Annotated in this window: 53 protein-coding genes (2 of these 53 only partly in view); 32 read left to right on the forward strand and 21 right to left on the reverse strand. The window is 61.6% G+C overall.

The window, feature by feature from the left end:
• The 6 genes in view from M2281_RS22550 to mnhG are tightly spaced (each overlapping or abutting the next) and all read left to right on the forward strand, a layout consistent with a single transcriptional unit that may run on beyond the window.
• Positions 1 to 1430: the 3' end of a monovalent cation/H+ antiporter subunit A gene (locus M2281_RS22550; protein WP_280823425.1), read on the forward strand. 1492 nt of this gene lie to the left of the window's left edge; 1430 of the gene's 2922 nt are visible here — the last part of the coding sequence; the start codon falls outside the window, past its left edge; its stop codon occupies positions 1428 to 1430.
• Positions 1430 to 1768, forward strand: a complete 339-nt coding sequence (locus M2281_RS22555; RefSeq protein ID WP_280823426.1) for a Na+/H+ antiporter subunit C — start codon at positions 1430 to 1432, stop codon at positions 1766 to 1768. The genes M2281_RS22550 and M2281_RS22555 overlap by 1 nt, the downstream gene beginning before the upstream one ends.
• Positions 1765 to 3381: a monovalent cation/H+ antiporter subunit D gene (locus tag M2281_RS22560; protein ID WP_280823427.1), complete on the forward strand. Its 1617-nt coding sequence runs from the start codon at positions 1765 to 1767 to the stop codon at positions 3379 to 3381. The genes M2281_RS22555 and M2281_RS22560 overlap by 4 nt, the downstream gene beginning before the upstream one ends.
• The gene (locus tag M2281_RS22565; protein ID WP_280823428.1) at positions 3378 to 3863 is read left to right on the forward strand and encodes a Na+/H+ antiporter subunit E; all 486 of its coding nucleotides are present in this window, start codon (positions 3378 to 3380) and stop codon (positions 3861 to 3863) included. The genes M2281_RS22560 and M2281_RS22565 overlap by 4 nt, the downstream gene beginning before the upstream one ends.
• On the forward strand, positions 3860 to 4141 hold the full coding sequence (locus M2281_RS22570) for a K+/H+ antiporter subunit F (protein ID WP_280823429.1): 282 nt from the start codon (positions 3860 to 3862) through the stop codon (positions 4139 to 4141). The genes M2281_RS22565 and M2281_RS22570 overlap by 4 nt, the downstream gene beginning before the upstream one ends.
• Entirely contained in the window at positions 4138 to 4527 is a 390-nt protein-coding gene (gene mnhG, locus M2281_RS22575; RefSeq protein ID WP_280823430.1) for a monovalent cation/H(+) antiporter subunit G, read from the forward strand. Before M2281_RS22570 ends, mnhG begins: the two co-directional genes overlap by 4 nt.
• Positions 4528 to 4665: 138 nt before the next feature.
• On the opposite strand, the gene M2281_RS22580 is transcribed toward mnhG, so the two are convergent.
• The 8 genes from M2281_RS22580 to M2281_RS22615 all read right to left on the reverse strand — a co-directional run bounded on the left by M2281_RS22580 (position 4666) and on the right by M2281_RS22615 (position 12859).
• The gene (locus M2281_RS22580) at positions 4666 to 5382 is read right to left on the reverse strand and encodes an acid phosphatase (protein ID WP_280823431.1); all 717 of its coding nucleotides are present in this window, start codon (positions 5380 to 5382) and stop codon (positions 4666 to 4668) included.
• A 511-nt stretch (positions 5383 to 5893) separates the two neighbouring features.
• Positions 5894 to 6913: a branched-chain amino acid ABC transporter permease gene (locus M2281_RS22585; protein WP_280823432.1), complete on the reverse strand. Its 1020-nt coding sequence runs from the start codon at positions 6911 to 6913 to the stop codon at positions 5894 to 5896.
• The gene (locus M2281_RS22590; RefSeq protein WP_280823433.1) at positions 6906 to 7772 is read right to left on the reverse strand and encodes a branched-chain amino acid ABC transporter permease; all 867 of its coding nucleotides are present in this window, start codon (positions 7770 to 7772) and stop codon (positions 6906 to 6908) included. The genes M2281_RS22585 and M2281_RS22590 overlap by 8 nt, the downstream gene beginning before the upstream one ends.
• 76 nt (positions 7773 to 7848) lie before the next feature.
• A complete protein-coding gene (locus M2281_RS22595; protein ID WP_280823434.1) occupies positions 7849 to 9147 on the reverse strand; it encodes an ABC transporter substrate-binding protein in 1299 nt (432 codons plus the stop codon).
• Between the two features lie 189 nt (positions 9148 to 9336).
• The gene (locus M2281_RS22600) at positions 9337 to 9972 is read right to left on the reverse strand and encodes a hypothetical protein (protein ID WP_280823435.1); all 636 of its coding nucleotides are present in this window, start codon (positions 9970 to 9972) and stop codon (positions 9337 to 9339) included.
• Positions 9962 to 10666 carry an ABC transporter ATP-binding protein gene (locus M2281_RS22605; RefSeq protein WP_280823558.1) on the reverse strand — a complete coding sequence of 235 codons (705 nt, stop codon included), beginning with the start codon at positions 10664 to 10666 and terminating at the stop codon, positions 9962 to 9964. Before M2281_RS22605 ends, M2281_RS22600 begins: the two co-directional genes overlap by 11 nt.
• A complete protein-coding gene (locus M2281_RS22610; RefSeq protein ID WP_280823436.1) occupies positions 10659 to 11381 on the reverse strand; it encodes an ABC transporter ATP-binding protein in 723 nt (240 codons plus the stop codon). The genes M2281_RS22605 and M2281_RS22610 overlap by 8 nt, the downstream gene beginning before the upstream one ends.
• Positions 11382 to 11515: 134 nt before the next feature.
• Positions 11516 to 12859: an NAD(P)/FAD-dependent oxidoreductase gene (locus tag M2281_RS22615; protein WP_280823437.1), complete on the reverse strand. Its 1344-nt coding sequence runs from the start codon at positions 12857 to 12859 to the stop codon at positions 11516 to 11518.
• 236 nt (positions 12860 to 13095) lie between these two features.
• Here M2281_RS22615 and M2281_RS22620 point away from each other — a divergent pair, with 236 nt between their 5' ends.
• The 6 genes from M2281_RS22620 to M2281_RS22645 all read left to right on the forward strand — a co-directional run bounded on the left by M2281_RS22620 (position 13096) and on the right by M2281_RS22645 (position 21863).
• On the forward strand, positions 13096 to 15465 hold the full coding sequence (locus M2281_RS22620) for a DUF1989 domain-containing protein (RefSeq protein ID WP_280823438.1): 2370 nt from the start codon (positions 13096 to 13098) through the stop codon (positions 15463 to 15465).
• Positions 15466 to 16023: 558 nt separating this feature from the next.
• A complete protein-coding gene (locus M2281_RS22625; RefSeq protein ID WP_280823439.1) occupies positions 16024 to 17739 on the forward strand; it encodes an APC family permease in 1716 nt (571 codons plus the stop codon).
• 269 nt (positions 17740 to 18008) lie between these two features.
• Positions 18009 to 19142 carry an aminomethyltransferase family protein gene (locus M2281_RS22630; protein ID WP_280823440.1) on the forward strand — a complete coding sequence of 378 codons (1134 nt, stop codon included), beginning with the start codon at positions 18009 to 18011 and terminating at the stop codon, positions 19140 to 19142.
• Positions 19143 to 19149: 7 nt separating this feature from the next.
• Positions 19150 to 19749 carry a dimethylamine monooxygenase subunit DmmA family protein gene (locus tag M2281_RS22635; protein WP_280823441.1) on the forward strand — a complete coding sequence of 200 codons (600 nt, stop codon included), beginning with the start codon at positions 19150 to 19152 and terminating at the stop codon, positions 19747 to 19749.
• Positions 19746 to 20711 (forward strand): PDR/VanB family oxidoreductase, encoded by a 966-nt coding sequence (locus M2281_RS22640; protein ID WP_280823442.1) that lies wholly within the window; start codon positions 19746 to 19748, stop codon positions 20709 to 20711. The genes M2281_RS22635 and M2281_RS22640 overlap by 4 nt, the downstream gene beginning before the upstream one ends.
• Before the next feature lie 111 nt (positions 20712 to 20822).
• Positions 20823 to 21863 carry a heme-dependent oxidative N-demethylase family protein gene (locus M2281_RS22645; protein WP_280823443.1) on the forward strand — a complete coding sequence of 347 codons (1041 nt, stop codon included), beginning with the start codon at positions 20823 to 20825 and terminating at the stop codon, positions 21861 to 21863.
• A gap of 217 nt (positions 21864 to 22080) precedes the next feature.
• Here M2281_RS22645 and M2281_RS22650 read toward each other — a convergent pair whose 3' ends face one another.
• Genes M2281_RS22650 through M2281_RS22670 form a run of 5 tightly spaced genes read right to left on the reverse strand, consistent with a single transcriptional unit; the run spans position 22081 to position 25706 of the window.
• Complete coding sequence (locus tag M2281_RS22650) at positions 22081 to 22581, reverse strand: 4-vinyl reductase (RefSeq protein ID WP_280823444.1); 501 nt, start codon at positions 22579 to 22581, stop codon at positions 22081 to 22083.
• Complete coding sequence (locus tag M2281_RS22655; protein ID WP_280823445.1) at positions 22578 to 23336, reverse strand: HpcH/HpaI aldolase family protein; 759 nt, start codon at positions 23334 to 23336, stop codon at positions 22578 to 22580. The genes M2281_RS22650 and M2281_RS22655 overlap by 4 nt, the downstream gene beginning before the upstream one ends.
• Before the next feature lie 11 nt (positions 23337 to 23347).
• Positions 23348 to 23851, reverse strand: a complete 504-nt coding sequence (locus M2281_RS22660) for a flavin reductase family protein (protein WP_280823446.1) — start codon at positions 23849 to 23851, stop codon at positions 23348 to 23350.
• Between the two features lie 38 nt (positions 23852 to 23889).
• A complete protein-coding gene (locus tag M2281_RS22665; protein ID WP_280823559.1) occupies positions 23890 to 24984 on the reverse strand; it encodes an LLM class flavin-dependent oxidoreductase in 1095 nt (364 codons plus the stop codon).
• Positions 24984 to 25706, reverse strand: a complete 723-nt coding sequence (locus M2281_RS22670; protein WP_280823447.1) for a GntR family transcriptional regulator — start codon at positions 25704 to 25706, stop codon at positions 24984 to 24986. The genes M2281_RS22665 and M2281_RS22670 overlap by 1 nt, the downstream gene beginning before the upstream one ends.
• A gap of 285 nt (positions 25707 to 25991) precedes the next feature.
• Here M2281_RS22670 and M2281_RS22675 point away from each other — a divergent pair, with 285 nt between their 5' ends.
• The 8 genes from M2281_RS22675 to M2281_RS22705 all read left to right on the forward strand — a co-directional run bounded on the left by M2281_RS22675 (position 25992) and on the right by M2281_RS22705 (position 34438).
• Entirely contained in the window at positions 25992 to 27206 is a 1215-nt protein-coding gene (locus tag M2281_RS22675) for a pyridoxal phosphate-dependent aminotransferase (protein ID WP_280823448.1), read from the forward strand.
• Positions 27207 to 27286: 80 nt separating this feature from the next.
• Positions 27287 to 28087, forward strand: a complete 801-nt coding sequence (locus tag M2281_RS22680) for an ABC transporter substrate-binding protein (protein ID WP_280823450.1) — start codon at positions 27287 to 27289, stop codon at positions 28085 to 28087.
• A 101-nt stretch (positions 28088 to 28188) separates the two neighbouring features.
• Positions 28189 to 28821: a thiamine pyrophosphate-dependent enzyme gene (locus M2281_RS22685; protein ID WP_280823452.1), complete on the forward strand. Its 633-nt coding sequence runs from the start codon at positions 28189 to 28191 to the stop codon at positions 28819 to 28821.
• Complete coding sequence (locus tag M2281_RS22690) at positions 28772 to 28957, forward strand: arginase family protein (RefSeq protein ID WP_280823453.1); 186 nt, start codon at positions 28772 to 28774, stop codon at positions 28955 to 28957. Before M2281_RS22685 ends, M2281_RS22690 begins: the two co-directional genes overlap by 50 nt.
• Positions 28950 to 29054, forward strand: a complete 105-nt coding sequence (locus tag M2281_RS29155; RefSeq protein WP_342394290.1) for a hypothetical protein — start codon at positions 28950 to 28952, stop codon at positions 29052 to 29054. Before M2281_RS22690 ends, M2281_RS29155 begins: the two co-directional genes overlap by 8 nt.
• 569 nt (positions 29055 to 29623) lie before the next feature.
• Positions 29624 to 31573 (forward strand): PrkA family serine protein kinase, encoded by a 1950-nt coding sequence (locus M2281_RS22695; protein ID WP_280823454.1) that lies wholly within the window; start codon positions 29624 to 29626, stop codon positions 31571 to 31573.
• An 11-nt stretch (positions 31574 to 31584) separates the two neighbouring features.
• Positions 31585 to 32895 carry a YeaH/YhbH family protein gene (locus tag M2281_RS22700; protein WP_280823455.1) on the forward strand — a complete coding sequence of 437 codons (1311 nt, stop codon included), beginning with the start codon at positions 31585 to 31587 and terminating at the stop codon, positions 32893 to 32895.
• Positions 32896 to 32905: 10 nt separating this feature from the next.
• Positions 32906 to 34438 (forward strand): SpoVR family protein, encoded by a 1533-nt coding sequence (locus tag M2281_RS22705; RefSeq protein WP_280823456.1) that lies wholly within the window; start codon positions 32906 to 32908, stop codon positions 34436 to 34438.
• 122 nt (positions 34439 to 34560) lie between these two features.
• Here M2281_RS22705 and M2281_RS22710 read toward each other — a convergent pair whose 3' ends face one another.
• The 7 genes from M2281_RS22710 to M2281_RS22740 all read right to left on the reverse strand — a co-directional run bounded on the left by M2281_RS22710 (position 34561) and on the right by M2281_RS22740 (position 42862).
• Positions 34561 to 35511, reverse strand: coding sequence for a substrate-binding domain-containing protein (locus M2281_RS22710; RefSeq protein WP_280823457.1), 951 nt, complete (start codon positions 35509 to 35511; stop codon positions 34561 to 34563).
• Positions 35512 to 35580: 69 nt separating this feature from the next.
• Positions 35581 to 36582 (reverse strand): ABC transporter permease, encoded by a 1002-nt coding sequence (locus tag M2281_RS22715; protein WP_280823458.1) that lies wholly within the window; start codon positions 36580 to 36582, stop codon positions 35581 to 35583.
• Between the two features lie 17 nt (positions 36583 to 36599).
• Entirely contained in the window at positions 36600 to 38144 is a 1545-nt protein-coding gene (locus M2281_RS22720; protein ID WP_280823459.1) for a sugar ABC transporter ATP-binding protein, read from the reverse strand.
• Positions 38141 to 39316, reverse strand: a complete 1176-nt coding sequence (locus M2281_RS22725; RefSeq protein WP_280823460.1) for a Gfo/Idh/MocA family protein — start codon at positions 39314 to 39316, stop codon at positions 38141 to 38143. The genes M2281_RS22720 and M2281_RS22725 overlap by 4 nt, the downstream gene beginning before the upstream one ends.
• Positions 39317 to 39325: 9 nt before the next feature.
• Complete coding sequence (locus M2281_RS22730) at positions 39326 to 40381, reverse strand: sugar phosphate isomerase/epimerase family protein (RefSeq protein ID WP_280823461.1); 1056 nt, start codon at positions 40379 to 40381, stop codon at positions 39326 to 39328.
• Positions 40382 to 40440: 59 nt separating this feature from the next.
• Positions 40441 to 41751 carry a xylose isomerase gene (xylA, locus tag M2281_RS22735; RefSeq protein ID WP_280823462.1) on the reverse strand — a complete coding sequence of 437 codons (1311 nt, stop codon included), beginning with the start codon at positions 41749 to 41751 and terminating at the stop codon, positions 40441 to 40443.
• Positions 41752 to 41836: 85 nt separating this feature from the next.
• Positions 41837 to 42862 carry a LacI family DNA-binding transcriptional regulator gene (locus tag M2281_RS22740; protein ID WP_280823463.1) on the reverse strand — a complete coding sequence of 342 codons (1026 nt, stop codon included), beginning with the start codon at positions 42860 to 42862 and terminating at the stop codon, positions 41837 to 41839.
• Positions 42863 to 43150: 288 nt separating this feature from the next.
• Here M2281_RS22740 and ytfQ point away from each other — a divergent pair, with 288 nt between their 5' ends.
• From ytfQ to M2281_RS22765, 5 genes are all read left to right on the forward strand, one after another.
• A complete protein-coding gene (ytfQ, locus tag M2281_RS22745; protein WP_280823464.1) occupies positions 43151 to 44116 on the forward strand; it encodes a galactofuranose ABC transporter, galactofuranose-binding protein YtfQ in 966 nt (321 codons plus the stop codon).
• Positions 44117 to 44202: 86 nt separating this feature from the next.
• Entirely contained in the window at positions 44203 to 45720 is a 1518-nt protein-coding gene (locus M2281_RS22750; protein ID WP_280823560.1) for a sugar ABC transporter ATP-binding protein, read from the forward strand.
• Positions 45717 to 46727 carry an ABC transporter permease gene (locus M2281_RS22755; protein ID WP_425537785.1) on the forward strand — a complete coding sequence of 337 codons (1011 nt, stop codon included), beginning with the start codon at positions 45717 to 45719 and terminating at the stop codon, positions 46725 to 46727. The genes M2281_RS22750 and M2281_RS22755 overlap by 4 nt, the downstream gene beginning before the upstream one ends.
• Position 46728: 1 nt before the next feature.
• On the forward strand, positions 46729 to 47709 hold the full coding sequence (yjfF, locus tag M2281_RS22760; RefSeq protein WP_280823465.1) for a galactofuranose ABC transporter, permease protein YjfF: 981 nt from the start codon (positions 46729 to 46731) through the stop codon (positions 47707 to 47709).
• 17 nt (positions 47710 to 47726) lie between these two features.
• Positions 47727 to 48467 (forward strand): FadR/GntR family transcriptional regulator, encoded by a 741-nt coding sequence (locus M2281_RS22765; protein WP_280823466.1) that lies wholly within the window; start codon positions 47727 to 47729, stop codon positions 48465 to 48467.
• Positions 48468 to 48599: 132 nt separating this feature from the next.
• On the opposite strand, the gene M2281_RS22770 is transcribed toward M2281_RS22765, so the two are convergent.
• Complete coding sequence (locus M2281_RS22770) at positions 48600 to 49685, reverse strand: porin (protein ID WP_280823467.1); 1086 nt, start codon at positions 49683 to 49685, stop codon at positions 48600 to 48602.
• Positions 49686 to 50067: 382 nt separating this feature from the next.
• On the opposite strand from M2281_RS22770, the gene M2281_RS22775 reads away from it, so the two are divergent.
• The 7 genes from M2281_RS22775 to M2281_RS22805 all read left to right on the forward strand — a co-directional run.
• A complete protein-coding gene (locus tag M2281_RS22775) occupies positions 50068 to 51180 on the forward strand; it encodes a hypothetical protein (protein ID WP_342394291.1) in 1113 nt (370 codons plus the stop codon).
• A gap of 27 nt (positions 51181 to 51207) precedes the next feature.
• Complete coding sequence (gene asnB / locus M2281_RS22780; RefSeq protein WP_280823468.1) at positions 51208 to 53154, forward strand: asparagine synthase (glutamine-hydrolyzing); 1947 nt, start codon at positions 51208 to 51210, stop codon at positions 53152 to 53154.
• A gap of 29 nt (positions 53155 to 53183) precedes the next feature.
• Positions 53184 to 53447 (forward strand): acyl carrier protein, encoded by a 264-nt coding sequence (locus tag M2281_RS22785; protein WP_280823469.1) that lies wholly within the window; start codon positions 53184 to 53186, stop codon positions 53445 to 53447.
• Between the two features lie 8 nt (positions 53448 to 53455).
• The gene (locus tag M2281_RS22790; RefSeq protein WP_280823470.1) at positions 53456 to 54988 is read left to right on the forward strand and encodes a class I adenylate-forming enzyme family protein; all 1533 of its coding nucleotides are present in this window, start codon (positions 53456 to 53458) and stop codon (positions 54986 to 54988) included.
• Between the two features lie 2 nt (positions 54989 to 54990).
• Positions 54991 to 55974, forward strand: coding sequence for an NAD(+) synthase (gene nadE, locus M2281_RS22795; RefSeq protein ID WP_280823471.1), 984 nt, complete (start codon positions 54991 to 54993; stop codon positions 55972 to 55974).
• Between the two features lie 8 nt (positions 55975 to 55982).
• A complete protein-coding gene (locus M2281_RS22800) occupies positions 55983 to 56411 on the forward strand; it encodes an acyl-CoA thioesterase (protein WP_280823472.1) in 429 nt (142 codons plus the stop codon).
• Positions 56412 to 56507: 96 nt separating this feature from the next.
• Positions 56508 to 56940: the 5' portion of an RNA polymerase sigma factor gene (locus M2281_RS22805; RefSeq protein ID WP_280823473.1), read on the forward strand. It continues 89 nt past the right edge of the window; only the first 433 of its 522 coding nucleotides appear in the window; its start codon is at positions 56508 to 56510; its stop codon lies beyond the right edge, outside the window.

Genomic DNA, 56940 nt, shown 5'->3' on the forward strand with positions numbered 1-56940 from the left:
ACAGCCTTGCGGTCTGGCACGGCTTCACGCTTCCGCTGCTTATGAGTGCCGTCGCCCTCGTCGCCGGCGTGGTGCTCTATCTGCTGCTGAACGACTACCTCAACCGCAGCGAGGAGGGGCCGCCCTTCCTCCGAAGGCTGCAAGCGCAGCGCATCTTCGAACGCGTGCTGGTCGTGCTTTCGTGGAAGTGGGCCAGGTCCATCGAGGCCGGGCTGGGCACGCGCCGGCTCCAGCCGCAGCTTCGTCTGCTGGTAGTGGCCGCATTCATCGCCGCATTGCTGCCGATCTCCGTCAGCGGCCTGTCGTTGACCAGCCTGCGGATCAGCGAGATCGATCCGGCGTTCGTGCTGATTTGGGTGAGCGGCATCTGCTGTGCCGTAGCTGCGGCGTACCAGGCTAAATATCATCGGCTGGCCGCTCTCATCCTGCTGGGCGGTGCGGGTCTTTCCACCTGCATCACCTTTGCCTGGTTTTCCGCGCCTGATCTGGCGCTTACCCAGCTGCTCGTCGAGATCGTGACCACGGTGCTGCTTCTGCTCGGGCTGCGCTGGCTACCGAAGCGCATCGAAGAGGAAGGTCCGAAGGCGGTTGCACTCGGTACGCGTTTTCGCCGTGTTCGCGACTTTGCAATCGCCGTGGCCGCGGGCGGAGGGGTGGGCCTTCTCGCCTTCGTCGCCATGACGAGTCCGGTTCCGCTCGAGACGGTCGCCAGTTACTACCTGGAGAAGGCCTATGTCGAAGGCGGCGGCAAGAACGTCGTCAACGTCATTCTGGTCGATTTCCGTGGATTCGACACACTGGGCGAAGTCAGCGTCCTGGCGGTCGTGGCGCTGACGGTTTTTGCGCTGCTCCGTCGCTTCCGACCTGCCGCCGACAGCATCGCCGTGCCGGAACAGCAGCGGATGCAGGATGACTTCGACGAAACCGAGCCGGACCGCAACGTGGGAGACACGATCGCCGACTACCTGCTGGTGCCGGCCGTCATCATGCAATGGGCCTTCCCGGTGATCATCGTGCTGGCGACCTATCTGCTTCTTCGCGGTCACGACCTGCCGGGCGGCGGCTTTGTGGCCGGTATCGCGATGGCCGCGGCCTTCATCCTGCAATACATGGCGGCTGGCACCCGATGGGTCGAGGAGCGGCTGCGCATATTGCCGGTCAGTTGGATCGGCCTGGGGCTTCTTCTGGCGGCACTCACCGGCATGGGGGCGTGGCTTTTCGGCTACCCCTTCCTCACTACCCATTCGCAATATGTGGAGCTGCCGACCGTGGGTGCCACTCCGCTAGCGACGGCGCTGCTGTTCGACCTCGGCGTGCTGTGCATCGTCGTGGGCGCGACGGTGGTGATGCTGATCGCTCTCGCGCACCAGTCCACGCGCGGCCTGCGTTCGGCTCGCGTGGCGGCCGAGGCGGAACAGGAGGAGGCGTGATGGAACTCGTCCTGTCCATCAGCATTGCCACCTTGGCGGGTTCCGGCGTCTGGCTTCTGCTCAGGCCGCGAACCTACCAGGTCATCGTCGGTCTCTCGCTGATTTCCTATGCCGTCAATCTTTTCATCTTCAGCATGGGGCGGCTGCGCCATGATGCTGCGCCGGTGCTGGCCGGGCAAACCGGCAGCCTGGCCGACTACGCCGATCCTGTGCCCCAGGCGCTGGTGCTGACGGCTATCGTCATCGGTTTTGCCACCACGGCGCTGTTCCTCGTGGTTCTGCTCGCCTCACGAGGCTTGACCGGGACCGACCACGTCGACGGAAAGGAACCGGAATGACGGGTTGGTCTCATCATCTGATCATCGTGCCCGTACTGCTGCCGCTGGCGGCCGGCGCGCTGCTCATGCTGTATGACGAGCGCAGGCATTTCCTGAAGGCGACGATCAATCTCGCCTCGACCTTGGCGTTGGTCGTCATCTCGGTCAAGCTGGCGTTCGTCGCCGACAGCTCGGCGACGAACGTCTACCTGCTCGGCAATTGGCCCGCGCCGTTCGGCATCGTGCTCGTTCTGGATCGGCTTTCGGCGCTTATGCTGGTGCTGACAAGCCTTCTCGCCTCGGCCGCGCTGGTGTTCGCTCTGACGCGCTGGCACAAGGCCGGTGCGCATTTCCACACGCTCTTCCAGTTCCTGCTGATGGGCCTGAACGGCGCATTCCTGACCGGCGACCTGTTCAATCTCTTCGTCTTCTTCGAGGTGATGCTGGCAGCCTCGTATGGTCTGGTGCTGCACGGTTCGGGTCCGCTGCGCGTCAAGGCTGGGCTGCACTATATTGCCATCAACCTCGCCGCCTCCTTCCTGTTCCTGATCGGCGTCAGCCTGATCTATGGGGTGACCGGCACACTGAACATGGCCGATCTGGCGGTCCGCATTTCCGGCCTGGCAGCGGGCGACCGCATGCTGCTCGAGATCGGGGCAGCAGTCCTGGGCGTCGCCTTTCTGGTGAAGGCGGGTATGTGGCCGCTCAGCTACTGGCTGCCGAACGCCTATTCGGTGGCGGCAGCGCCGGTTGCGGCGGTCTTCGCTTTGTTGAGCAAGGTGGGGATATACGTCCTGTTGCGACTGTCGCTGCTGATGTTCGGCGCGCAAGCCGGGAGCTCCGCCGACTTCGGCAGCGACCTGTTGATCATCGGCGGCATGGCGACGATCGCCTTCGGCATGATCGGAGTCACTGCTTCCCAGACGCTGGGGCGACTGGCGAGTTACAGCGTTCTGGTGTCATCGGGCACGCTGCTGGCCGCTATCGGCATGTCCGACGCGGGGATCACCGCTGGCGCGCTGTTTTACCTAGTGAGTTCTACCATTGCCGTCGGGGCGCTGTTTCTGCTGATTGAGTTGATCGAGCGCGGCCAGAACCCGGCCGCCGACATTCTTGCCGTCACTGCCGAGGCCTTCGGCGACGAGGATGAGGAAGCGGTCGAGGACCAGGTGGGCGTGGCGCTTCCGGGCACCCTTGCAATCCTGGGCGTCTGCTTCGCGATCTGCGGCCTGCTTCTAGCCGGGCTGCCGCCTCTGTCGGGCTTCATCGGCAAGTTCGCGCTGCTTGCTGCCGTGCTCAAACCCGCGACCGGCTCCGAAAGCGGCATTCCTGCTGCCGCATGGGCCTATACCGCGCTGCTCATATTGTCGGGTCTTGCCGCGCTTCTGTCTATGCTGCGGTTCGGCATTCGTACCTTCTGGGCACCGATCGAGGCCGTGGTACCGCGCGTTTCCCTGAGCGAGATCGTCCCGGTCGCATTCCTGTTGCTTCTCACTCTTGGACTGACGATCCAGGGCGGCCCTGTGATGCGCTATATGGAAGCGACGGCCCGCTCGCTCCACTCTCCGCAACAATATGTCGACGACGTGCTGTCCGCCCCGCGATTCCAGCCGCAAGGAGCGAAGGCTGAATGATGAGATCGGTGCTGCCCTATCCGCTGCTCGCCTTGTCACTGCTGGTGATGTGGATCCTATTGAACGGACTGTCGGTGGGCCAATTGCTGCTCGGTGGCGTAGTGGCTGTCGCCGCCTCCGCGGTCATGGCGCAACTGAAGCCGGCCAAACCCCGGCTGCGGAACTGGCGGGCGGTCATGCGGCTGGCACTGATACTCCCGGTCGACATCTTCCGTTCGAACATGGCCGTCTCGCGCCAGATCCTGGCCGGCACCGGAGGCCGAAAGATTTCCGGTTTCGTCGCCATACCGCTCGCCCTGCGCGACCGCACGGGTCTGGCCATCCTAGCTTGCATCATCACAAGCACGCCGGGTACGGCGTGGGTGGAGTATGACTCGAACCGAAACACCCTTCTTCTTCACGTCCTCGACCTGGGAAGCGAGGACTGGATCAAGCTGATCAAGACCCGCTACGAGCAACCCTTGATGGAGATATTCGGATGAGCGCCGCCATCCTTCTCTGGTCGCTGACGATTGCGCAGATCCTTCTCGCGGTGGCGATGGCTATCGCAGCCTTCCGCATGATCTTTGGGCCGCGCGCGCAGGACCGGGTGCTCGCGCTGGATGCCTTCTACGTGGCGGGCATGCTTATTCTGGTCGTGCTGGGGATCCGAACCGGGAGCACGCTCTATTTCGAGGTGGCCCTCATCATTGCCTTGCTGGGTTGCGTGTCCACGATCGCTTTGGCAAAGTTCCTCATGCGTGGCGAGATCATTGAATGACGGACATGGCGGATTTGCCGATCTGGGCGGCACTCCTTGTCGCCTTCCTGGTGTTGCTCGGTGCCGTCCTGACGCTGATCGGAGCGGTAGGGTTGCTGAGGTTGCGAAGCTTCTACGAGCGCGTTCACGCGCCGACCCTCGGCACCACTTTCGGTGCAGGCGGCATTCTGGTGGCCTCGATGATTTTCTTCTCGATGTTGGAGACGCGACCGGTTCTCCACGAGGTCCTGATATCGGTATTCATCACCGTCACGACGCCGGTGACGCTCATGCTTCTAGCAAGGGCCGCACTTTACCGAGACCGTGCGGAAGGCGCCGAGTGCTTACCCGTGCGCCACGAAGTTGGTCCTGCGAACGCCGGCCCAGATCCCTCTCAAGGTGATTGACATTGCCCCAAAAACTTACCCAGTTTTGAGTTCGCAGGCACGTCGTTATCGAGTAGTGGCCCGGCGATCTGCATCGAGCCACTCCTCTTGCTTCCCCGCAATTAACCTTGTTGCGAGCAGTAATTGCGTTGTGCGCAATTACTTGGCGTCCGCCGGCAGTTCCAGCGCAGAGCGCAGCTCCGCGCGCGCAGCCTCGAATTCGGCTTGATAGTCGGGGTGCGGACGGATCGTTTGGGCGATCACGGTGCCCGAGATGCGTCCGGCTTCGATATCGGACATGAAGTGGATGCCAGCGACGAGGCGATTGAAACCATATTCCCAGGCCCGGGTCATGATTTCGGGACGCTTTTCCGGGACCATCTCGGCCAGCACGATCCCCATCAGCGTTCCGACCGTCGTGTGGCCCGACGGATAGGCGCCCGAGCTGGACAGCTTAACCACCGGCTTAACCAGGTCGCTGTAGAGATGGGGGCGCGGACGCTTCCATGCCTCCTTGGCAGGGTCGGTGATGGCACCCTCGGTGGCCACGATCCTATCGAAGAACGCCGAGAACTTCGGCAGCTTTTCCTTGGTGAAGTTAGGATTGTTGATCACATCGGAGAAACGCCAGATGTCCTCGACCGCGTCGGCCTTCGCCCGTTCTTCCATCGCAGGCGTTCTGGTGACCTGAATGGTCAGCACTTCGGCAAGTTCTTTCTGCATCTGCTCGGATCCGTTCGCCGGGGGAGGCGGAAGCAGCGTCAGGAGATTGATTTCATGACTGTCGGAAAATGGCTTGGCGTCCTCGGCCATGACATTCGAAGTCAGGCCAAGAACAAGAACGAGCGCCATCTTAAAAGGGGATATGTTACGCATTATTCCTCTCCAAAAAGGGGATTGGTGGCTGCGATACTGTTAATGGGGATCGGTGTCAGTCTGATGAAACCACGGAGCGGCGGCCCCTCATAGGCTTTGACCTGCACCGCTGGCGTTGCCGTGGTGCTCCCGCCAGCAGAAGCAGGGTCAACGGAACCCTCATGTCGCCAGGTGACCAGTACGGCCCAGAACGACCTAGTGGGCGTTCAGCACCACCGGAGGCTGCGCGACTCCCCGCGCGTGGGATCCCTTCGGGATCGTCGCCTGCCTGAGCGTCACGCCGTAGGGCGCATAAGATCTGGCTCAGTGACCAGGTAGGCGGTGATGGTTGTACAACGCGTTACACAGTTCGGTAGGCAGAACGACATGTCGACCGACTTACCCCCACCTCGCGCCAAGAGGCCTCGCCGGCGCTCCTTAGCCAAGTTTGTCACCGCGGCGCGCACGTGCCCTGGCAGACGAACCTCCAAGGCAACGCAACCAGGCACCTCAAAGGCCAGGCCCGACAGCCTCAGTCCCGCACGGTTCCCGCCGCCCCGGTAACGGCTGGGGCGGAACGGCTTCTCAAGGCTTTGCTTGCCCTGATGACCAGGCTTTCCAGTCCGTCCGGCAGGAACAAGATGGCGCAGATGAGAATCGCTCCATAGAGCAGCGGCCGGAGCTGGTCTGCACCGATGCCCCGCAGCACCACCTCGTCGATGATGGTCAGCGCGATAACGCCGAGGATGGGGCCGTACCAGCGGGTAGTACCGCCGACGATGGTCCAGATGAGCACATAAACCATCGTATCGACGTTGAATTGGTTCGGATTGACCGTGCTGAGATAGTGGGCATAGAGCGCGCCAGCGACGCCCGCGAAGAATGAGGCGATAACGAAGGCCAGCATGCGATGGCGGAAGGTGTCGATGCCGACCGATTCCGACAATTTGTCCTGCCAGTGGATGGCGTGGAAAGTGAGGCCGATGCGCGATCTCTCGATACGATAGAGCACCCACAGAGAGGCCAGCACCACTACCAGAACGAGGTAGTAGTAGTTCTCGGGCTGGTAGAAATCGATCCGCAAGAAGCCGAGATCGATCTCGGGAAACGCCGGAATGCGCTGGATCCCTTTGGGCCCACCGAAAGGATCGGTGAAGCGCTTCCAAATCAGACGGATCACCTCACCAGCTGCGAACGAGCCGATGAGGAAATAGAAGCCCTTCATGCGAAACAAGGGGAAGCTGAGCACAGTGGCGATCAATCCGGCCGTGGCCGCGCCGGCGATCATGGCCAGCGGTACCGGGAAGCCGAACAGCTTGCTGTAGAGCGCACTGCCATAGGCGCCGACGCCCATCATAACCACATGGGCAAGCGACCACTCGCCGGTGAGCGTCAGCAGGCGGTAGCTGACAACCAGCAACACGTTGATGGTGAGGAAGACAAGCAGCTCCTGCTGGGAAAAGCTGACAAGATGCGGCACCGCGAGAAGAACCGCCGCCAAGGCGAGGATGCCGATCCAGCCGGCCCTGCTGATCGTGTTTCGTTCATGCACGTTCGCGCACTCCAAACAGGCCTTGCGGCTTGACGACGAGGACAGCCAGCATCAGCAGCAGGCCGACAATGTTTGCGATGACGCCGTCAAAGAAGGTCGTCACGAAGGTATGTACGAAGGCGTAGATGATCGCCGCCACCACCGCCCCCTCGAGGCTGCCGACGCCGCCCACGATGATGATGATGAAGGCCGTCACGATGACCGTGTGCCCCATATACGGCGTCGGCGCGACCAGCGGCGCGGTCAGCGCACCAGCGACGCCGGCAAGAGCTGCCCCAATGAACATTGCATAGCGCGCAGTCTGGTTGATCGAGATGCCCTGCAGAGAGGCCGCTTCACGGTCCTGGGCGCAGGCGCGAAGCGCCCAGCCAAACTTGCTCTTGCGCAGGAACAACCAAAGCACCAGCAGTAGCCCCACCGTCGCCAGGATGACGTAAAGGCGCTCATAGGTCAGGAAGGCACCGCCTACGGTGATGCGCCCTTGCGAGACTGGCGGCACATTCTGGTTGCGCAGGCCGAAGCCCAGCACCGCCACCGTCTGCAGCATCAAGAGAAAGCCGATGGACGCGATGAGGCCGCCGAGCGGATTGGTCCGCAACGGCCGGAACAACGCCAGTTCCATAAGCATGCCGAGGCCGCCTACGAAGACAAGACCAATCGTCACCGCCACAATGAAGGGCAGGCCGAGCCCTGCGTAGAAGAAAACCACCGCATAGGCGCCGGCCATGTAGAGCTCGCCATGGGCAAAATTGATCACCCCCATGACGCCGAAGATCAGCACCAGTCCCACGGCGATGAGGGCCATATAGCTGGCGGCATAGGAGGCATTGAAGGCTGTTTGCAGAAGAAAGTCCGACATTGGCAGTTCCCGGTTGGTCGCGTCATGACACCTCGCCCCGGCGAGGAAGAGGCGGCCCGAAGGCCGCCTGGCCGTGTCAGGTGCGCTGGTTCCACATCTGGCCGAGATCGGTCATGTGCTTGATCAGCAGCGGTCCATGCTTGTCCCACCAGTCGGGAATAGAGCGAAATTCGGCGATGGTGGCCTTGCCGTCGCGGATCACCACCACCGGCCAGTCGCCCACAAGCGCATTGTCGAGGCCGAATAGGTCCTTGCCCCACCAGCGCGCTTCGCCGAAGGCGTGCTTGCCCTTGCCGCCTTCTTTCATCGCCTTGAGCACATCGCCCGGCTCGACGCTTCCGGCGCGCTGGGCAGCATCCGCCCAAAGGTCCATGATCGAGGAATATTCCCACGACACGGCCGACCACTCCGTCGCGCCGTAGCGCTTGACGTATTCGGCGTAAAACTCGTTCGGCTTCTTGAAGTTGATGCGTGGATCGTTGAGTGCCTTATCGTCGAAATCCGGAAACTGGAAGATCACACCTTCCATAAACTCCTTCGAGGTGCGCTCGACGATGCGCTGGTAGAAATCCAGCGTGCAGGAAATGATCTGCCCCTTGTAGCCCTGCTGGAACGCCTGTTCGCACAGCGGATGGACATAGTCGGCGTAGCAGGTGTCGAGGCACAGAATATCTGGGTTCTTGGCCAGAAGCTGGGTCATCACCGGCGCGAAGTCAGTCGTGGCCGGATCGAAGAACAACGGTTCGCCGAGCACTTCGATGCCGGCAGCCTCGAAGGCGGCCAAATAGGTTGCCACCGAAGGCTTGCCGAGGGCGTCGTCCTGTGCGCAGATCACCGCGGTCTTCAACTCGGGTCGGTTGGCCGCCAGCCAATCGACACCGGTGACGTTGTAGATCGGATGCACTTCGCAAGGCGCGATAAGCGTCTCGGTGTGGGGCGTCAGGTCGCTCGGCAGCAGTGTCGAGACCATCATGCCCTGCCGCGCCGCGATTTCCTCGACGCCCGGCCAGGAATTGCCGCCCAGCATCATGATAAACTTGACGTCGCTTTCGCGGATCAGCTGGGTGGCACCGGCCCGCGCTTTGCCGGCATCGTCCTCATCGTCATAGGATGCGAATTCGATTCTGTGCGGCTTGCCGCCGATCTCGATCCCGCCCGCTTCGTTCATCCAGTCGGCCCAGATCTTGCAGCCGTCAAGGCCGGGTTTACCCCAGGCGGCCACGGGCCCCGTCAGGGGCGCAAGAAAGCCTATCTTGACCACGTCCTCTGCCGCAAAGCTGACGCGCGGAAAGCCGACGACCGGCATGAGTGCTGCGCTTGCCGCGCCACAAAGAAGGGTTCTTCTGTTAATCGAAATCTTGGATGCAGAAGTCATCGAGGTTCCTCCGCTCGAACTTTCGTTGTGCTGCTGGAGGGATACTGCTCCGCAGCCTGTTCCCGATGTCGATAATTTTGCTTGTCATGGAGAAGCGCAGATCGACTGCTGCGCGCCCCTTTGGAACATCTAAAACCCGCCCAGAAATGCAGGCAGGGAAATTCTTGTGCTTATGATTTATTCCTATGGCTACAACGCTGCCGCTGCATCTACAGCATCACCTCCGACGGCAGCTCCGCGCCCTCCTTCCCGTGCCGCCAGCAATATCACTGCACCGAGCAGCTTCCTCGGATCGCCGAGGCCCACCGGCCGCTCCCGTTTCCAGCGCTGCATCCGCTGCTCCGCTTCGCTTGGATTGACCAGCGCAAGGTTTCCCAGCCCACCAATTTCAGCGCGCGCGCCGGCAAGCAGCTCGCGCCCCTTGGCACGCCAGCGCTCCTCGTAGACCGGCCGATGCAGGCGCTCCATACGCAGATGAAACAGCGACGACCGAGCCGTGCGCGGCGCCGCCATCGATGCGATCCAGCGCTCGCATTCCGCCCATGCCTGGGCAGCCGAAGCACGAATCTGACCCGTCATGGCCCCCTCGCCCGCCGCCTCCAACGCAGCCGCGTGGTTGCAAAGGCTAGTGGCCAGCCGCGGATCATCCTTGGCGAGCCCGGTGCGGGCGAGCCGCAGCGCCCTGGCAAACCCATCAAACGCCTCGCCCGGGCGCCCGGCCGCAAGGTCTGAAACCGCCGTCGCGGTCAGGCTTTCCCATTCGAGGTCAGCCTCGCTCCATCCCGCGGCAATGAGGTCCCGGAAGCTCCACGTCTCAGGCGCCAAGATAGGCCCTCCGGACATGGTCATTGGTGCGCAGTTCGGCGGCCCTGCCCTCAAGAGCGACTGTGCCGATTTCCAGCACATAGGCGTAGGAGGCGAGCCGAAGCGCCAAACCAGCGTTCTGCTCCACGAGCACCACTGGCACACCGGTCTCAACGATATCAGCGACGATACGGGCGATCTCCTGCACCATCACCGGTGAAAGGCCCATCGAGGGCTCATCAAGAAGCAGCAGCTTAGGCCCGGACATTAGCGCCCGCCCGATCGCCACCATCTGCTGCTCGCCGCCCGACAAGGTGCGTGCCCATTGGGTACGGCGTTCCTTGAGACGCGGAAACCGACGGAACACATCTTCGAGGTCTCTCTCGATCCCATCCTTGTCCGCGCGCAGGAAAGCGCCGATGCGCAGGTTCTCCTCGACGCTGAGGTCGGGAAAGACGCGTCGACCTTCTGGCACGTGGGCGATGCCACGCCCCACGATCTGCTCGGGCGGCAGATTGTCTATTCGCTGGCCGTTGAAATGGATCTCGCCCTTCGAGGGACGCACCAACCCGGAGATCGCGCGCAGCGTTGTACTCTTGCCCGCGCCATTGGCACCGATAATGGTGACGATACCGCCGGACGGAACCTGCAGGCTGATGCCCTTCAAGGCAGCGACCTTCTGGTAGTGGACATGGAGGTCGCGGACTTCAAGCAGCATCTTCTGCACGCCCCAGGTAAGCCTCGATGACCCGAGGATCTGTACGCACTTCCTCCGGTGCGCCCTCGGTCAGCAACTGGCCGAAATTCATCACCGTGATGCGGTCGCATAGGCCCATGACCGCCTGCATGTCGTGCTCGACCAGCATGATGGTGATGTCGCGTTCGTCGCGGACGCGGCGCACGTGCTCCATCATGCGACGTGTCTCCTCCGGGTTCATGCCGGTGAAGGGCTCGTCGAGCAGGATCACGACCGGGTCGGCGGCGAGCGCAACGGCCATGCCCAACGCACGCTGATGGCCATGCGGAAGGCTCGACGTTGGCTCGTCCGCCAGAGCTTCAAGATCGAACAGTTTCAGGATTTCGCGCGCCTTGCGGTCTGCGGCGCGCTCAACGTGCACGTCTGAGCCGATTATGCGTGAGACGAAGCCAGCCTGCGCGCTGCGGTGACAGCCGACACGAACGTTATCCATGACGCTGAACTCCTGGAACAGCGTCGTGCCCTGGAATGTGCGGATAAGCCCACGCTGCGCAAGCCGGCTGGTCTTCAGGCCGGACACGTCCTGGCCGTCATAGAGGATCTTGCCGCTGGTGGGCCTATAATAGCCACTGATCAGGCTGAAAGTTGTGGTCTTGCCGGCGCCGTTCGGGCCGATCAGACCGTGAATGCTGTTGCGGCGAACCGCGAAGGACAGGTTGTTGACAGCGGTCAAGCCGCCGAATTTCCTGGTTAGGCTACGGACTTCCAGTATGGGTGCATCAGACAACGATCGGCCCTCCCATGGCGCCTGTCATCCTTGCGTACAGGGTGATGCCGGCGGACGCCTACCACGCCGCCGGCAGATGCTCACTTCTCGACCAGATAGGCCTCGAGCGAGTCGTCGAGAGCCTCCAACCAGGGCGTGTGATGCGGCGGCGCCATGGTCCCGGTCATGAGCGACCTGTAGGCGTTGTTGCGGAAGCCCATGATGTCTTCGGCCTTGTGATGCTCCCATTCCATGAAGGTCTGGTTCACCGCCTCAATGTCGAACTCAGGGTAGTCGGTCGCGTCGATCAGTTCCTGGGTATAGTCGCCCTGGAACCAGATCATCTGCTCGGCATCCTGCAACTGCTCCTCGCGATCGCGCCATCTCTGGCTGTCGGCCATCATCTCCTCCTTCGAGGGCAGCTTGATGCGGCCGAGTATGACGTCGCGGGCGAACCACGCTTGCGCGTCGAACATGTTGAAGGTGTAGAACTGGTCCTGCATGCCGATGTAGAACAGCTTCGGATTGTTCTCCCATACGATGCCCTTGTAGAGACCGAGCGGCCACAGCCGGTTGTCTGTCTTGAGCCGCAGATCCTCGCTCAGGAACGGGAAATGATGGAGGTAGCCGGTGCACATGATGATGGCATCGACGTCCTTCGACGTGCCGTCCTTGAAGTGGCAGGTCTTGTGCTCCACCCGCATCAAAAGCGGCACTTCTTCCCAGTTTTCAGGCCAATTGAAGCCCATCGGCCGACTGCGATAGCTGTTGGTGATCGATTTAGCGCCGTACTTGTAGCACTGGGAGCCGATGTCTTCGGCCGAGTAGCTGCGCCCGATGAGCAGGATGTCCTTGTCCTTGAACTCCAGCGCATCCCGGAAATCGTGCGAATGCAGCACGCGGCCCGCGAATTTCTCGATGCCCTCGAAATGCGGCACGTTCGGCGCCGAGAAATGGCCGGAGGCGACCACCACGTAGTCAAACTCCTCCGAATAGACGACGTCCTTGGTCCGGTCATGAACGGTGACAGTGAATTTTTCGGTGACTTCAGAATATGTCACCATGCGGACTGGGCTGTTGAAACGCACCCATTGACGCACGTCTGCCTTCTCGACACGCCCCTTGATATAATCCCAGAGCACAGCGCGCGGCGGATAAGAAGCGATCGGCCGGCCGAAATGCTCTTCGAAGGTGTAGTCGGCAAATTCCAGGCATTCCTTAGGCCCGTTGGACCAGAGGTAGCGGTACATGCTGCCGTGGACGGGGTCTCCATGCTCGTCGGTGCCGGTACGCCAAGTATAATTCCAGAGACCACCCCAGTCGGACTGCTTTTCGAAACAGACGATTTCGGGAATTTCGGCCCCCTTGCTCGCTGCTGACTGGAATGCCCTCAGCTGGGCAAGGCCAGATGGTCCGGCACCAATGACTGCTACCCTCATCTTCATCCATCCCCTCCAGGACTTTTTCTTGCGCGAAATAAATTTCACTGGGAGGAGATTATTTGGTTCAGCGATGCTGTCAACAACCTATCCAACATAGCGTCGTTCCAACTTTCGGCCTATCTCGACTCCGGAGGATGAGATGCTAGGTTCGAAATACGGGGTTGCCTCCAAGAGTGGGCCTGCTTATTCTTGAAATTGAAATTTCTTTACGGCTAAGAAACTCCGATCAGGAGGTCGTGATGCCAGATGCCGCCTATCCCACCGTCGTGAAGGGCGCTCCCCGCCCGAGCGTCATTCGGACGCCCGGACTGCTGGCCCTGCCGGAGGGCATGGAGCGCTACCAAGTGCCTGGTGCCGGCGCCATCTTCATCAGCATCGAGGCGGGCGACACCGTTACCATTCGCGACATCGAAGGAGGTCAGGCTTGCGAACTCGTCGCTGCCGATGCTTCCGGCAGAACGGATGCGAGCATCATCGACACAAGGGCCAATGCCGACGCCACCGGCCTCAAAGCATTGCTTTTGCAGGAGAATGAAAGCCTCAGCACCTTCCGCAAGGGGCTGGAGCGACGTCAGATCAACGTCGCCCAGGCCGAAGCCGTGCGCCTCTTCGGCAGTACCAGCGCGCCGGGCACGGAGCAGACCTTCACCGTCACCCGCGACGGCAGCCTCGTGGTGGCCGCGCCCGGCGGGCCCATGGCTGTGGACGGTCATGACACCGCCACCCCGCTGCTGGTGTTGGTGCAACGCGCACGCATCCGACCGGTCGGCAAATCCGAGCTGCCAGAACCGCTGGCCGACCCCGTTTTGGATCTGCGTGTGAAATCGGCAACCGCACGCTCCTACTTCGTCAAGGCCGGCGACTTCATCCAGATCATCGATGTCGACGGGCGCCAATGCACCGACTTCCAGTGCTTTTCGGCACGCAAGCTCGACAAAGGCAAGGACCACCCGCTCGACGTCACCACCACGCGCACGCTGATGGGCGCCAGCTATCCGATGCCCGGCCTGCATTCGAGGTATTATGATCAGGATTTCGAGCCGCTCGTCGAAGTGATTCAGGACACCTGCGGTCGCCACGACGCCTTCGCGTTGGCCTGCGCTGCCAAATATTACGACGACATCGGCTATCCTGGGCACATCAATTGCTCGGAGAACTTCAACAACGCGCTTGCTGACACGGGCGTCAACCCACGCGCAGGCTGGATGGCGGTCAACTTCTTCTTCAACACCGGCATCGACACCCATGGCGTGATGTTCTCGGATGAGCCGTGGTCGCGGCCTGGCGACTACGTGCTGCTACGCGCGCTGACTGACATCGTCTGCGTCTCCTCCGCCTGCCCCGACGACACCTCGCCGGCCAATGGCTGGAGTCCCACCGACATTCATGTGCGTACCTATTCGGGCGCGCAGAAGTTCTCCCGCGCCGTTGCCACACGAACGACCCCGGATGCCGAGCCCAAGATGACCCGTGAAACCGCCTTTCATTCCAGCTTCGCCAAGCACACCCGCGACTTCGTCGAATATCGCGGCTATTGGCTGGCCAACTCCTTCGCCAAGGAAGGCCCGCTCGCGGAATACTGGGCCTGCCGCGAGAAGGCGGTGGTCATGGATCTGTCGCCCCTTCGCAAATTTGAAGTCACCGGCCCGGATTCGGAAGCACTGCTGCAGTACACGCTGACCCGCGACGTCAAAAAGCTCGGAGTCGGCCAGGTCGTCTACACTGCCATGTGCTACGAGCATGGCGGCATGATCGACGACGGTACGCTGTTACGGCTCGGCAAGGACAATTTCCGCTGGATCGGCGGCGACGACTACAGCGGCATTTGGCTGCGCGAGACAGCAGAAAAGCTCGGCCTGAAGGTGCTGGTACGCTCATCGACCGACCAGATGCACAACATCGCCGTGCAGGGACCGAAAAGCCGCGATATCCTCAAGGAGATCATCTGGACCTCGCCAACCCAGCCTTCCATTACCGAACTCGAATGGTTCCGATTCGCGGTCGCTCGCATCGGCGACTCGCAGGGCGCGCCGATCGTCGTGTCGCGCACCGGCTATACCGGCGAACTCGGTTACGAGATCTGGTGCCATCCGCGCGATGCCGAGAAGGTGTTCGACGCCCTATGGGAGGCCGGCCAGCCCCATGGTCTCAAGCCGATGGGGCTGCAGGCGCTGGACATGGTGCGTATCGAGGCAGGGCTTATCTTTGCCGGCTACGATTTCTCCGACCAGACCGACCCGTTCGAGGCCGGCATCGGCTTCACGGTACCCCTGAAGACAAAGACCGACGATTTTATCGGCCGCGACGCCCTGATCCGCCGCAAGGAGCACCCATCGCGCAAGCTGGTTGGACTCGACATCGATGCCAACGTCGCCGTCGGCCACGGCGATTGCGTGCATGTCGGCCGCGCCCAGATCGGCGAGATCACCTCGTCCATGCGCTCGCCGGTGCTAGGCAAGAACATTGCTCTGGCGCGGCTCGACGTTGCCCATGCCGACATCGGCACCGCGGTAGAAATCGGCAAGCTCGACGGCCAGCAAAAGCGTCTGACCGCCCGCGTAGTGCCCTTCGCTCACTACGATCCCCAGAAGACACGGCCGCGTTCTTGACGCGACCAAACAGGCTGGCGAACGGCGGGTTTGCTTTATCCAGAGCCGGCGGCTCTCGCCGGCGCCCTGATGATCAGGGCCATACTGACGCTACGCTGTCGGCGCCCACCGAGTGGCGCAACTACACCAGTTCTCCGTGGCCCCTCCGTACTCGAAGGGGCATGGTTTTGCGCCATGACCGGTCAGCGTGAATTCGCTGCTGGTGCTGGTTGCGGCGGTGGTCTTCAGTCTCACCAACCGCCGATACCGCATCTGATACCGCTTCTTGTTCCAAGTGCCGCCGCGCCGCCAGCGCCTGAGAAACCGCGCTGGATGGTTCGATAGCGGCCGTCGCCCGTGGAACATGTGCAGTGCCCGCAAATGCACGGCCTTGCGACGCCTTTCGGCAGAGAATGTGTCCCTGGCGCGCACAAACAGCTTGACGCAACGGCACTCTATGCCATCCTTTACTGGTGGGAAACAAATAAGACCGTGTGGAAAATACGGGTTCGACCTTCGCAGAGCTGAGGATCGGCAGCGAGGGTCATAGGGACAAAAAACAATGGGAGAACTTTCGAGATGAGTTCTACAGTCAGCGGGGTAGCGCCCGCAGCCGAAGGGCAATTGCACCGCACCATCGATTGGCGCGGCGCCTTCTGGGTAGCCAGCGGCGTGCCCGCGCTTGTTCTATTTTCGATCGGCGGCATCGCCGGAACCACCGGTACGCTGGCCTTCGTGATCTGGATGACCTCCGTCACGCTCGGCCTGATCCAGTCCTTCACCTATGCCGAGATCGCCGGTCTCTTCCCCAGCAAGTCGGGCGGTGCCTCGGTCTATGGCGCTACCGCGTGGCTGCGCTACTCGAAGTTCATCGCCCCCCTGTCAGTGTGGTGCAACTGGCTGGCCTGGACCCCTGTGCTGTCGCTCGGCTGCTCCATCGCAGCGGCCTACATCCTGAACGCCCTAGCTCCGATCCCCGGCTTCTCCGACGCGTCGCCGGAAGTCGTCGCGTGGCTGGCCGACCCGGCCAACGCCGGCAAGACGGCGGCCGACGCCATCGCGGCGCTGACTACGGCAGCCACGCCAGCCATCCGTGAATGGACGCTCTACAGTGGCACACTTGGGCCGGTCAGCTTCTCGCTCAATTCGGTGTTCTGGATCGGCGTCGTCCTGATGCTGGTCACCTTCTCCATCCAGCATCGCGGCATCCTCGGCACCGCCAGCGTGCAGAAATATGTCGGCCTAATCGTCATCGTGCCTATGCTTATCGTAGGTGTCGTGCCGATCATTACCGGCCAGATCAACTGGGACAACTACTCGCCCTTGGTGCCGTTGGCAGAGGCCTATGCGGCGGAGCCGGGGAGTTGGAACATTTCCGGCTGGACGCTGGTGTTCGGGGGCCTGTTCATCGCCGCCTGGTCGGCCTATGCCTTCGAGACCTCGATCTGCTTCACCAGCGAATTCCGCAACCCCGGCCGCGACACGGTGCGGGCGATCCTCTATTCGGGCCTGCTGTGCCTGCTGCTCTATACGCTTGTGCCATTCACCTTCCAGGGCGTGCTCGGCATCAACGGCATGCTTGCCGAACCGATTGTCGACGGCTCCGGCGTGGGCGCGGCAATGGCACGCATGGTGGGCGGCTCAGGCTTCATCACCGCCATCATGATGATGCTGATGATCTGTGCCCTGATGCTGGCGATCATGACCGCCATGGCGGGCTCGTCGCGCACCCTCTATCAGGGCGGCGTCGACGGCTGGCTGCCGCGCTACCTGGCTCACGTCAACGGTCACGGCGCGCCTACCTCGGCCATGTGGACCGATCTGGTCTTCAACCTGTTCCTGCTGGCGATCGCCGCGGCCGACGCCACCAGCTACTTCTTCATTTTGGCCGTGTCGAATTGCGGCTACATCATCTTCAACTTCCTGAACCTCAATTCGGGCTGGATCCACCGCATCGATAACGGCCATATTCATCGGCCGTGGAAAGCGCCGACCATTCTCATCGCCATTGGCGGCATGCTCTCCTACGTCAACGCCATGTTCATGGGCGCCGGTGCCAAGGTGTGGAATCCGTGGGCGCTCTGGGCTGGCCTCATCGCCGCCTCGCTGATCATTCCCGTGTTCTGCTATCGCCACTACATCCAGGACGGCGGCAAGTTCCCCGAGAACATGCTGGACGATCTCGGCATCAGGCAGGAGGACCTCAAGAACCGAAAGGCGGGCATCCTGCCCTATCTGACGCTGGCAGCTGGACTGACCGTGGTGCTGTTGGCGAATTGGTTCTTTGTCATCTGACAACACAGTCGCCGACGGAACGAAGGCCGGCCGCAAGGCCGGCCTTTTTCGGCAGGCGTAGCACTTCCCTCAACTCGCTTCCGCGTCGACTCGCGTCCTCTCCCTTTTGAGGGTCCCGGCCCTGCGAAGGTTGCCTAGTAATAATATTTTTTGCACTACAGTATTGCACGTTTGGATTTTTGAGTCAGTATCGCTGTCGATCCACTTCGCGGCGTTTTGCCTTTCAGGCGAGACGAAGAAGAACATTTTTGAAATGGGAGGATGGAGTAGTGACGGTATCTTGGAGATTCTCGACCTTGGCGGATCGCCATCGCGCCCTTGGTTCCAAGCTGGAAGATTGGAGCGGCATGGGCACGGCTTGGACCTATGAAAAGGACGCCAACGAGGAGTACATCGCAATCCGTACCAAGGCCGGGTTGATGGACGTGTCCGGTCTTAAGAAGGTGCATGTTAACGGCCCACACGCCTCCCACCTGCTCGATCTCGCCACCACCCGCGACGTCGAGAAGATCTATCCCGGCAAGTCGGCCTATGCCTGCATGCTCAACGAGGCCGGCAAGTTCACCGATGACTGCATCCTCTATCGCATGGGGCCGAATTCCTGGATGGTGGTGCACGGCTCAGGCACCGGCCACGAAGAACTTACGCGCGCCGCGATGGGCCGCGACGTCTCGATCCGGTTCGACGACAATCTCCACGACCTGTCGCTGCAGGGGCCGGTGGCGGTGGACTTCCTGGCCAAGCACGTGCCAGGCATCCGCGATCTCAATTACTTCCACCACATGCAGACGCGTCTGTTCGGCTTCCCGGTCATGATCTCGCGCACAGGCTACACCGGCGAGCGCGGCTACGAGATCTTCTGCCGAGGGCAGGATGCACCGGTTATCTGGGACGCGATCCTTGAAGACGGTGCGGACTTGGGCATCATTCCGACCCGCTTCACCACGCTCGACATGCTGCGCGTTGAAAGCTACCTGCTGTTCTATCCTTACGATAACTCGCAAAAATACCCGTTCGAGAATGAAGGTCCAGGCGACACGCTGTGGGAACTCGGTCTCGACTTCACCGTGAGCCCAGGCAAGACCGGCTTCCGCGGTGCTGAGGAGCACTACCGGCTGAGGGGCAAGGAGCGCTTCAAGATCTTCGGCGTTCTGCTGGAAGGCGAGCAGCCGGCCGACGAGGGTGCGCCGGTCTATCGCGACGGCAAGAAGGTGGGCGTGGTCACCTGCGCGATGTATTCGCCGCTGGTGAAGAAGTCGATGGGTATCGCCCGCCTCGACGTCGATTGCGCGGTGCAGGGCACGCCGCTCGAAATCCACAATCAGAACGGCAAGATCATGGCTGTCGCCCACACGTTGCCATTCGACGACCCGAAAAAGCTGAAGCGCACCGCGAAGGGTTGATGCGGGCATGACGGCCAATTCCATCCTCAGCCGGCCGGTCTACGGAACCCTGTCACCACAGCCCGGTCGGAACCATCTCTTCGTCGCCGACGCCGAAGGCGCGGCGGCGATCCTCGACATGGCAAAGGCCGCACCCAAAGGGTTCTTCGCCGATGCCCACATCATATTCGTTCCGGGCGACACCGGGGCGCACTATGTCGAAGCGCTGAAGTCGCTGCAGGCGGCGCGCTTCTACGAAGGCCCCTCCACGGCCGCCGCCCTGCCAAGGCTGCGCCAGACGCTGGCTACAGCACATATGGGCCTTCGTATTTACCTAGCCGGCACCGAAGGGCTGATCGGCCTAGCCATGCAGGCCGCGATGGAGGCCGGCTTCGACCATGCTTCGATCCAGACTGAGCATCGCGGCTCTCTGGCACGCCGGATTCAATGCGTGCACTGCAAGGGGATCACCGAGAACGTGACTACGCAGCCGGCCACCTGCTCGCATTGCGGTCTGGTTCTGCTGGTACGGGATCACTATTCGCGTCGCCTGGCCGCCTTCCAGGGCGTCTGCATCAACGCGGAGGACCCGACTGAAATCCCTCAGGCAGAGGAGATTTTCCGTTGAGCGCCGGAACAAGCAAGATCGACGTCACCGTTACCGATGTCGTCACGGTCAACGAGTTGGTCAAGCGCTTCCACTTCCGGCGCGCCGACGGCCAGCTTCTGCCGACCTTCTCCGGCGGCGCCCATATCGTCGTCGAAATGCGCGACGACGACCGAACCCGCCTCAACCCCTACTCGCTGATGAGTTCGCCGCTGGACACGCGCGACTACACGATCAGCGTCCGGCGAGACGATACCGGCCGAGGCGGCTCGCTGTTCATGCACCAGCGGGTGAAGCCGGGCATGGGCATGGTTATCAGCAGCCCGGTCAACCTGTTCTCGCTCGATCTCAGGGCCCGGAAGCACCTGATGATCGCCGGGGGCATCGGCATCACACCCTTCATGGCCCAGACCTCGCAGCTTTCAGGCGATGGGAGCAACTTCGAGCTCCACTACACCTGCCGCACGGAGGCGCTAGGTACCTATGCCGATGTGCTGAGGGCGCGCTACGGCCGGCGAATCCATCTCTATCGCGACGACCAAGGCGAGAGGCTGCCGCTGGAGCAGCTGCTCGCCTCGCAGCCGCTCGGCACACATCTCTACATCTGCGGCCCTGCCGGCATGATCGACTGGGTGCGTCGCACGGCGGCCGAGGCTGGCTGGCCAGACGATACGGTGCATTTCGAACATTTCGCGGCCCCACAACCCGGTAAGCCCTTCGATGTCACGCTCGCTCTCAGCGGCAAGCAGATCCATGTCGGCGAACAGCAGAGCCTGCTCGAGGCGATCGAAGCTGCTGGCATCGATCCGCCCTATCTGTGCCGCGGCGGCGTTTGCGGGCAATGCGAAACCAAGGTCATTTCCTATGACGGCAAGTTTTTGCACAACGACCACTGGCTCTCGGAGGAGGAGCATCGTTCCGGCTGCAAGATCATGCCATGCGTTTCGCGCTTCGATGGCAAATCGCTCGTTCTGGAGCGATAGCTATCATCTTTGCGTGTGAGTGTGGTCTTCAGCGCGGCTCGCGCCGGACCGAAGTTCGCACCACATTGCAGTTCCATCGGAATGACCCCGGTCCACGGTAGGGAGGAGATCATGGGAATCAATTTCAGAAAGGAAACGTTTCGGGACGATTTCAGCTTCCGGAATAGCCCCGAGCAGATCCGGCGGTTCCCCTTTCCCTTCCACGAAGACGGCTACATGTATGCGGTCAATATCGAGCCGCATACGCCGGGCCCCAAGAACACCGTCTTCGAGCACCTGATCGACGTCGACGAGCACTATGTCTCCGAGATGGAGGACCGGGCCCAGGTTCTGGCCGAGGACCCGCTGCGCTGCCAGTCGCTGCCGCACATGACGCTCGCGGGCTGGGACCTGCTCGAGCTGCTCATGATCCAGAAGGCGGAGAGCTATCCGGAGCACTTCTCGCTCACCCGCGACGGCGACAAATGGCACTGGGTCAACCGGCCGCTCGGAATCGACGACCACTTCACCTTCGGCGATGTCTCAACGCTGCCCTATGGGCCGATGGAATACATCACGCGCCAGAGCCAGGGCGATTTCTGTGTCCTCGACCAGCGCGACGGCAATCTGTGGATGGATGCCGGCATCGTGACCACACAGGCCGACTGGTCGCTAGACTTCGACATCGGCATGAACTTCTTCGAATGGCATGCGCCAGTGCCATTGGCGCACGAGATGGGCATCTTCAACCGTGCGCTGAAGTTCCTCACCAACATCCAGCAGGGGCAGCCGGCGAGACGCTTCAACTGGACGATGACGATCAATCCGCGCCTCGACACGAGCCCCGAGAACTACCACAAATGGGGTGTGGACCGGACGACGGTGACGCCTGATAATGTCGGCCAGAAGGTACATTTGCGCGTCGAGCTGCAGAGCTTCTGGCGGCTGCCGCGCTCCAACGCGCTGGTGTTTCCGATCCGCTGCTACCTGATCAAGATGGACGAGCTCGTGACTTCGCCAAAATGGGCGCGCCGCTTCCATCGCGTGCTGCGCGACCTGCCGAACGAGCTCGCCGAATACAAGGGTCTCACGCGCTATCGGCAGACCGTCGTCGAATGGCTCTCACAATATGACGACGGCGCGCCGACCTCGTCCGGCTTCGGGCCCGACTGACAAGATGTTAGGGAGTTAACCTGTTGCAATCCCGGCGATTGAGCAGGACCGACGCCAACAGGTGGGCGTGGGTGCTGCTCGATCATGGTCATGACCTCGCCGTGCGTGTACACGGGCGACACAGCGTTTCAACCAACGCAAGCTTAGCGTGACTTGCTGTCCACCAAGCGGTTCTTCAGAAAAGCGCCGCTAGCACGTCATAGACGGCCCACAGCAATCAGAGATCTGCTTCAAACATGCAGCTTGGCGCACCGCAGGCCACGCAGGCGGCCTCCTTGGCGACAATATCGTCGCGGCCGAGCGCGGCACGGGCAACGGCAGTCGCCATGCCGGATATGGCGTGGCAGACCGGATGCGGGGACACGCCGTAGCCCGTGGCAAACGGACTGTTCCTCACCTTCAGTTCGAGCCTCGTCTTGCTGCGGTTAAATTCCCAGTTCCCCCATCCAAGATCCGGCGCGGTTGCGGCAACGGTCGCTAGAAGTGCTGTGGGATCACCGCCACCATGGGCGCGATAGGCCCTCGCGCTGTCGCCGCCCATTTCGATGACCGAGGCCTTCAAAGCGTCGAGTGCCTTTAGGCGGCTGCCCTCATCGAGGCGCTGGAAGAGCCCCATTAGCGCCTCGGGACGCATGAGCATGTAGCGTCGGCTCTCGTCGCTGATTTCGCCGTTGGCGCTGTCAAAGGCGATGCGCTCGCGAAAGGGGGTCGCGGTCATGAAACCTCCTGGAAGCTCTTGGTGGCGTCGGCAAAGACATCCTTGATGGCACTGAGGTCGTTGGCGAGCACGACAAGCTGATAGCCTTCGTCCCGCCGCTCGGCTGCTTTTTTGCTGCTCGGGGTAAAGATGCCGCAAGCGATGCCGACCTGCTGGCATGCCGCCTTCACGCTGCGGCAGGCTTCGTTAACGTCTCGCGCCGCACCCTGGATCGCGGCGCAGGAAATGCTGAGGTCACCCGAGCCAATGAGTATGAAGTCGAGCCCTGGGGTCGCGGCAATGGCTTCGGCGTTATCGACGCCCTTGGTGGTCTCGATCATGATGCCGATGGCAATCGACCCGGCCTTTTGCAGATATGTGTCGAATCCCATGGAAAGCGGCCGTACCCCGCCGCCGGAGCGATGGCCGTGCGGAGGAAACCGCCCAGCGGCGACTGCGGCGGCGGCTTGCTCCGCCGTTTCGACCATCGGGACCAGGACACCGTCTATACCTGTATCGAGGGCCGAGCCGATCGCCAGCGCCGAGTTTTCCGCAACGCGCGCAAGCACAGGGACTGTTCTGGCCGACACGCCCACCGCCATCTCGAATGTGCTGCGGTCCCACAGGCCGTGTTGCAGGTCGATGACCACTGCGTCGGCGCCGGAATGAGCGGCTATTTCCGCTATCGGGGCGTGACCCAGCGACAGCCAGATCAGGCCGATTGTTTCGCCGGCGATCAGCCGGGTCTTCAGTCGGCCGGAGAGCAACTCGGACATCTGAGTTTCCTTTACCTGTTGCATGCCGTTGCAAAGCGGCCGTCCGCATAGACGAGCGGCTCGCGACCTTCGCGATCGAGCGTGACGGCCAGAACCAACCCGATGACAATCAGGTGCGAGGAACGGGCGATGACTTCGCCGACTGAACATTCGAACACGGCCCGCGCGCCTATCAGTATGGGCGCCCCGCTTTCGCCCCGCGCCCAGGAACCGGCGGAAAACCGCGCGACGCCCTTGGCGGTCGTCATCCCGCCGAAGGCACGGGCAACATGCTCCTGATCGGTTGCCGGCAAGTTGATGGAAAGCGGACTTCCCTCGCGAATGGCCGCCGCCATGGAGCTTTTCTGATTGATGCAGACGAGCAGCGACGGCGGATCGGCGCTGAACGAGCAGACGGCGGTTGCCGTCAAACCGCAGCAGCCGTGATCCGGATCTTCCGTGGCCAGGATCGCTACAGCGCCGGCAAGTGCGCGCATGCCTTGCTTGAAGCCGCGCGGATCGACCGTGCGGGGCATCTGAACATCTCTCGGCGCTGCAGCGACGATCGCCGACATCAATTCACCCTGAGCCCGGCCTGGCGCATCAGCGGCAGCACCCGGTCGCAGAAGAAGGGCAGCTCGTAGGTGCTGTTGACGAAGCTGAGGGCTGCACCCGCATAGCCTTGCTCCATGATGCGGATCAGGTCGTCGACGATCTTCTCCGGTGTGCCGACCAGCGGATAGGTGCCGGCGCCGCCGGCGAAACGCTGCCGGTATTCCAAAAACGCCTTTTCGTCATGCGAGTGGGCGAATTCCTTTTTCTTGCTCATATGCTCGTCGACGGCACCGTGATCCGCCTGTTCGAGTGCATAGTGACGATAATAGTCGTCGGCCTCCTTCTGCGTCTCGCGGCAGACGACATGGCAGACGGTGTAGACGCCAACGTCGCGGCCGACGTCAGCCGAGCGGTTGCGGATATCGACGACATGCGCATTGCCATCCTCGATCTCGGAGAAGGTCGAGAACAGGAAGTCGCAGTGGCGGGCGGCGAAGTTGCGGCCAGGGGCCCCGAAAGCCGCGTTCATGGTCACCGGTCGCGGCGCCTGGAGGCTGGCGGGTTTGCTCACCACGCCCTTCAGGTCGTAGAATTCGCCGCCGAAATCGAAAGGCTCTTTCGAAGTGTAGGCGCGCTCGATGATTGTGATCCATTCCTCGGCCTGATCGTAGGTGCGATCGCCGACCGTCTGGCCAAACATCGCAAACTCGTCCGGGTTCCAGCCGCAGACGATGTTGAGGCCGGCCCGACCGCCGGAAATATGATCGACCGTCGCCAGGGCCTTGGCAGCCTGCAGCGGATGCACGAGCGGCACATGAACGGTCATGAACAGTGCAATGTCGTTCGTTGCGACCGCCAGACCCGCGGCCCAGGTGAAGGTTTCGAACGACCATTCGCGCGCCCGCGTCACGCCGCCGAAGCCGCGCCACCGGGCAATCGGCAGCAGGAACTCCATGCCGGCGCTGTCTGCGATGCGCGCCGCATGGAGGTTGTCATCCCAGCGCGCGCGCCAACGTTCCGATACGGTTGTCATCGCAAGGCCGCCGTCGGCGTTCATGGAGAAGACGCCCAGCTTAAACTTGTTGGGGCCCTTGAGCGGGTGAGGTCTCATCATCATTGCGCGCGTCCCTGGCTGGTGGCTGACCGGCTTTCCTCTGAAGCGGATGCTTCCATCGCTTTCGTCAGTGCTACGAAACGTTCTTCCGCAGTTTCGATGAAACGGGTCATGTGATCGAATGCGGCCATGGAGTCGCGCCGCGTGAAGGCTTCATGCAATTTGCGCATGCCGGCGACGACAACGGCTTGGGTCGGCAAATGCGTCAGCGTTCCCAAGCGTACAACCTGCACGTGGTCGGCAAAGCGCGAGATGGCAGAGGCGAGCCGGTCATTCCTGACGGCTTCCAGCCAGCAACTGCGAAAGCGCACATTGGCCTGGAAAAGCAATTCGGCGTCGCCTGTGGCCGCGGCCTTTTCGGCGTCATCCAGCGCCGAGGCCAGGCGCGCCATCCCGTCCGCGTCGATGTCGCGCGCTGCATGTGCCGCAGCGCGCGGTTCGAGGCAGCGGCGAACCTCGAAAATATTGGCGACATCGTTGGCCGTCAGGCGTGGCAACATGAAGCCGCGCGTTGTGCCGACGAGATAGCCTTCATGGGTCAGTTGCAGGAGAGCCTCGCGAACCGGCATGCGGGAGACGCCAAGCTGGCTCGCAATATCGACGTCGACCAGCTTTTCATCCTGTCCCAGCGAGCCGCGATGGATGCGGTCACGGATTTCCTCATAGATCCGGGCTCGCAGGCTGCCATTGCCCCCAGGGCGTGAACCCGCTCGCGACATCATCACTCCTCGCCTTAATCAGTATACTATTTTATCGAGGATGAAATCTCAAACTACCTGCCGAAGGCAATTGGCGACCGAAAAACACCCGTCCGTGGAGTATTCAGGCAATCTACGGTGAGTTCAAGCGCCGTAATGCGAAAATATTCCAGCTTGAACAGTATACTGTTATGTGGTTGTCTTTCGAAAAGTCTGCCCCGTGAGAGAGGCGCGGGCGGAAAAGTGCACTTGTCGTGTATCGGCAGCATCGCGCCGGTCCGCGCGGCTCTGGGAGGGGCTCCGACTGTCATGAATCTGAGCAGCGCGCGAGATTCCACCTATCCAGCGAACTTCCGGGCACGTACGCCGCTCAAAGGCATCCGAGCGCAAATTCAGGATCTGCGGACCGAGAATATCGCCCAGCTCGCCATCCAGGCACAGAAACTCGGGGACGTCATTCCGCTCTGGTACGGCGAGGGCGATATGGTGACCCCTGCCTTCATCCGCGACGCGGCCAAGGCCTCGCTGGACGCTGGAAGCACATTCTATGTGCCCAATATGCGCGGCTTGGGCGCGCTCAACGAGGCGCTATCGGTCTATCAGACGAGGCTTCATCGGCGGCAGATTTCCATCGAACGCACGACTGTGGCGCCGGGCGGCATGCAGGCCCTTTTTCTTGGGCTGGAAATGCTCGTCGATGTGGGCACCAACGTTGTCTATGTCGAGCCGCAATGGCCCAATATCCACAATGCCATCCATCTCGTTGGCGGCGAGCCCCGTCCGGTCGCCCTGAAGTTCGACGACGATTGGCGGCTTGACCTCGATGAGCTCTTCGCGTGTTGCGACGCGCGCACCCGAGCGATCTTCCTGTCGACGCCGTCCAATCCGACCGGGTGGACCGCAAGCCGCGATGAGCTTCAGGCCTTGCTGGAATTCAGCCGCCGTACCGGGATCTGGATCATTTCCGACGAGGTCTACGGCCGGCTCTATTTCGATGGCGAGGTTGCGCCATCGGTGCTGCAGATCGCAGAAGACGATGACCGCGTCCTGTCTGTGAATAGTTTCTCCAAGGCCTGGGCCATGACCGGCTGGCGCATCGGCTGGCTGTCGCACCCGGTCGGCGTCGCCGATCAGCTCGCCGCCATGACGCAATATATGAACAGCGGCACGGCAGCCTTTGTGCAGGCCGGCGCCACGACAGCCCTTAAAGAAGGCGAGCCACTGGTCGCCGAAATCCGGAACCGGACCAAGACGGGGCTCGACCTTGCCTATGACGCCCTTGCCGGGATTGCTGGCATCGTACTTCCGGCCAAGCCGAAAGGCGGCATGTACGCCTTTTTCGCGTTGGAAGGAGAGTCGGATTCCAAGACCGCTTGCGCGAAAGTCCTTGAAGCGGCCCGTGTCGGCCTCGCGCCCGGCTATCTGTTCGGCGACGCGTCGCGCGCTTTCCTGCGCATGTGCGTGATGCGCGACGCCAAGGAGATCCAGACAGCACTCGACCGCATGGTCGCAGCGCTCGGATGACGGAGGGCCCCTGTCACATCGGGCTCGCAAGAAACAAAACCGCGGCCAACGAGGCCGACGGGAAAAATGGGGAACGAAAAATGTTGATGGACCGTCGTGGACTTTTCGGCGCTCTCGCAGCGCTCACATTTGGGCTGAGTATCGCGTCGGCAGCCCAGGCCGACACCTTGATCGCCGGCGCCTATCCGGCCAATCCCCCGTGGGAAAACAAGACCGAGACCGGGGACTTCGAGGGCTTCGAGGTCGATCTGGTCAAGGAGATCGGCAAGCGGATTGGCGCCGACATCGAGTTCCAGGATCTCGGCTTCCAGGCGCTATTTGCTGCAACCTCGTCGGGTCGCGCCGATCTGGCGATCTCGTCGATCTCGATCACCAACGATCGCTTGCAGAATCAGTCGTTCACGCAAGGCTACTACGACAGCGACATCGCGCTGATCGCCAGCTCCGAGACGAATATGAAGACGCTCGATGACATGAAGGGGAAAGTTATCGGCGCCATTTCGGCCTCGGTTGGCGAAGCGTGGATCAAGGCCAACACGGATAAGTACGGCATCAAGGAATTTCGTGGCTACAACACCCAACAGGACCTTTTGCTCGACGTCCAGTCCGGGCGCCTGGAAGGCGCTGTCGGCGATATCGCCGGCTTCCAATTCGCCTTCACTAAGATGAAGGGCATGAAGGTTGTCGAAGCAATCCCGACCGGCGACAAGTTCGCAATCATGATGAAAAAGGGCTCTCCCCTTCTTGAGAAGGTGAACGCAGCGATCGACGACATAAAGAAGGACGGCACGATGGCCGGACTTCACAAGAAGTGGCTCGGTGCCGACGCGGCCCCCGAATCTTCGATCAACACAATCCTGCCTATTCCGCAGGCGCAATAACCGAGCCGTGTGATGCAACGCGCTTTCGGTCGGCATCGGAGCGCAATGCATGTGCGACCGAGCCGGCCGGGATGCCCGCTATTTGGTCGGCAGAAGGTCGGATGCCGGCCACAGCGCCATCGAAGGCATGTGCTCGGCCGGCACCACCGCTCATTCGCATCGATATTGATCCGGAACAGCTGACGCGCAAACCTTTTGCCGATTTGCCGCTACTGAGCGACGCAGCTGCCTCTCTGGCCGGGATTGCGCCATATCGCCGTCTCATGGCCGTGCTGGATGAAACATTGCCCGGCGCTGCCTACGTCGGCGACTCCACCCAGACGGTCTATTCGGCGAACCAGTTCTTCCGTCCGCGCCAGCCGCGCTCCTTCTTCAATGCCAGCACTGGCTACGGAACACTCGGTTACGGCCTGCCGGCGGCAATCGGCGCTGCCATAGGGGTTGCTCCGGCCAGGCCGATTGTGGCTCTCGTTGGTGATGGCGCGAAGCGGTTCGACAAGGCCGGAACTCGCCTCGTCTCGATGGGCGGCGACCATGGCATCACCGGCCCGCTGGTCAAGGCCGTCGCAGGCAAACACTCGCGCCTCACCAATGGCGAAAAGGTCGCGCTCGTGCACTTCGACTCGCACACCGCCAGCTACAACAACCTGCCCCACTGGCTGGGCAACCGCCGCTCTGCCCCCATTGGGCGAGCTTGCGCCGGTCTACATTACCTTCGACCTGGACTCGCTTGATCCCGCCGACGCCCCCGGCGTATCGAACATCGAGCCGGGCTACCCCGGCATCCGGATCGGCGAGGCCGTACGCATGCTGCAGGGCCTGCGGGGGGCTAAACGTAGTCGGCGCCGACGTCGTCTGCCTGATGCCTAGCAAGGACAGCCCGAACCAGATCACGGCGATGAACGCCATGGTGGTGATGTTCGAGATGGTGTCGCTGATGGCGGATTACATCGCGAGCCACAAGTAGGTTCTGCTCATTCGCCCCGGTTCCGCCGGGGTCTATCAAAAAGGCTGAACCCAGTTCGACTTTTGGGGTGACTCGATACGGAGTTGCCCCCTTGTCTGCGTGGGTTCAAACCTTTGCGAGGCGTCCTCGTACACCCGCATAATGGACCCAGGCGGATCCCCATCCACAACCTGCTGCCGCTTGCGCAGGTTGCATTTCGCTTCGGCGGGAGTTTTGCCCCGCATGCTACGCAGTACTAGGCCGCTCTGACCTCAAGAAAACTTGCCAACGGCGCCCGCCCAGAGCATCGCCAGAGAAATGATCGCCGCTCATTGGGCCTGCAACTAGCGAAAGCCGCTGTTCCGTTCCGAGACCCCTGATAACCTGTCTGATCGCTTCTTATATTATCTACGTATGATCGATGATCTGGCTTGCCGCTGTGCGACGCGAACTTCGCGGGGCCTCTGAATGCGCGAAAATTCGTCTCGCACCGACATATTGGAACTTCAAACGAACAGATTGGAACATTGCAGCCCAAACTCAGTTTCTGACTGTGAGAGTCCAATCCGTCGAGATCACTCGGGTGTAAGATGCAGGCAGAGCAGAATGACATTTTCCGGCTGTTTTCGGAGCGTTACGCACGAGAAGCCCAAGAAGAGATGAGCTTGCAGCAGTATCTGCTGGCTTGTCGGGACAATCCCGGAATGTACGCCAGCGCGCCGGAGCGCATGATACAGGCTATCGGCAAGCCCGAACTGATCGACACCAGCAAGGACGAGCGGCTCGGTCGCATCTTCATGAACCGGACGATCCGGCACTATCCTACCTTCTCCGATTTCTATGGCATGGAGGACACGATCGAGCGGATCGTCAGCTACTTCCAATATGCCGCTCAGGGCCTGGAAGAGAGAAAGCAGATCCTCTACCTGCTCGGGCCGGTTGGCGGCGGCAAATCGTCCCTCGCCGAACAGCTTAAGAAGCTGATGGAGAAACAGCCGATCTACACGCTCAAGGTGAAGGGTCAGCTCAGCCCGATCTTCGAGTCTCCCTTGGGGCTGTTCGACCCCGACACCATGAGCGACCTGCTCGAGGAAAAATACGGCATTGCGCGGAGGCGGCTCACCGGGCTCATTTCTCCCTGGGCCATCAAGCGGCTGGCCGAGTCCGACGGCGACATCTCGGCCTTCAGCGTGGTCAAGATGATGCCGTCCCGGCTGAAGCAAATTGCAATCGCCAAGACAGAACCGGGCGACGAAAACAACCAGGACGTGTCGTCCCTGGTTGGCAAGGTGGATATCCGGCAACTGGAACACTACAGCCAGTCGGACCCGGACGCCTATTCATACAGCGGTGGGTTAAACCGGACCACGCAAGGTCTGCTCGAATTCGTCGAGATGTTCAAGGCGCCGATCAAGGTGCTGCATCCTCTCCTAACCGCCACGCAGGAGGGCAGCTACAATGGTACCGAGAATTTCGGGGCTTTCCCGTATCAGGGCATCGTTCTTGCGCATTCGAACGAGTCCGAATGGCTCCAGTTCAAGCACAACAGGAACAATGAAGCTTTTCTGGACCGCATCCTGGTGATCAAGGTTCCCTATTGCCTGCGCTTCTCCGAAGAAAAGATGATCTACGAGAAGCTTCTGCGCGAAAGCGAACTAGCCCACAATCCTTGCGCGCCGGAAGTGCTGGATCTGTTGAGCAAGTTCACCGTTTCCACCCGGCTTCGCGAGCATGAGAACTCCCCGCGCTACACAAAGATGCGCGTCTACAACGGCGAAAACCTGAAGGATGTGGATCCCAAGGCCAAGTCGATCCAGGAATATCGGGACGTGGCCGGCGTCGATGAGGGCATGACCGGCGTCAGCACCCGCTTCGCGTTCAAGGTCCTGTCCGAAACCTTCAACTTCGACACGAAAGAGATCGCGGCCGACCCGGTGCATATGATGTATGTGCTTGAGCAGGCTATTCGTCGCGAGCAGTTCCCGGTGGAACTCGAAAGCGCTTACCTCGATTTCATCAAATCCGAGTTGGCGGCACGATATGCCGACTTCATCGGACATGAGATCCAGAAGGCATATCTCGAATCCTACAGCGAATACGGCCAGAACCTCTTTGACCGCTACATCGCATATGCCGACGCCTGGATCGAAGACCAGGACTACAAGGATCCGGATACCGGCCAGATTCTGAACCGTGAAATTCTCGACAGCGAGCTATCCCAGATCGAAAAGCCGGCGGGCATCTCGAACCCGAAGGATTTTCGCAACGAGGTGGTCAAGTTCGCCCTCCGGGCACGCGCGAAGAATGCCGGGAAGAACCCCGCCTGGACGAGCTATGAAAAGCTGCGGGAAGTCATTGAGAAAAAGATGTTCGGCCAGGTCGAGGATCTGCTTCCGGTCATCAGCTTCGGTTCCAAACAGGACAGCGCGACGCAAAAGCAGCACATGGAATTTGTCGAGCGCATGAAGGAGCGCGGCTATACGGAACGCCAGGTCCGCCGGCTCGTTGACTGGTACATGCGCGTTAACAAGGCAGGCTAGCGGCGTCACCGATGTCCCATTTTATTGACCGCCGCCTAAACCCCAAGGACAAGAGCCTTGGAAACCGTCAACGATTTTTGCGCAGGGCAAGAGAGGAACTGCGCCAGGTCTTCAACAAGAGATTGAAATCGACCCCGATAGCGGACGTCGCTTCCGACCACCCCGTGACTGTCTCGAGCACCACCACAGGCGAGCCGAGTTTTCGACAGGCCGCGGCTACCGGCCGCAGAACCATCGTGCTGCCCGGAAACACGATGTATTCGGCAGGGGATCGCATCCCCAAGCACGGGCAGGTCGGCGGCCAGCTTGGCCGTCAGGCCGGCGATAGTGGTCCGGACGACGACTTCCAGTTCGTGCTGAACCGTGAGGAAGTTCTCGACCTCTTCTTCGAAGACCTGGAATTGCCGGACATGGTGAAGTTGCATCTCAAGGAGGTGCTGGCATTCAAGGCCCGTCGATCCGGCTATACCACCACCGGCACGCCATCGAACATCAATGTCCGGCGCACGATGCGCAACAGCCTTGGTAGGCGAATTGCTCTGAGGCGGCCGTCGAGAGACGAACTCGATGAGATCTCGCGGCAAATATCGGAGCTGGAAAGCCACGAACAGACACCGGCGATCCGCCTCAAGCTTCTGAAACTTCAAGAGACGCTGCGACGGCTGACGCACCGGCGAAAGCTCGTAGCCTATGTCGATCCGCTAGACATCAGATACAATCGCTTCGAGGCCCAGCCGGTGCCGAATACGGCGGCGGTTATGTTCTGCCTGATGGACGTATCGGGCTCCATGGGCGAACGCGAAAAGGATCTCGCCAAGCGCTTCTTCGTGCTCCTGCACCTGTTCTTGAAGCGTAGGTACGAGCGTACCGAGATCGTATTCATCCGGCACACGCATGAAGCGAAGGTGGTCGATGAGGACACGTTCTTTTACAGCATGCAAAGCGGCGGCACGATCGTGTCGTCGGCGCTCGACGAGATGCAGCGAGTAATCGCCGAGAAATACCCGGTCAACCAGTGGAACATTTACGCCGCGCAGGCGTCGGACGGCGACAATTCGCCGTATGATTCCAATCGTTGCCAGGAAATCCTCGAAGGCGGGTTGCTCGCGAAATGCCAGTATTTCGCCTATGTCGAGATCATCGACGCGCGCGAACGTGATATCTTCCGTTCGGCCACGAACGGTACGCCGCTGTGGAATTCCTATCGCTCAGTAAGTGAAAAACAGCCGCGCCTGCAGATGGTGCGCCTGGCGGTTCCGGAAGACATTTATCCGGTATTTCGCCATCTCTTCGCCAAGCATGGTTCCGTGGGATTCGGATAAGGAGGGTGGGATGCGTGCTGGCAACGACCTGCAGCGGCCGCTGTTTCACGGATCGGACTGGAATTTCGACATTCTCCAGAGGGTGTATGATGCAATCAAGCAGATTGCTCATGAAGACCTGCATCTGGATACCTACACCAACCAGCTGGAGATCATTTCCGCCGAGCAGATGCTGGACGCATATTCGTCCATCGGAATGCCGCTCATGTATGGGCATTGGTCCTTCGGCAAGCGGTTCCTGCAGGAAGAGCAGCTTTACCGCAAAGGCCATATGGGGCTTGCTTACGAGCTGGTGATTAACTCCAACCCCTGCATCTGCTATCTGATGGAGGGAAATACGGCGGCGCTCCAGACACTGGTCATCGCGCACGCCGCCTTTGGGCACAACCACTTCTTCAAGAACAACCAGCTATTCCGGCAATGGACCGATGCCGGCGCCATCCTGACCTATCTCGACTTCGCCAAGAACTTTGTCCGGCAATGCGAGGAACGGCACGGCGTTGCTGCCGTCGAGCGCGTGCTCGATGCCGCTCACGCTTTGATGGACCAGGGCGTTTTTCGCTATCGGAGGCCCGGGCGCCTGTCTGCCGAGCAGGAAAAAGCCCGCGAGCGCGAGAGAATTGCGCATGCGGAGAAGATGTTCAGTGACCTCTGGCGCACATTGCCGTCATCTGCGTTCAAGATTCCCGCCCGAGAGGCGGGCACTGCCGGCCAACCCACCGAAGAAGAGAACATTCTTTACTTCATCGAAAAGAACAGTCCCATTCTGGAGCCGTGGCAAAGGGAAATCGTTCGGATAGTCCGGTTCCTTGCCCAATATTTCTATCCCCAGCGGCAGACAAAGATGATGAATGAGGGCTGCGCGACCTTCGTTCATTACACGATCACGAATCTGATGTTCGAGAGAGGCCTGATAGAAGAAGGCCATATGCTGGAAATCATCCAGAACCATTCCGATGTTATTTTCCAGCCGGGCTTCAACGATGTTCGATATGGTGGGCTGAACCCCTACACGCTCGGCTTCGAGATGATGCGGGACATTCAGAGAATATGCACGGAGCCCACCCAGGAAGACCGGGACTGGTTCCCCGAGATAGCAGGCAAAGGGGCGTGGTTGGATGTCCTGCTCGACGCATGGGCAAGTCATCGGGACGAATCCTTCATTCGCCAGTTTCTCAGTCCTCAGCTGATCCGCAAGATGCGTTTGTTTGCCTTGGTCGACGACGCAAGCGACAGCTATGTGGAAGTGACGGCCATTCACGACGATCGGGGATACGAAGCGGTGCGGTCGGCTCTGGCCGCAAGCTATGACATCACGAGCCACCAGCCCGATATCCAGGTGATCGGAGCCGATCTGGCCGGCGATCGCTGCCTGCGGCTCAGGCACAAGATCCGCAATGGCGTCATGCTGCAAGAAGAGAGCCGGGACGCAACGCTGCGCCACCTCGCTACCCTATGGGGCTACGAGGTTCGGCTCATCGGTGTGGATGGGCAAAGCGGCCAGACCGTATATGAACGGTCCACGAAAACCGAGAAAGGCTAGCAGCACAGCTGATCACCATCGTCAGTAATGTGAAGAGTCGTTTGGCGCGACCCGGAAATGTATCCGGGTCGCTTTTTTCGACGAGGAGATTGCGCGCGTGTCGGATGGCGCGAGCGCAAACCTCAGAACGGCGATTCTGCGAAGTAAAAGTCCTTGGCGTTGTCCTTCGTCACCAGCGTAGCGTCCAGGATGAAGCTGCCGCGCACCGGCACCTGATCGTAGAAGTTCGCGGCGGTCAGCTGCAGTGCCGTGCCGATCATTGCCGGCGGATAGAGCACGTCGACCGGGATCAGCTTGTCGCCGTCCATCACCTTCTTGATCATGTCCTTGGAGCCGGCGCCGGCGACGACATACTGGATGTCGGTGCGCTTGGCCTGTTCGATGGCCTGGAGCACGCCAACGGCCATGTCGTCATCCTGGCACCACACCACGTCGATCTTGGGGTACTTGGTCAAGTAGTCCTGCATCACCTTGAAGGCGTCGTCGCGGTTCCAGTTGCCGAACTGCTTCTCCAGCACCTTCACATTGGACCCGGCAATGGCCTGATCGAAGCCGTCCTGGCGCTGCTGGTCGATCGGGATCGGCAGGCCGCGGATGACCACAACCTGCGCATCAGGCGAGTGCTCCTTGATGTACTGACCGGCCACCGCACCGAGCGCGGGGTTGTTGCCGGCGACATAGAGGTCGCGGACCGAATTGTCGTTGCTGCTCGGGGCGCGGTCGACCAGCGTGACGAACGCACCCTTGTCCTTGACTTCCTTGATGGCGTTGACCAGCGGATCGGGATCCGAAGGCAGGATGACAAGCGCATCGATGCCCTGCACGGCAAGGTCCTGCACCGCATTCGCCTGCGTTGCCGCATCCGGCGAGGTCTTCACGATGACGTTGAGGCCCGGATGCTCGGCCATCAGAAGCTTGGCCACGCGCTCGGCGTGGAACACGATGCCTGCCGTCCAGCCATGATCGGCAGCGGGAATCGAGACGCCGATGGTCACTTTCTTGTCCTCGGCGTGGGACACGCTCATCAATGCTGCCATGGCAACGGCAGCTAAGCCCAATAGTCGTTTACGCATGCTCTCCTCCAACATTGTACAGGGTCTGGTAGATGAAGGTCGGGTGCCCCGCAGGCCCGGCCCGGTTGCTTATCTCCTTGCCAGCGATCTCTGGACCAGCATGGCGACAATGATGATCGCCCCCTGGATCGCGCCGATGAGATATTCGCTGACGAAGTTCGACAGCAGCATGATGTTGCCTACGATCTCCAGGATGAAAGCGCCGCAGACTGTGCCCCAGATGCGCCCGACGCCGCCGCGCAGCGCTGTGCCGCCGATGACGACCGCCGTGATGGCCTGCAATTCCCACATCAGGCCGGTGGTGGCCGAAGTCGAACCAAGACGCGGGATGTAGAGCAGGCAGGCGACAGCCACGCACAGCCCCTGGATAACATAGGCCAGCGTGCGCACGCGGCTGACCGGAATGCCGGAATAGCGTGCGACGTCCTCGTTCGAGCCGACGGCGAGTACATGGCGGCCATAGCGTGTGCGGTAGAGCACGAAGGCACCGAGCGCGGCCATCGCCACGATGACGATGATCGGCACCGGCACGCCGAGAACCGAGCCGAAATAGGCCGGACGGTAGAGCGACTGGATGTCGGGAGACCGCAGCGTTATGGCGCCGCCCTGCGACAGCCATGTTGTGAGGCCGCGATAAATGCCCATTGTGCCCAGCGTGGCAATGAAGGGCTCGATCCTGCCGAGCGTGGTGATGAGCCCGTTTGCCAGCCCACAGGCCGCGCCGATCAAAATGGCCACCACGATGGCGGCGGCCAGCATGGCACCCGAGCCAGCGAGGGCACCACTGTTGAGGAACATGATCGTCAGGCTGGCGACGAAGGCAACCATGGAGCCGACCGACAAGTCGAGCCCGCCCGATGAAATCACAAAGGTGGCGCCGACGGCGATGATGGCAATGAAGGCGCTGCGCGTCAGCACATTGAGCAGGTTGTCGATCGAGATGAAGTTCGGGTTGGCGAAGGCGCCAAGCACCAGAAGCAGCGCCAGCGCCACGAAGGGAGCCACCGCCGCCAGATCTATGTTGCGCCAGGAAATCCGCGAACTTGGTTTGTTTGCTGCGAGATCGGTCATATCAATAGGTCCTGAGCCTAAGCGGCCTCTTCGGATTTGACGCCTGTGGCCAGGACGACGATCCGATCCTCGGTCATTTCGTTGCCGGCAACTTCGCCCGCGATGTGCGCCGTGCGCATCACCACGATGCGATCGCAGATGCCGATGAGTTCCTGCATTTCGGACGAGACGACGATGATCGAGCGCCCTTCGCCGGCGAGCTTGGCGATGAACTTGTAGATCTGTTCTTTGGTGCCGATGTCGATGCCTCGGGTCGGCTCGTCGATGATGATGATCGAGGGATCGAGCAACATCATCTTGGCCAGCAGAAGCTTCTGTTGGTTGCCGCCGGAAAGCTGCCCGGCAAGCATGTCCTTGCGGCGGGCGCGGATGTCGAAGTCGCCGAACGCCTTGTCTAGCGCGGCCGTTTCCTTGGCCTTGTCGATCAAAAGGCCGCGTACAAAGCGACTGAGCGACGCGAGCGTCAGGTTGGTGCGCAGATCCTTGGCGAGCAGCAGGCCTTTCCCTTTACGGTCTTCGCTCAAATAGACGATGCCCGCCTTCAGGCTGGCGTCGACATTGGGAAAGTGCGCCGGCGTGCCGTTCAGCCGGATGGTGCCGCGGCCGTGACGCAGGCCGACGATGCCTTCCATAAGTTCCGTGCGTCCCGCGCCGACCAGGCCGGCAAAGCCGAGAATCTCGCCCTTGCCAAGCTTGAATGAGGCATGCTGGGCAAAGCCGGGAACGGAAAAATCCTCGACCTCGAGAACCGCCTGACGGGCCGCTGCGGCCTGGTGGTCGGGGTAGAGCTTGGCCACGTCGCGCCCCACCATGAGCTTGGCCATGTCGACGGGCTGCAATTCGGCGGCTTGCCGGGAGGCAACAAGCCTGCCGTCGCGAAGCACGGTCACCTTATCGGCGATCTGCTTCACCTCCTGAAGGCGGTGCGATATGTAGAGCACGGCCGTACCCTTTGCGCGGATGTCGGTGATGACTTTCAGCAGCGCTTCGGTCTCGACCGGGGTGAGCGAGGCGGTCGGCTCGTCGAAGATGACTACCCGGTGCGGCACCAGCAGCACCCGCGCAATCTGGACGAGTTGGCGCTGCGCGATCGAAAGGCGCCCAACCACTGCGGTCGGGTCGATCTCTGCCCCGAGGTCGCGTACTGCGCGGCGCGCGCCCTCGTTCATGACGCGGTCATCGACGGTGAGGCCATTGCCGACCTCGCGACCCAGATAGACGTTTTGCGCGACGGTAAGGTCGGGTGCCAGCAGGATCTCCTGATGCACCAGAACTATGCCGCGTCGTTCGGCCTCGACCGGATCGGCAAGCGTCACCGTTTCGCCGTCGATGTGCAATTCGCCGCGGCTCGGCTGCAAATGGCCGGCCAGCAGCTTCATCAGCGTGGATTTGCCCGCGCCGTTCTCGCCAATGATAGCGTGCACCTCCCCCGCCCTGACATCGAGGCTGATGTCCTTCAGCACCTCGACCGGGCCGAAAGACTTCGACAGCCCGACCGCCCGGAGCAGAGGCGCGTCGGTCTTGCCGGGTCCGGTCGGGGAATGGCTGGGGTCAGCGTTCATTCGACCTTTGTCCACACGTTGCCGGCCTTCGACGAGGCGACGGCGGCTTCGATGAAGCGCATTCCAGCCAGGCCGTCCTCTACCGTCGGGTAGATCACCTCGGCATCGGGCCTCGTTCCCATCTTCGCTGCCCGGATGGCGTGTGCCGCTTCGGAATAGATGGTCGCAAAGCCTTCCAAGTAGCCTTCCGGATGCCCGCTCGGCACGCGGCTGACGCGCTGGGCCTGAGGCCATGCGCCGGCGCCGGCGCGGGTCAGCAACTGCTTGGGCTGGCCGAAACGGGTGAACCAAAGGTAGTTCGGGTCGGCTTGCGCCCATTCCAGCCCGCCCTTGGTGCCGTAAACGCGCAGCTTCAGCCCGTTCTCATTGCCGACGGCCACCTGGCTCGCCCAGAGCATGCCGCGGGCACCGCCCTTGTAGCGAAGCAATATCTGCACATCGTCATCCAGAAGCCGGCCCGGAACGAAAGCGGTGAGCTGAGCCAGCAGCTCGTCCGTCTCCAGTCCGGTGACGAAGGCGGCGAGGTTGTAGGCATGCGTACCGATGTCGCCGATCGAGCCGCCCGCGCCGGAGCGCTTGGGGTCGGTGCGCCACTCGGCCTGCTTGGAGCCCGAAAGCTCGGCGCGCTCTGTCAGCCAGTCCTGCGGATATTCGGCTTGCACCACGCGGATCTCGCCCAACTCGCCGGCAGCCACCATGGCCCGCGCCTGACGGATCATCGGATAGCCGGTGTAGTTGTGGGTGAGCACGAACACTTTGCCGGTTTTCTTGACCAGTTCGACGAGTTCTTCGGCTTCCGCCACGGTGGTCGTCATCGGCTTGTCGCAGATGACGTGGATGCCGGCATTGAGGAATGCCTTGGCGGCCGGCGCATGCACGTTGTTTGGCGTGACGATCGCAACCGCCTCGATGCCGTCCGGCCGCGCGGCCTCCGCCTTGGCCATTTCCTCGAAGGAGCCGTAGGCGCGATCCGCGGCGATGCCTATTTCTGCGGCCGAAGCCTTCGCGCGCGCCGGGTCTGACGAGAGGGCCCCCGCCACCAGTTCGAACTGGTCGTCGATGCGCGCGGCGATGCGGTGCACGGCGCCGATGAATGCCCCCTGCCCGCCGCCCACCATGCCGAGCCTGATGCGGCCGCCTTGCGTTTCTTGCTTGCCTGCCTCGATGGTCATGAACGTCTCCTATGCCAGCCCGAGCATCTTGCGGTTGGCGGCGTCATCGGTGCCCGCGCCTGCGAAGTCGTCGAAGGCATGCTCGGTGACGCGGATGATGTGATGCTTGATGAACTCGGCGCCCTCGCGCGCGCCGTCCTCCGGATGCTTGAGCGCGCATTCCCATTCCAGCACCGCCCAGCTGTCGAAGTCATAGGCGGTGAGCTTGGAGAAGATGCTGCCGAAATCCACCTGCCCGTCGCCGAGCGAACGGAAGCGTCCGGCGCGGTTCACCCAGCTCTGGAAGCCGCCATAGACGCCCTGCCGACCGGTCGGATTGAACTCGGCGTCCTTGACGTGGAAGGCCTTGATGCGCTCGTGGTAGATGTCGATGTATTCGAGATAATCGAGCTGCTGCAGCACGAAATGCGAGGGATCATAGAGCAGATTGGCGCGGGCATGGTTGTTCACGCGCTCGAGGAACATCTCAAAGCTGACGCCGTCATGCAGATCCTCGCCCGGATGGATCTCGTAGCAGATGTCGACGTCGTGCGCGTCGGCATAGTCGAGCAACGGGGTCCAGCGCCTGGCCAGCTCGTCGAAGGCCATTTCCACCAGCCCCGCCGGCCGCTGCGGCCAGGGGTAGACATAGGGCCAGGCAAGAGCGCCCGAGAAGGTAGCGTGGGCCTTCAGGCCGAGATGCTTCGAGGCGCGGATGGCGCGCTTGACCTGATCGACCGCCCAGTCAGTACGGGCGGCCGGATTGCCACGCACTTCGGGCGCCGCAAAGCCGTCGAACGCAGCGTCATAGGCGGGATGCACCGCAACGAGCTGGCCCTGCAGATGCGTGGAAAGCTCGGTGATCTCCAGCCCGTGGCTTGCCGCCACCCCCTTCACCTCATCGGCATAGGTCTTGGAATCGGACGCCTTCTTCAGGTCGAACAGACGAGCGTCCCAGGTGGGAATCTGAACGCCCTTGTAGCCAAGCGACGCCGCCCATTCGCAGATGGAATCGAACGAATTGAACGGTGCCGCGTCTCCGGCGAACTGTGCCAGGAAGATGGCTGGTCCCTTGATGGTCTTCATGTGACTTCCTCCCAATTTCGTGCCGCCCTTGCCTGCGGCAGCGCCTGCGTGCAGCGCTCTCACACGTAGCGATTGACGACGTTTTCGAGGTATTCCTGCTTGCCGGACCTCGGCTGCGGCTCGATCCCGTCCCGGACCACACGCGCGGCGACATCCTCCAGGGTGCGCTTGCCCGAAAGCATCGCCACGGCCTCGGCCGATTGCCAGCCGGCGTAGCGCGCTTCCAGCGGTGCTGAGAGCGCCTTGTCCCCGATCATTTTCGCCGCCGCCTTCAGCCCGCGCGCACAGCAGTCCATGCCGCCGATATGGGCCATCAGCAGGTCCTCCGGATCGAGCGACTGGCGGCGTAGTTTGGCGTCGAAATTGGTGCCGCCGGTCTTGAAGCCGCCGCCCAGAAGGATCTGGTAATAGGCCAGCGCCATTTCCGGAACATTGTTGGGGAACTGGTCGGTGTCCCAGCCCGACTGGTAGTCGTTGCGGTTCATGTCGATCGATCCGAAGATGCCGAGCGCATTGGCGAGCGCCAGTTCGTGCTCGAAGGAATGGCCGGCCAGGATGGCGTGGCCCTGCTCGATGTTGACCTTCACCTCGTTCTCGAGCCCATAGCGCTTGAGGAAGCCGTAGACGGTTCCGACGTCGAAGTCGTACTGGTGCTTGGTCGGCTCCTGCGGCTTCGGCTCTATCAGGATTGCGCCCTTGAAGCCGATCCGATGCTTGTAGTCGACCACCATCGACAGGAAGCGACCCATCTGGTCGAGCTCGCGGCCCATGTCGGTGTTGAGCAGCGTCTCATAGCCCTCGCGACCGCCCCACAGAACATAGTTCTCGCCGCCGAGCCGCTTGGTGACATCGATGCACTGCTTCACCGTCGCGGCGGCATAGGCAAAGACGTCGGGGTCCGGGTTGGTCGCCGCACCGGCCATATAGCGGCGGTTGGAGAAGAGGTTTGCGGTACCCCACAGAAGCTTGACACCGGTCTCGCTCATCTTGCCGGCGAAATAGTCGGCGATCTCGTCAAGCCGCGCCGCACTTTCGGCAAAGGTGTCGCCCTCCGGGCGCACGTCGGCATCGTGGAAGCAGAAATAGGGAACGCCGAGCAGCGAGAACATCTCGAAGGCGACATCGGCTTTCTTCTTGGCCAATTCCATCGTGTCGCCGAACCATGGACGCTCGAAGGTCTGGCCGCCGAACGGATCGCCGCCCGGCCAGGTGAAGGAATGCCAATAGGCGACGGCAAAGCGCAGATGTTCCTCCATGCGCTTGCCGAGCACGACCTCGTCCGGATTGTAGAAGCGGTAAGCCAGCGGGTTGGCGCTGTCCGATCCTTCATACTGGACAGATTTGATATCCCCGAAAAAGCCAGTGCTCATGACAAAACTCCGCGAATGCCTTTCAGATTTGCATATTTTCCGTCGAACCAGCAGTAATCCCGACTGCACAACCAGAGCGGGCAGGTCATGGCAGGTTATCCCGAATGTAGATTTCGATACGGATGATCTCTTGTTTGGCGATGACTTGAGTTTCGTCAATGCTCGCCTTGAGAAGACGAATGGCGCTGCGCACCTCGTGTCCGGCATCCTGGTTGATGACGGCGTCGAAAATGCCTTCGCGCAATGCCCGCTTCGAATGTTCGGTCAACTCATGAGCGACGACGGCGATCGAGCCATATTCTGACCTGGACGTGAGCACGTCGATGACACCGCGATTGCCGGCGCCGATGCTGTAGAGACCGACGATGTCGGGCTCGCGTTCAAGGAAATCCGCAAGCACCGCGCGGGTCACCACTGCGTCGTCGCGCCCCTCCTGCACGGTCAGGCAATCGAGTTCGGGAAATTCGGCCGAGATGACCTGTTCGAACCCGATGCGGCGCTCGACATGGTCGCGCACCAGCATCGATCCTGCCAGCAGGGCGATCTTTCCTGGCCTGCGACCGACAAAACGACCCATGAGGCTTGCGGCCGTGCGACCGGCCGCAACGTTATCGATGCCGACATAGTGGTCGCGATGCGCGGCGGAAACGTCGGAGACGAGCGTCACAACCGGTATGTTTGCCTGCCGCAGCCGCGCCAGCGCTTCGAACACACGCGGCGATTCCGTAGCGACCAGGGCAACGCCGGACACCTGCGTCGGATCAAGGCCATCAAGCACATCGGCCAGAGCCTCGCTGTCGAATGCCCTGACTTTGAGAATGTCGAGGTTAATGCGTTCGAGGGCCGAATAGAGCTTGGCCTGCCTAAGCTCGCTCTCCAGCCCCAGCATGAAGCTGTTCGGCCCTTCTGGGATGATGAAAACCAGATTGTACACGCGCTGCTTGGCGAGATTGGCGGCGGATATGTCACGCACAAAGCCGAGCTTGGCGATCGCCTCGTTGACGCGCGCGACCGTCTCCGCGCGCACACCTGGGCGCCTGTTCAGCACCCGATCGACGGTTGCCAAACTTACCCCTGCCTCTTCAGCGACGTCATGAACTGTTGGACGCATGCGCCCCTCCCGAGCAAGGGTCCTATCAACTATGCTGAGGTACGTAAAGCAGTTTTTGAGGTACGTAACGCAATGACTGCACGCCGTCTTCTCAGGCGTCTCGCGCAAAAGCGCTGCACCTATCGTCAGTTGCCCCCCGCGGGCCGGAACGATGTTCGAGGGGAAGATGCAGCCGTGCTCTTCCTTTGAAGTGCCAGACGACTTGCAAAAGTAGTACTATATTAATATACGACTTTATGGCCGTCGTGGAGGAGCCTCGGTCGGTCTTTGTTTTCTGGGAGGTTGCTTATGATCAATGTTCTGAAGTCCATTGTGCTTGGATCGACATTCGCATTGGCGCTTGCCGGTTCGGTCAGTGCCGCGAGCCTGACGGTCGGCTTTTCGCAGATCGGCTCGGAATCCGGCTGGCGCGCCGCCGAGACCAGCGTCACCAAACAGCAGGCTGAAAAGCGCGGCGTAGATCTCAAATTCGCCGACGCGCAGCAGAAGCAGGAGAACCAAATAAAGGCGATACGCGGCTTCGTCGCCCAGGGCGTCGATGCCATCCTGGTAGCGCCCGTCGTGGCCACCGGCTGGGAAGCCGTGCTGCAGGAAGCCAAGGATGCCGACATTCCCGTGATCCTGCTCGACCGCGGCATCGACGGCTCCCCCGACCTCTACATGACCATGGTCGCCTCAGATCAGGTGCTCGAGGGCAAGGTGGCCGGCGAGTGGCTGGTCAAGCAAGCCGCCGGCAAGGAATGCAACGTCGTCGAACTTCAGGGCACCACCGGCTCGTCACCGGCAATCAATCGCAAGAAAGGCTTTGAGGAGGCGATCGCCGGTACCCCGACCATCAAGATCATCCGTAGCCAGACCGGCGACTTCACCCGCGCCAAGGGCAAGGAAGTCATGGAGGGCTTCCTCAAGGCCGAGAGCGGCGGCAAGAACATCTGCGCGCTCTATGCCCACAATGACGATATGGCCGTTGGCGCCATCCAGGCGATCAAGGAAGCAGGCCTGAAGCCGGGCACCGACATCAAGGTCGTGTCGATCGACGCGGTACCGGACATCTTCAAGGCAATGGCCGACGGCGAAGCGAACGCCACGGTCGAACTGACCCCCAACATGGCCGGTCCTGCCTTCGATGCGCTTGAGAAGTTCAAGGCGGACGGCACCCTGCCGCCCAAGCAGATCATCACCGAGTCGAAGCTCTATACCCAAGCCGACGACCCGATGAAGGTCTACGAGGAAAAGAAGGGCCTCGGCTACTAAGACCACCTTCCCCATGCGGCCTCCCGGGTGCCAGCAGCATCCGGGAGGCCAACCGATCGAATGCGGTTACACTGCACGAGCGGAGGATAACATTGAGCAATCCCGACCTTCTTACAGCCAGTGACATCCGCAAGTCCTTCGTGGGCTTCAAGGCGCTGGACGGCGTCGATTTCTCAGTTCGCGCCGGTGAAATCCATGCCCTGCTTGGTGAGAACGGCGCCGGCAAATCGACGCTGATCAAGGTGCTAACGGGCGTGCTGAAGCCTGACAGCGGTGTCATCGAGCTGAAGGGTAGTCAGATCGCCGTGCGCGACACGCTTCATGCCCAGCAACTTGGGATCGGCACGGTCTATCAGGAGGTCAACCTGCTGCCGAACCTGACCGTGGCGGAAAACCTTTATATCGGCAGGCAGCCGAAGCGGTTCGGGCTAGTCGACACCCGCACTATGCAGAAGCAGGCGCGGGCGCTTTTGGCCGACTACGATATCGACATCGATGTCGGCGCTGAGCTTTCCAGCTTTTCCGTCGCGGTTCAGCAGCTGGTTGCCATTGCCAGGGCCGTGGATATGTCAGGCTCGGTGCTGATCCTCGACGAGCCCACTGCCAGCCTGGACCGGCACGAAGTGGAGCTTCTCTTCGGCGTTCTGCGCAAGCTTCGCGACAGGGGGCTGGGCATCGTCTTCATCACCCATTTCTTGGATCAGGTCTATGCGATCAGCGATCGCATCACTGTTCTGCGCAATGGCCGGCTGGTCGGCACGCGCGAGACCGCATCGCTGCCCCGCGTCGAACTGGTATCGATGATGCTTGGGCGCACCCTAGCCGCGGCCACGGGGCACGGACGGCGAGACACGCTCCCGCAGTCTTCCCGCCAGATCGCCTTCTCCAATTTCGGTCTCAACCGCTCGTTAGCGCCCTTCGACATGACGATTCACGCCGGTGAAGTTGTCGGTATTGCAGGCCTGCTCGGATCGGGGCGCACCGAAACTGCACGCCTGATGTTTGGCATCGACCTGGCCGACGCCGGAACCGTCACCATCGACGGCAAGCCGGTCAGGATCGCTTCGCCAAGGGATGCCGTCCGGCTGGGTTTTGGCCTATGCCCGGAAGACCGCAAGGCTGATGGCATCATCGGCGATTTGTCGGTCCGCGAGAATATCGCGCTGGCCCTTCAGGCGCGGCGGGGCTGGTACCGGCGCATGTCGACGCGTGACCAGACCGAGCTTGCGCACCGTTTCGTCAAGGCGCTCGACATTCGCACGACCGATGTCGAAAAGCCGGTGAAGCTGCTTTCGGGCGGCAATCAGCAGAAGGTTATTCTGGCGCGCTGGCTGGCCACTTCGCCGCGCTTTTTGATACTGGACGAGCCGACGCGTGGCATCGATGTCGGCGCGCACGCCGAAATCATCGAACTCATCAACAAGCTTTGCGACGAGGGGCTGGCGCTGCTCGTCATTTCTTCCGAGCTCGAGGAAATTGTGGCGTATTCGACGCGGGTTCGCATCCTTCGAGACGGGGTGCACGTCGGAGAACTCGTTGGCGCGGAGATTTCCACCGGGAGCATCATGCAGGCGATCGCCGCCGACCAGGGAGGTGTCAAATGAGCAGGCTCGTGCCCGGCTTGCGCAAGGCCGCGCCGCAGTTCGTCTGCTTAGCCATGATCCTCTTTTTCAACTGGCTGGCGTTTCCCGGTTTCTTCGACCTGCGCATTCAGGACGGCCGCCTGTTCGGCAGCCTGGTCGACGTTCTAAACCGCGGCGCGCCTGTTGCCATACTGGCTGTTGGCATGACAGCCGTCATCGCATCTAAAGGTGTGGATCTTTCCGTAGGTGCCGTGATGGCGATGGCCGGTGCCGTGGCGGCGACGATGACGGTGTCGGGACATCCGCTTCTCGTGGTACTGCTTTCGGCGCTTGCCGTCGGCGTAGCCTGCGGCCTGCTCAACGGTTTGCTGGTCGCAGTGCTGGAACTTCAGCCGATCGTGGCGACGCTGATCCTCATGGTGGCGGGTCGGGGCATAGCGCAGTTGATCACCAAGGGCGTGATCGTCACCTTTAACGATCCGGGGCTGATCTTCGTCGGAACCGGCTCCTTTCTCGGCTTGCCGATGCCTGTGATCCTTGCCGCGGCCCTCGCAATCTTTGCAGTGGCCGTCGTGAGGCGAACAGCGCTCGGCTTGCTCATAGAATCCACCGGGGTAAACCGCAGCGCCTCGACCTATGCCGGCATCAACAGCCGTCTGCTCATGGTCATGATCTATGCCTTCAGCGGCTTCTGCGCGGCGCTTGCGGGCGTTATCGCGGCCGCCGACATTCGCGGGGCGGATGCCAACAATGCCGGACTGTGGCTCGAATTGGACGCGATCCTCGCCGTGGTCATTGGCGGTACCTCGCTTCTAGGCGGTCGCTTCTCCATCCTGATGTCGGTTCTGGGCGCCATCATCATCCAGGCCATGAATACAGGCATCCTGACCTCCGGTTTCCCGCCGGAATACAATCTCGTGGTCAAGGCCTGCGTGATCATCATGATCCTGCTCGCCCAATCGGTCTCGCTCGGCGCGGCCGGCTGGCTGCCGCGCCGGGTCCCGGCAGCAAAGTCAAAGGAAGCATAGGATGTCGTCCCGGCTGCTGCCATTTTATGCCACGCTAGCGATCTTCGTGCTCGCCTACGGGGTCTGCGTGTTCCAATTCCCCAACATGCTGTCGACTCGCGTTGCCGGAAACCTGCTGACCGACAACGCCTTCCTCGGCATCGTAGCGGTCGGCATGACCTTCGTGATCCTCTCCGGTGGCATAGATCTGTCGGTCGGCGCGGTCATCGGCTTCACCACCGTTCTGATTGCCGTATTGATCTCCTGGTATGGCATGCACCCTCTGTTGGCCTTTGCGATCGCTCTGGCCATTTCCACCACCTTCGGCGCGGCTATGGGCGTCGTCATCCACTATCTCGATGTCCCGGCCTTCATCGTGACGCTCGCCGGCATGTTCCTCGCGCGCGGCATGGCCTTTGTCATCACGACGGATTCGATACCCATTAGCCACGAGTTCTATACCGCTCTCCAGGGCCTTTATCTGCGCCTGCCCGGGGGAGGGCGCCTCACGCTCATCGGTGGACTGATGGTTCTGGTGTTTGCCTTCGGTATCGTCCTTGCCCACTTCACCCGCTTCGGCTCCTACGTCTATGCACTGGGGGGGAACAAGACTTCGGCCGAACTTATGGGTGTGCCCGTGGCGCGTACGACTGTCGGCATCTATGCCCTTTCGGGTTTCCTCGCCGGCCTCGCGGGCGTCGTGTTTTCGCTCTATACTTCTGCAGGTTATTCGCTTTCGGCCGTAGGCGTCGAACTCGACACGATCGCAGCGGTCGTCATCGGTGGCACGCTGCTGACAGGCGGCGTCGGACTTGTGGCAGGCACATTCGTCGGCGTGATCATCCAGGGGCTCATTCAGACCTACATCGTCTTCGACGGTACCTTGTCGAGCTGGTGGACGAAGATCGTCGTAGGCCTGCTACTCTTTGCTTTCATCACCCTTCAACGGCTATTGGTGGTTCTGTCTGACCGCAAGCGGTTACTGAGGAATGCACCTTCATGAACAGCCTACAGCCTGGCTTGAGCCGCAAGCAGCAGCCGAAAGGGTTCCACGGCCACGTTATAAGCGAACTTGGCCGCAGTATTGTCAGCGGGACCTATCCGGAAAACTCGCTGTTGCCGCGCGATGCCGAGCTCCAGGAACGCTTCGGCGTGTCGCGCACCGTACTTCGCGAGGCGCTGAAGACTCTTGCGGCAAAAGGCATGATCCAGCCAAAGGCAAAGATCGGAACCAGGGTGCTGGCCCGAAAAGGATGGAACCTATTCGATCCGGACATTCTGCAATGGCACGCCGAAGCCGGCGCGATCGATGCCGGATTCCTTTTCAGCCTGCAGGAAATGCGGTTGGCGCTCGAACCCGAGGCCGCTGCGCTCGCCGCCCTTCGGCGAAACGATGCTCAGGTCGAGGAGATTTTCCACTGGGTCGAGCGCATGGGCGACATGACCATCTCCGGACCCGAGTTCGTTCAGTATGATCTCCGTCTGCACATCGCGATCGCCGAAGCATCGCAGAACCCCTTCATGCGCGCCATCAGCGCGCTTGTCGAGGCAGCACTGGTCGCGACCTTTACCGTCAGTTCGCCGATCCCAAACACGGAACGCCACAAGCTCACTGTGGAGCGGCACAGGGCAATCGCCCAAGCCATAATGAACAAGGATCCGGAACAGGCCAGAAGCGCCATGCGCACCGTCATATTGGAGGGGATTGGTCGTGTTTCCGAAGTGACCGGGAAAAACCCTCTCACTGCCACGAATGGATAGTCCCGTGTGCTCGCGATCCGATGTTTTGAGCCCAGTCAAATTTGAATAGACGCCTTTGGCTAATCACGAAGGCCTGCAAAAGAAAACCCGGCGGTTGCCCGCCGGGTTTCCTCGTTTCGACCGTTTGGTCGATTAGAACGAGCGCTGGAAGCGAACCATGCCGCCGAAGCCGTCGCGGATCTTGACCTTGTTGTCGTCGTGATACGAGGTCCAGGCGATTTCCGGCGTGATCTTGAAGCCCGGAACGATCGTGTAGGCGATGTTGGCAACCACCGCGACGTCCTTGTTCTCGGCATAGGAGACCTGCGCGTTGAACGAGGTCTGCTTGCTGAACTTGACGGTGCCGCCGCCCCAAACAGCCCAGTGACCACCCCAGCCCTTGTAGAAGTTGCGGGGGGAGTTCTTCTCCGAACCGTAGCCGCCCATCACGAACAGCGAGACGGTGTCGGAGGCATTGACGTCGAGGCGAGCCTTGCCGGTCCACTCTTCATAGTTCGAGTCGTAGCCGACAACGCCCGAGATGCCGCCCCAGGCCTGCGTGTAGGCAGCACCTGCAACAACATGCGGAACGTAGGAGTCGATCGTGTTCGCGAAGGAGCCTGCTTCGAGGCCGACGGTGGCCGAGAAACCGTTTCCGCCCTTGTAGGTGTAAACGATCTGCTGGGTGTCGTACTTGCCGGCGGCATACGGGATCAGGTCGTCCTCAAGGACGGCGCCTGCGTAGCCGGTGAACGAGGCAAACAGCGAGTCGGTCTTACCGATGCGGAAGCCACCCAGTTCGAGGAAGGCATGGTTGATGCCCAGGCCCTGCGTCGTATCGGTGAAACCACCGGCAACGACCGTGTCCCAGTTGAAGTTGATGTGCATGTAGCCGCGGAGCGTGCCGAGTTCGGTTTCCGAACGGGCATCGAGCTGCAGGGCGGCGCGGGCGCGGTTATAGTAGGTGTCGTTCCTCTTCGACGGATCGAGCCTGTCCTTAACGTCGAGCAAACCGCCGTAGCCGCCCTTGCCGGCGCGAAGGTCGTAGCGGATGTAGCCGCCGACCTTGAGGCAGGTCTCGGTGCCCGGGATGTAGTAGAAGCCGGCGCCGTAGACGTCGCAGATGCGAACGTATTCGACGGGCTCGGGTTCGGCGACGACGACAGCGTCGGCAGCGCGCGCACCCGAAACTGCGACGAGAGCCGCAGCGGAGCCGAGAAGAAGGCTCTTGATGTTCATTTTCTGACCTCCAGTCAAAGTTGGTATGCGAGTCTGGGTTCTTTTTGCTGAAGGACAGCGCTTCCCTGCCCTGTCTCCAATGCCCATCCCCGGGCACCCCTCTAGCCACGCCAGATGACAGTCGCGTCTCGGCTCCATGACGGCTGGATGACAGCCAAATGACGTGCGCCACTGATGTAAATTAGTGACAGTTCCCTCTCGGCCGGCTGCAAGAGGCTAGGGATCGCGCTGATGGTCCGCCCGCTAAGAGCTTCAATTTCTTGCTAAAATTGAGCCGGCGAAGATGAGGCCGTCCGCAACACGGAAAATTAAGCCCCCTGCTATAGACATTTCTAAAATGACGGAGGGGGCGTGCGAGACTCCTGCTTGGATCTCGTCGTAGATGAAGATGGGGGAAATCCGTGCCCTGCAGCAAGCAGACATATCGGCCGTCGCCGAACTCTTCCAACGCATCTTGCGCAAGACTAGTCAGCCCGCCACTCACGCACTTGAAACCTATCTGACCGGGCTCTTCATCGAGGCGCCGGACCGCGATCCCGAGATCGGTTCCCTTGTCCATGTCCTCGATGACGGCCGGGTGTCCGGCTTCATCGGCGTCATGCCCCTGCCGATGCTGGCTGAGGGCCGGTCCGTGCGTGCGGCCGTCTGCGGCTCGCTGATGGTCGACAACCATGCCGACGACCCCTTTGCCGGGGCACGGCTGATGCGCGCCTTTCTTTCCGGCCCGCAGGATGTCACGCTGACCGAAACCGCCAACGACATCTCGACCGCCATGTGGCGCAAGCTGCGCGCCACTGTGCTGCCCGACTACAGCCTCGAATGGCTGCGAATCATCCGGCCGGCCGGTTTTGTTGCGGAGATGGCAACGAAGGCTGTGGGCGCGGCACGGCTCTTGTCACCGCTTGCAAGGCCTATCGATTCGTTGATTCGGCGCGGCGAACCCGGGCCGCGCTGGTCAAGCCTTGCCGCCGCGATACCGGAGGAAACCCTTCCAAGCGTGGATGCCGACGACGAAACCACAGCCACCCTCCTGACGAAATGGACTGAAGGCTACGCTGTCCGGCCGCTTTGGCAGCCTGAGAATCTTCACCAGATGGTGGCGGAGGCGAGCAGCAAGGCACTCTATGGCGAGATGGTGCGGCGCGTGGTGATGACGCGCGACGGCCGCCCGCTCGGCCTCTTTCTCTATCATGGCGATCCCGGCCGGATCGGTCGCGTGATGCAAATACTCGCAGCGCCAGGTCGTATCGGTGAGACCATCGACAGCATGCTTGCCCATGCCAGCGAGCGAGGCATGCTGGCGCTGCGCGGGCGCACTCAGCCCGTTCTGCTCAATGCCATGCTCGGCCGGCGGTTCGCCTTTTTTCATACCTCGTCCAGTGTCGTGCATGCACGCGACCCGACGCTCTTGGAGCCCTTTCTGGCCGGCAAAGCCTTCTTTAACGGTTTTGCGGGCGAGTCATGGTCACGCTTGATCGGAGACCGGTTTGACTGACGGACCCCAGACAGGAGTGCTGAGCCTATGTGCGGCATAGCGGGCTATGCCGGCGCCCTGCCGCGTGACGAGGTCGCGGCGCTGCTACGTCGCATGTGCGGGGCGATCGCGCATCGGGGGCCGGACGCGCAAGGCGTTCATGTCAGCGACGGTGCCGGCCTGGGACACCGCCGCCTCTCGGTCATCGATCTGACGGCCGATGGCGCGCAGCCAATGCACAGCGCCTGTGGAACCTTTTCCATCGCCTACAATGGCGAGATCTTCAACTATATCGAGCTGCGCAAGATGCTCGAAGCGCGCGGCCGCCGTTTCCGCACCGCGAGCGACACCGAGGTCGTTCTTCAACTATATGAAGAGTACGGCCCGGATTTCGTGACCCATCTCAATGGCGACTTCGCCCTCGCCATCTGGGACGAGCGGCACAAGCGCATGGTGCTGGCACGCGACCGCATGGGTGTGCGGCCACTCTTCTATACTTGGCATCGCGGCGTCTTCTATTTTGCCTCGGAGGTGAAGGCGCTTTTGCAGGTGCCTGGCGTCGAGGCCGAGATCGACCCGTTCGCCCTTGACCAGATCTTTACGCTCTGGGCGCCGATTGCGCCGCGCACCCCCTTCAAGGGCATTTTTGAACTGCCGCCAGCGCATATGATGATTGTCGAGAACGGCGAAGCGCGCAGCAGGCCTTATTGGGCGCTGGCTTTTCCGGAGGGGGGCGAAAGAGATCCACGATCCGAGGGCGGGATCGCTGAGGAACTGCGCACGCTGTTGGAGGATGCCACTCGAATCCGCCTGCGCGCGGATGTCGAGGTCGGTTCGTTCCTGTCGGGTGGTCTCGATTCGTCGATTGTCTCCGGGCTTGCGGCACGGATGGCTCCGAACGGGCTGCGCACCTTCTCCGTCACCTTCGATGACGCCGAATTCGATGAAAGCGACTATCAACAGACGATGGTGCGTGCACTTGGCACGCAGCATCATTCCATCGCCTGTGGGCCCGAGGATATCGCCGGCATCTTCCCCGCCGTCGTGTGGCATATGGAACGGCCGGTAACACGCACCGCCCCTGCCCCGCTCTACCAGCTTTCGGGTCTAGTCCGCGAGCAAGGGCTGAAAGTGGTGCTTTCGGGCGAAGGTGCTGACGAGATCTTTGCCGGCTATGATTTATTTAGGGAAGCCCGCATCCGCCGCTTCTGCGGACGGCAGCCGGGTTCGCAAATCCGCCCCCACCTTTTCCGCAAGATCTATCCCTATCTCTCCTCGCTGCAACAGCAAACACCGGAATATCTCGCCGCCTTCTTCGGCACAGGGGTCGACGCGGCCGACGATCCGCTGTTCTCGCACCGTCCTCGCATCCGCGCGACGGCAGGCGCGAAAATGTTTTTTTCGCGTGACCTGCGCGACCAGCTTGCAGGCTACGACGCGACCGAGGAAATCGCGTCCGAGCTGCCGGAGGCCTTTGTCCGCTGGCACCCGCTGCATCAGGCGCAATATATCGAGACGCGCTTCCTGCTGCCGGGATACATATTGTCGAGCCAGGGCGACCGCATGGCCATGGCCCACGGCGTCGAGACGCGCTTCCCCTTCCTCGATCACCGGCTGGTCGAGTTCGCCGCGCAGATACCGCCAAATCTGAAGCTCAAGGGCCTCCGCGAGAAACACATATTGCGCGCGGCTACAGCCGACCTTCTGCCGCAGGCGATTTCCGAACGACCCAAGCAGCCCTACCGCGCGCCCGACAGCGCCTCCTTCCGCGGTCCCGTCGGCGATTATGTCGACGAGATCATGTCGGCCGAGGCGGTTACTGCCAACGGCCTCTTCAATCCTCTGGCGGCGGCCAAGCTGCTTGAAAAATGCCGGCGCGATGTCGCGACGGGTTTTCGCGACAATGCCGCCTTCGTCGGGATCGTGTCGACGCAGCTCTGGGCGCGAGAGTTTTCCAACATGGTCAGCAACCGCTCCCGCGAGGCGTCTGTCTGACACCCATCATCCGAGAAAGGCCTTCTTGAATGCCCGACGCAATAAAGAGCCAGATCCGCACCTTCATCGTTGAGAACTTCTTGTTTGGCGATGACAGCACGCCACTCGGCGACGAACAGTCGTTGATCGAAAGCGACATGGTCGATTCCACCGGCATCCTCGAGCTGGTCTCGTTTCTCGAGGAGCGCTTCGGCGTTGCGATGGCCGATGCCGATATCGTGCCCGCCAATTTGGATTCCATCGCCCGTATCGCGGCCTTTGTAGCGCGCAAGAGCGAAGTGGTCGCGGGCTAGGCAAAGCGATGCGCGTAGAGACGTTCCTCAGGCATAGTGCTGCGGCCGGTCCCGACCGGATCGCCATCGTGGCCGACGGCGCGCGGCTCAGCTATGCCGAACTCGACGCGAAATCCGACCGTCTCGCCGCGGCACTTGTGGCGCAGGGCATCAAGCGCGGCGACCGCGTGGTCGTCTTCATGGAGAATATCTGGGAGACGGCAGTTGCGATCTTTGCTGTGTTGAAGGCCGGCGCAGTCTTCTGCCCGGTCAATCCTCAGCTCAAGGCGGATGGAGTCGGCTTCATCCTGCGCGACTGCCGTCCGGGCGCTGTGCTGACGCAGGAGAAATATCTCGACCCCTGCGCGCAGGCCAGCGCCGATCTTCCCTCCCCACCCCTGCTTGTCGCCGCGCGCGCGACAGGGACTTTGCCGGCGAATATCTTGCCGTTCGAAGCGCTGGTTGCGGATGAGAGCGGCCCGCTGCCGGAAGCCGGCGGCGAGGATGATCTGGCGATGATCATCTATACCTCGGGCTCAACTGGCCGGCCCAAGGGCGTGATGATGACGCATGCCAGCATGGATGCCGCATCGGGCGCCATCGCTTCCTACCTCGAAAACACCGCGCAGGACGTGGTGCTGGGCGTGCTGCCGCTGTCCTTCACCTATGGGCTTTACCAGTTGCTCGTCACTGTCCGCGTCGGCGCACGGCTGGTGCTAGAAAAGAATTTTGCCTTCCCGCAAGCCGTACTGGAAAGGGCGCGCGCCGAAGGTGTCACCGGCCTGCCGCTGGTGCCGACGATTGCAGCCATGCTGCTTTCCATGAAGGATCTGGCGCCCGGAACGTTGCCGGGCCTGCGCTACATCACCAACGCCGCCGCGCCCCTGCCACCTGCCCATGTCGAGGGCCTGCGAAGGCTGTTTCCCGGGGCAAAACTCTATTGCATGTATGGTCTGACCGAATGCGCCCGCGCCGCCTATCTGCCGCCCGAAGAACTCGAACGCCGGCCAGCCTCGGTCGGCAAGGCCATTCCTGGCACGGAAGTCGTCATCCTCGATGAGGCTGGGCAGCCCGTCGGGCCGGGAACGGTGGGCGAGTTGGTGGTCCGGGGCCCGCATCTCATGCGCGGCTATTGGGAGAATCCGGAAGCCACCGACACTGTGCTTCGCCCAAGCTCAAAACCCGGCGAAAGACAGCTGCACACGGGCGACCTGTTCCGCACCGACGTCGAGGGCTTTCTCTATTTCGTCGGCCGCAAGGACGACATGCTAAAGATCAAGGGTGAGAAGGTCGCGCCGCGCCAGGTTGAGGCTGCGCTTTGCGAATGTCCAAGCGTGGTGGAAGCCGTGGCGTTCGGCCGGCCCGACCCGATCCTCGGCCTTGCGCTGCACGCGGCGGTCGTTGTCTCTGATCCCCCGCCGACGGAGCGCGAGATCATCCGCCACTGCGCGCGCCTGCTGCCTGATTTCATGGTGCCCAAATCAATCGAGTTCCGCGCCGAACTGCCGAAGACGGCAAGCGGCAAGGTAATCCGACGGCTGGCCGTCGAAGCTGGAGAATGATCATGCATGGAAGTCGCCTCCCCCTTTCTGCGCGGACGCTCGACATCGATGCCGAGGCCGAGACCACCCGCATCGTTGAGGCGCTGCGCGCGCAACTGCGTGGTGCAGTGAGAAAACGTGGGCTGGTGCTGGGGCTTTCGGGCGGCATCGATTCCAGCGTCTGCGCAGCGCTCGCTGCGAAGGCCGTGGGACCGCAGAACGTGTTCTGCCTGTTCATGCCCGAAAACGATTCCGATCCAGAAAGCCAGCGGCTCGGCCAGCTTGTCGCCGGCACCTTCGGCCTCAACGGCGCGGTGGAGAATATCGGGCCGACGCTGGAGGCGATGGGCTGCTACACCCGTCGCGACGGTTTCATCCGCGAGGTCGAGCCCGCCTATGGGCCGGGCTGGAGCTCAAAGATCGTGATCGCCAATGCGCTGACGACGTCGGGCTACAACATCTCCTCGCTGGTGGTGCAAAGCCCGGATGGCGAAATGCGAAAGCACCGACTGCCGGCGCATGTCTATCTCGGCATCGTGGCGGCTACCAACATGAAGCAGCGAACGCGCAAGCAGCTCGAATATTACCACGCCGACCGGCTCAACTATGCCGTGGTGGGTACGCCCAATCGGCTGGAATACGACCAGGGCTTTTTCGTCAAGAACGGCGACGGCGCCGCCGACGTGAAGCCGATCGCACATCTCTACAAGTCGCAGGTCTACCAGCTCGCCGCTCATCTCGGCGTGCCGGAGGAAGTGCTCCGCCGTCCGCCGACGACCGACACCTATTCCCTGGCGCAAACGCAAGAGGAGTTCTACTTCGCCCTCCCCTACGACAAGATGGACCTTTGCCTGTATAGCCTGAACCACAGCGTGCCGGCTGCGGATGTCGCACAGGCGATCGGGCTCAGCGACGAAGAGGTCGGCCACGTCTGGAACGACATCGCGGCCAAACGCAAGGTGGCGCGCTACCTGCACCTTGAGCCGCAATTGGTGGAACCCGTATAGGAAATGCAATGACCGAACCGCTTGTCACCTTCGTCGGCGTCGCCCATCCCTGGATGTGCGACACGATGGGCCACATGAATGTCCGCCATTATGCGGCGATGTTCGATGACGCCTCCTTCCACATTCTCGGTCATATCGCCGGGCTGGAGGGTCATGAGGCCAATGGCATCGGTTGGGCCGACGTGCGCACAGAGATCGACTACAAGCACGAAACCCGTGCCGGCACGCTGATCACCGTGCGCTCTAATCTGGTGAAGCTCGGCCGTACATCGGTCACCTTCGAACAGGTGATGAGCGGCACGCTCGACAGCGTTGTGCATGCAATCAGCCGCACCACCAGCGTGCGCTTCGACCTCGCCGCCCGCGCCGCCGTCCCGCTCGATGCTGCAATGCGTGTGCGCGCCGAGAAGCTGCTGGTATCCGGCAACCAAGCCTGAATTCCGGGAAGCTTTGCATGGGGGCGGCGGATTGCGGCCGACCCGTTCGCCCGTTATGGAGGGGCAAGGCTCCTTTCCGGAGGGTGGGATTTTTCGGTGCGACGCGTAATCGAGCAAAGCCTGCGGCGGAACTGGTCGCGCCTGTTCGGCTACGCGATGCGGCTGTCCGGCGACCGGGACTCCGCCGGCGACCTCGTCCAGACATCCGCGCTCAAAGCGCTGAGCAGCGACTCGCCACCGCGTGAGACGAAGGCCACGCAAGCCTGGCTGTTCCGCATCGTGCGCAACACATGGATCGACGAGCATCGCCGCGCACTGGTGCGGCAGCCAGTCGAACCGGCCGAGCCGATCGACGCCACCCTGTGGAGCTATGACGACGGGCTGATCGCTGAGATCACCGTACGGCAGGGCATGGCCCGCCTTGCGCCCGACCACCGTACAGTCATCGAGATGATCGATTTGCAAGGAATGCGCTATGCTGACGCCGCCGCAGCACTGGGCGTGCCGGTAGGCACCGTCATGAGCCGGC

The sequence above is a fragment of the Pseudaminobacter soli (ex Li et al. 2025) genome (assembly GCF_029892515.1).
GTDB classification, from domain to species: domain Bacteria; phylum Pseudomonadota; class Alphaproteobacteria; order Rhizobiales; family Rhizobiaceae; genus Pseudaminobacter; species Pseudaminobacter soli_A.

What these genes read in the sequence shown, in the direction of transcription:
- M2281_RS22555 (WP_280823426.1), top strand. Translation starts at nt 1,430, where the DNA reads ATGGAACTCGTCCTGTCCATCAGCATTGCCACCTTGGCGGGTTCCGGC.
- M2281_RS22560 (WP_280823427.1), top strand. Translation starts at nt 1,765, where the DNA reads ATGACGGGTTGGTCTCATCATCTGATCATCGTGCCCGTACTGCTGCCG.
- M2281_RS22565 (WP_280823428.1), top strand. Translation starts at nt 3,378, where the DNA reads ATGATGAGATCGGTGCTGCCCTATCCGCTGCTCGCCTTGTCACTGCTG.
- M2281_RS22570 (WP_280823429.1), top strand. Translation starts at nt 3,860, where the DNA reads ATGAGCGCCGCCATCCTTCTCTGGTCGCTGACGATTGCGCAGATCCTT.
- mnhG (WP_280823430.1), top strand. Translation starts at nt 4,138, where the DNA reads ATGACGGACATGGCGGATTTGCCGATCTGGGCGGCACTCCTTGTCGCC.
- M2281_RS22580 (WP_280823431.1), bottom strand. Translation starts at nt 5,382, where the DNA reads ATGCGTAACATATCCCCTTTTAAGATGGCGCTCGTTCTTGTTCTTGGC.
- M2281_RS22590 (WP_280823433.1), bottom strand. Translation starts at nt 7,772, where the DNA reads ATGTCGGACTTTCTTCTGCAAACAGCCTTCAATGCCTCCTATGCCGCC.
- M2281_RS22595 (WP_280823434.1), bottom strand. Translation starts at nt 9,147, where the DNA reads ATGACTTCTGCATCCAAGATTTCGATTAACAGAAGAACCCTTCTTTGT.
- M2281_RS22615 (WP_280823437.1), bottom strand. Translation starts at nt 12,859, where the DNA reads ATGAAGATGAGGGTAGCAGTCATTGGTGCCGGACCATCTGGCCTTGCC.
- M2281_RS22620 (WP_280823438.1), top strand. Translation starts at nt 13,096, where the DNA reads ATGCCAGATGCCGCCTATCCCACCGTCGTGAAGGGCGCTCCCCGCCCG.
- M2281_RS22625 (WP_280823439.1), top strand. Translation starts at nt 16,024, where the DNA reads ATGAGTTCTACAGTCAGCGGGGTAGCGCCCGCAGCCGAAGGGCAATTG.
- M2281_RS22635 (WP_280823441.1), top strand. Translation starts at nt 19,150, where the DNA reads ATGACGGCCAATTCCATCCTCAGCCGGCCGGTCTACGGAACCCTGTCA.
- M2281_RS22645 (WP_280823443.1), top strand. Translation starts at nt 20,823, where the DNA reads ATGGGAATCAATTTCAGAAAGGAAACGTTTCGGGACGATTTCAGCTTC.
- M2281_RS22650 (WP_280823444.1), bottom strand. Translation starts at nt 22,581, where the DNA reads ATGACCGCGACCCCCTTTCGCGAGCGCATCGCCTTTGACAGCGCCAAC.
- M2281_RS22655 (WP_280823445.1), bottom strand. Translation starts at nt 23,336, where the DNA reads ATGTCCGAGTTGCTCTCCGGCCGACTGAAGACCCGGCTGATCGCCGGC.
- M2281_RS22660 (WP_280823446.1), bottom strand. Translation starts at nt 23,851, where the DNA reads ATGCCCCGCACGGTCGATCCGCGCGGCTTCAAGCAAGGCATGCGCGCA.
- M2281_RS22665 (WP_280823559.1), bottom strand. Translation starts at nt 24,984, where the DNA reads ATGATGAGACCTCACCCGCTCAAGGGCCCCAACAAGTTTAAGCTGGGC.
- M2281_RS22670 (WP_280823447.1), bottom strand. Translation starts at nt 25,706, where the DNA reads ATGATGTCGCGAGCGGGTTCACGCCCTGGGGGCAATGGCAGCCTGCGA.
- M2281_RS22675 (WP_280823448.1), top strand. Translation starts at nt 25,992, where the DNA reads ATGAATCTGAGCAGCGCGCGAGATTCCACCTATCCAGCGAACTTCCGG.
- M2281_RS22680 (WP_280823450.1), top strand. Translation starts at nt 27,287, where the DNA reads ATGTTGATGGACCGTCGTGGACTTTTCGGCGCTCTCGCAGCGCTCACA.
- M2281_RS22685 (WP_280823452.1), top strand. Translation starts at nt 28,189, where the DNA reads ATGCCGGCCACAGCGCCATCGAAGGCATGTGCTCGGCCGGCACCACCG.
- M2281_RS29155 (WP_342394290.1), top strand. Translation starts at nt 28,950, where the DNA reads ATGCCTAGCAAGGACAGCCCGAACCAGATCACGGCGATGAACGCCATG.
- M2281_RS22695 (WP_280823454.1), top strand. Translation starts at nt 29,624, where the DNA reads ATGCAGGCAGAGCAGAATGACATTTTCCGGCTGTTTTCGGAGCGTTAC.
- M2281_RS22700 (WP_280823455.1), top strand. Translation starts at nt 31,585, where the DNA reads ATGTCCCATTTTATTGACCGCCGCCTAAACCCCAAGGACAAGAGCCTT.
- M2281_RS22705 (WP_280823456.1), top strand. Translation starts at nt 32,906, where the DNA reads ATGCGTGCTGGCAACGACCTGCAGCGGCCGCTGTTTCACGGATCGGAC.
- M2281_RS22710 (WP_280823457.1), bottom strand. Translation starts at nt 35,511, where the DNA reads ATGCGTAAACGACTATTGGGCTTAGCTGCCGTTGCCATGGCAGCATTG.
- M2281_RS22715 (WP_280823458.1), bottom strand. Translation starts at nt 36,582, where the DNA reads ATGACCGATCTCGCAGCAAACAAACCAAGTTCGCGGATTTCCTGGCGC.
- M2281_RS22720 (WP_280823459.1), bottom strand. Translation starts at nt 38,144, where the DNA reads ATGAACGCTGACCCCAGCCATTCCCCGACCGGACCCGGCAAGACCGAC.
- M2281_RS22725 (WP_280823460.1), bottom strand. Translation starts at nt 39,316, where the DNA reads ATGACCATCGAGGCAGGCAAGCAAGAAACGCAAGGCGGCCGCATCAGG.
- M2281_RS22730 (WP_280823461.1), bottom strand. Translation starts at nt 40,381, where the DNA reads ATGAAGACCATCAAGGGACCAGCCATCTTCCTGGCACAGTTCGCCGGA.
- xylA (WP_280823462.1), bottom strand. Translation starts at nt 41,751, where the DNA reads ATGAGCACTGGCTTTTTCGGGGATATCAAATCTGTCCAGTATGAAGGA.
- M2281_RS22740 (WP_280823463.1), bottom strand. Translation starts at nt 42,862, where the DNA reads ATGCGTCCAACAGTTCATGACGTCGCTGAAGAGGCAGGGGTAAGTTTG.
- ytfQ (WP_280823464.1), top strand. Translation starts at nt 43,151, where the DNA reads ATGATCAATGTTCTGAAGTCCATTGTGCTTGGATCGACATTCGCATTG.
- M2281_RS22755 (WP_425537785.1), top strand. Translation starts at nt 45,717, where the DNA reads ATGAGCAGGCTCGTGCCCGGCTTGCGCAAGGCCGCGCCGCAGTTCGTC.
- yjfF (WP_280823465.1), top strand. Translation starts at nt 46,729, where the DNA reads ATGTCGTCCCGGCTGCTGCCATTTTATGCCACGCTAGCGATCTTCGTG.
- M2281_RS22770 (WP_280823467.1), bottom strand. Translation starts at nt 49,685, where the DNA reads ATGAACATCAAGAGCCTTCTTCTCGGCTCCGCTGCGGCTCTCGTCGCA.
- M2281_RS22775 (WP_342394291.1), top strand. Translation starts at nt 50,068, where the DNA reads ATGAAGATGGGGGAAATCCGTGCCCTGCAGCAAGCAGACATATCGGCC.
- asnB (WP_280823468.1), top strand. Translation starts at nt 51,208, where the DNA reads ATGTGCGGCATAGCGGGCTATGCCGGCGCCCTGCCGCGTGACGAGGTC.
- M2281_RS22785 (WP_280823469.1), top strand. Translation starts at nt 53,184, where the DNA reads ATGCCCGACGCAATAAAGAGCCAGATCCGCACCTTCATCGTTGAGAAC.
- M2281_RS22790 (WP_280823470.1), top strand. Translation starts at nt 53,456, where the DNA reads ATGCGCGTAGAGACGTTCCTCAGGCATAGTGCTGCGGCCGGTCCCGAC.
- nadE (WP_280823471.1), top strand. Translation starts at nt 54,991, where the DNA reads ATGCATGGAAGTCGCCTCCCCCTTTCTGCGCGGACGCTCGACATCGAT.
- M2281_RS22800 (WP_280823472.1), top strand. Translation starts at nt 55,983, where the DNA reads ATGACCGAACCGCTTGTCACCTTCGTCGGCGTCGCCCATCCCTGGATG.